Origin of the sequence: Buttiauxella cochleicola (genome assembly GCF_021283185.1) — a bacterium.
Lineage (GTDB): Bacteria > Pseudomonadota > Gammaproteobacteria > Enterobacterales > Enterobacteriaceae > Buttiauxella > Buttiauxella massiliensis.
The window spans coordinates 57,672-113,576 of the sequence record NZ_JAJSOS010000008.1; the positions used below are offsets into that span (position 1 = coordinate 57,672).

The 55,905-nt window shown below is 50.7% G+C and carries 60 protein-coding genes and 3 tRNA genes (1 of these 63 cut by a window edge); 41 read left to right on the forward strand and 22 right to left on the reverse strand.

Annotated features, from left to right (window positions below):
* Positions 1-88 precede the first annotated feature (88 nt).
* From LVQ76_RS13665 to LVQ76_RS13680, 4 genes are all read left to right on the forward strand, one after another.
* Entirely contained in the window at positions 89-574 is a 486-nt protein-coding gene (locus LVQ76_RS13665; protein ID WP_064515596.1) for an FxsA family protein, read from the forward strand.
* Between the two features lie 137 nt (positions 575-711).
* Positions 712-1,005, forward strand: a complete 294-nt coding sequence (locus LVQ76_RS13670) for a co-chaperone GroES (RefSeq protein WP_034461121.1) — start codon at positions 712-714, stop codon at positions 1,003-1,005.
* A 48-nt stretch (positions 1,006-1,053) separates the two neighbouring features.
* Positions 1,054-2,697: a chaperonin GroEL gene (gene groL, locus LVQ76_RS13675; RefSeq protein ID WP_151994125.1), complete on the forward strand. Its 1,644-nt coding sequence runs from the start codon at positions 1,054-1,056 to the stop codon at positions 2,695-2,697.
* Between the two features lie 157 nt (positions 2,698-2,854).
* Complete coding sequence (locus LVQ76_RS13680) at positions 2,855-3,208, forward strand: DUF4156 domain-containing protein (RefSeq protein ID WP_151994124.1); 354 nt, start codon at positions 2,855-2,857, stop codon at positions 3,206-3,208.
* Between the two features lie 65 nt (positions 3,209-3,273).
* On the opposite strand, the gene epmB is transcribed toward LVQ76_RS13680, so the two are convergent.
* Complete coding sequence (gene epmB / locus LVQ76_RS13685; RefSeq protein ID WP_232921869.1) at positions 3,274-4,302, reverse strand: EF-P beta-lysylation protein EpmB; 1,029 nt, start codon at positions 4,300-4,302, stop codon at positions 3,274-3,276.
* Between the two features lie 40 nt (positions 4,303-4,342).
* On the opposite strand from epmB, the gene efp reads away from it, so the two are divergent.
* The 3 genes from efp (at position 4,343) to ecnB (ending at position 5,352) form a co-directional block, all read left to right on the forward strand.
* The gene (efp, locus tag LVQ76_RS13690; protein ID WP_064515606.1) at positions 4,343-4,909 is read left to right on the forward strand and encodes an elongation factor P; all 567 of its coding nucleotides are present in this window, start codon (positions 4,343-4,345) and stop codon (positions 4,907-4,909) included.
* Positions 4,910-4,968: 59 nt separating this feature from the next.
* Positions 4,969-5,103, forward strand: a complete 135-nt coding sequence (locus LVQ76_RS13695; protein WP_064515608.1) for an entericidin A/B family lipoprotein — start codon at positions 4,969-4,971, stop codon at positions 5,101-5,103.
* 102 nt (positions 5,104-5,205) lie between these two features.
* Positions 5,206-5,352 carry a lipoprotein toxin entericidin B gene (ecnB, locus tag LVQ76_RS13700; RefSeq protein WP_034461127.1) on the forward strand — a complete coding sequence of 49 codons (147 nt, stop codon included), beginning with the start codon at positions 5,206-5,208 and terminating at the stop codon, positions 5,350-5,352.
* A 47-nt stretch (positions 5,353-5,399) separates the two neighbouring features.
* On the opposite strand, the gene LVQ76_RS13705 is transcribed toward ecnB, so the two are convergent.
* Positions 5,400-5,984, reverse strand: a complete 585-nt coding sequence (locus LVQ76_RS13705) for a response regulator transcription factor (protein ID WP_151994121.1) — start codon at positions 5,982-5,984, stop codon at positions 5,400-5,402.
* A gap of 302 nt (positions 5,985-6,286) precedes the next feature.
* Between LVQ76_RS13705 and sugE the strand changes: the two genes are divergently transcribed.
* Positions 6,287-6,604 (forward strand): quaternary ammonium compound efflux SMR transporter SugE, encoded by a 318-nt coding sequence (gene sugE, locus LVQ76_RS13710; RefSeq protein ID WP_134186238.1) that lies wholly within the window; start codon positions 6,287-6,289, stop codon positions 6,602-6,604.
* Here the strand turns inward: sugE and LVQ76_RS13715 are convergent.
* The 6 genes from LVQ76_RS13715 to frdA all read right to left on the reverse strand — a co-directional run bounded on the left by LVQ76_RS13715 (position 6,601) and on the right by frdA (position 11,844).
* Positions 6,601-7,134, reverse strand: a complete 534-nt coding sequence (locus LVQ76_RS13715) for a lipocalin family protein (RefSeq protein ID WP_232865458.1) — start codon at positions 7,132-7,134, stop codon at positions 6,601-6,603. The two genes, sugE and LVQ76_RS13715, sit on opposite strands and share 4 nt — an antisense overlap.
* A 100-nt stretch (positions 7,135-7,234) precedes the next feature.
* Positions 7,235-8,386, reverse strand: coding sequence for a CMY2/MIR/ACT/EC family class C beta-lactamase (gene ampC, locus LVQ76_RS13720; RefSeq protein WP_232921870.1), 1,152 nt, complete (start codon positions 8,384-8,386; stop codon positions 7,235-7,237).
* Between the two features lie 158 nt (positions 8,387-8,544).
* Positions 8,545-8,904: a fumarate reductase subunit FrdD gene (frdD, locus tag LVQ76_RS13725; protein ID WP_034461132.1), complete on the reverse strand. Its 360-nt coding sequence runs from the start codon at positions 8,902-8,904 to the stop codon at positions 8,545-8,547.
* 10 nt (positions 8,905-8,914) lie between these two features.
* Positions 8,915-9,310, reverse strand: a complete 396-nt coding sequence (gene frdC, locus LVQ76_RS13730; protein ID WP_034461133.1) for a fumarate reductase subunit FrdC — start codon at positions 9,308-9,310, stop codon at positions 8,915-8,917.
* A gap of 10 nt (positions 9,311-9,320) precedes the next feature.
* Positions 9,321-10,046, reverse strand: a complete 726-nt coding sequence (locus LVQ76_RS13735) for a succinate dehydrogenase/fumarate reductase iron-sulfur subunit (RefSeq protein WP_370639863.1) — start codon at positions 10,044-10,046, stop codon at positions 9,321-9,323.
* A 4-nt stretch (positions 10,047-10,050) separates the two neighbouring features.
* Positions 10,051-11,844 (reverse strand): fumarate reductase (quinol) flavoprotein subunit, encoded by a 1,794-nt coding sequence (gene frdA / locus LVQ76_RS13740; RefSeq protein ID WP_232904680.1) that lies wholly within the window; start codon positions 11,842-11,844, stop codon positions 10,051-10,053.
* Positions 11,845-12,298: 454 nt separating this feature from the next.
* Here frdA and epmA point away from each other — a divergent pair, with 454 nt between their 5' ends.
* Complete coding sequence (gene epmA, locus LVQ76_RS13745; RefSeq protein ID WP_151994117.1) at positions 12,299-13,276, forward strand: elongation factor P--(R)-beta-lysine ligase; 978 nt, start codon at positions 12,299-12,301, stop codon at positions 13,274-13,276.
* A gap of 92 nt (positions 13,277-13,368) precedes the next feature.
* Here the strand turns inward: epmA and mscM are convergent, their stop codons facing one another.
* From mscM to rsgA, 3 genes are all read right to left on the reverse strand, one after another.
* Positions 13,369-16,707 carry a miniconductance mechanosensitive channel MscM gene (mscM, locus tag LVQ76_RS13750; protein ID WP_232865698.1) on the reverse strand — a complete coding sequence of 1,113 codons (3,339 nt, stop codon included), beginning with the start codon at positions 16,705-16,707 and terminating at the stop codon, positions 13,369-13,371.
* 60 nt (positions 16,708-16,767) lie between these two features.
* Positions 16,768-17,715 carry an archaetidylserine decarboxylase gene (asd, locus tag LVQ76_RS13755; protein WP_034461140.1) on the reverse strand — a complete coding sequence of 316 codons (948 nt, stop codon included), beginning with the start codon at positions 17,713-17,715 and terminating at the stop codon, positions 16,768-16,770.
* Positions 17,716-17,795: 80 nt separating this feature from the next.
* On the reverse strand, positions 17,796-18,851 hold the full coding sequence (gene rsgA, locus LVQ76_RS13760) for a small ribosomal subunit biogenesis GTPase RsgA (RefSeq protein ID WP_232865697.1): 1,056 nt from the start codon (positions 18,849-18,851) through the stop codon (positions 17,796-17,798).
* Between the two features lie 113 nt (positions 18,852-18,964).
* Here rsgA and orn point away from each other — a divergent pair, with 113 nt between their 5' ends.
* The 4 genes from orn to LVQ76_RS13780 all read left to right on the forward strand — a co-directional run bounded on the left by orn (position 18,965) and on the right by LVQ76_RS13780 (position 20,057).
* Positions 18,965-19,510: an oligoribonuclease gene (orn, locus tag LVQ76_RS13765; RefSeq protein WP_034461152.1), complete on the forward strand. Its 546-nt coding sequence runs from the start codon at positions 18,965-18,967 to the stop codon at positions 19,508-19,510.
* A gap of 215 nt (positions 19,511-19,725) precedes the next feature.
* Positions 19,726-19,801 (forward strand) — tRNA-Gly (locus LVQ76_RS13770).
* A gap of 67 nt (positions 19,802-19,868) precedes the next feature.
* A tRNA-Gly gene (locus LVQ76_RS13775) sits at positions 19,869-19,944 on the forward strand.
* Positions 19,945-19,981: 37 nt separating this feature from the next.
* Positions 19,982-20,057: transfer RNA gene (locus LVQ76_RS13780), tRNA-Gly, on the forward strand.
* Positions 20,058-20,327: 270 nt separating this feature from the next.
* Here LVQ76_RS13780 and queG read toward each other — a convergent pair.
* On the reverse strand, positions 20,328-21,467 hold the full coding sequence (gene queG, locus LVQ76_RS13785) for a tRNA epoxyqueuosine(34) reductase QueG (protein WP_232865696.1): 1,140 nt from the start codon (positions 21,465-21,467) through the stop codon (positions 20,328-20,330).
* Between queG and nnr the strand changes: the two genes are divergently transcribed.
* The 15 genes from nnr to LVQ76_RS13860 all read left to right on the forward strand — a co-directional run bounded on the left by nnr (position 21,466) and on the right by LVQ76_RS13860 (position 39,226).
* Positions 21,466-22,992 carry a bifunctional ADP-dependent NAD(P)H-hydrate dehydratase/NAD(P)H-hydrate epimerase gene (gene nnr / locus LVQ76_RS13790; protein ID WP_232921871.1) on the forward strand — a complete coding sequence of 509 codons (1,527 nt, stop codon included), beginning with the start codon at positions 21,466-21,468 and terminating at the stop codon, positions 22,990-22,992. The genes queG and nnr overlap by 2 nt on opposite strands.
* Positions 22,985-23,446 carry a tRNA (adenosine(37)-N6)-threonylcarbamoyltransferase complex ATPase subunit type 1 TsaE gene (gene tsaE / locus LVQ76_RS13795; RefSeq protein ID WP_034461161.1) on the forward strand — a complete coding sequence of 154 codons (462 nt, stop codon included), beginning with the start codon at positions 22,985-22,987 and terminating at the stop codon, positions 23,444-23,446. Before nnr ends, tsaE begins: the two co-directional genes overlap by 8 nt.
* A gap of 13 nt (positions 23,447-23,459) precedes the next feature.
* Positions 23,460-24,791, forward strand: coding sequence for an N-acetylmuramoyl-L-alanine amidase AmiB (amiB, locus tag LVQ76_RS13800; RefSeq protein ID WP_232921872.1), 1,332 nt, complete (start codon positions 23,460-23,462; stop codon positions 24,789-24,791).
* A 9-nt stretch (positions 24,792-24,800) separates the two neighbouring features.
* Positions 24,801-26,687, forward strand: coding sequence for a DNA mismatch repair endonuclease MutL (gene mutL / locus LVQ76_RS13805; protein WP_232921873.1), 1,887 nt, complete (start codon positions 24,801-24,803; stop codon positions 26,685-26,687).
* Entirely contained in the window at positions 26,680-27,627 is a 948-nt protein-coding gene (miaA, locus tag LVQ76_RS13810) for a tRNA (adenosine(37)-N6)-dimethylallyltransferase MiaA (protein WP_232921874.1), read from the forward strand. Before mutL ends, miaA begins: the two co-directional genes overlap by 8 nt.
* Before the next feature lie 102 nt (positions 27,628-27,729).
* Positions 27,730-28,038, forward strand: a complete 309-nt coding sequence (gene hfq, locus LVQ76_RS13815) for an RNA chaperone Hfq (protein ID WP_151994108.1) — start codon at positions 27,730-27,732, stop codon at positions 28,036-28,038.
* A 76-nt stretch (positions 28,039-28,114) separates the two neighbouring features.
* Entirely contained in the window at positions 28,115-29,395 is a 1,281-nt protein-coding gene (hflX, locus tag LVQ76_RS13820) for a ribosome rescue GTPase HflX (protein WP_151994107.1), read from the forward strand.
* A 74-nt stretch (positions 29,396-29,469) separates the two neighbouring features.
* Complete coding sequence (gene hflK, locus LVQ76_RS13825; protein ID WP_134186262.1) at positions 29,470-30,732, forward strand: FtsH protease activity modulator HflK; 1,263 nt, start codon at positions 29,470-29,472, stop codon at positions 30,730-30,732.
* A 2-nt stretch (positions 30,733-30,734) separates the two neighbouring features.
* On the forward strand, positions 30,735-31,739 hold the full coding sequence (gene hflC, locus LVQ76_RS13830) for a protease modulator HflC (protein ID WP_034461175.1): 1,005 nt from the start codon (positions 30,735-30,737) through the stop codon (positions 31,737-31,739).
* 66 nt (positions 31,740-31,805) lie between these two features.
* On the forward strand, positions 31,806-32,003 hold the full coding sequence (locus LVQ76_RS13835; RefSeq protein ID WP_034461177.1) for a DUF2065 domain-containing protein: 198 nt from the start codon (positions 31,806-31,808) through the stop codon (positions 32,001-32,003).
* Positions 32,004-32,105: 102 nt separating this feature from the next.
* Entirely contained in the window at positions 32,106-33,404 is a 1,299-nt protein-coding gene (locus tag LVQ76_RS13840) for an adenylosuccinate synthase (protein ID WP_034492792.1), read from the forward strand.
* A 285-nt stretch (positions 33,405-33,689) separates the two neighbouring features.
* Complete coding sequence (gene nsrR / locus LVQ76_RS13845) at positions 33,690-34,115, forward strand: nitric oxide-sensing transcriptional repressor NsrR (RefSeq protein ID WP_034461180.1); 426 nt, start codon at positions 33,690-33,692, stop codon at positions 34,113-34,115.
* Positions 34,116-34,154: 39 nt separating this feature from the next.
* Positions 34,155-36,623 carry a ribonuclease R gene (gene rnr / locus LVQ76_RS13850; RefSeq protein ID WP_134186264.1) on the forward strand — a complete coding sequence of 823 codons (2,469 nt, stop codon included), beginning with the start codon at positions 34,155-34,157 and terminating at the stop codon, positions 36,621-36,623.
* Between the two features lie 133 nt (positions 36,624-36,756).
* Entirely contained in the window at positions 36,757-37,488 is a 732-nt protein-coding gene (gene rlmB / locus LVQ76_RS13855; RefSeq protein WP_154152004.1) for a 23S rRNA (guanosine(2251)-2'-O)-methyltransferase RlmB, read from the forward strand.
* 103 nt (positions 37,489-37,591) lie between these two features.
* Complete coding sequence (locus LVQ76_RS13860) at positions 37,592-39,226, forward strand: isovaleryl-CoA dehydrogenase (protein ID WP_232921875.1); 1,635 nt, start codon at positions 37,592-37,594, stop codon at positions 39,224-39,226.
* Positions 39,227-39,276: 50 nt separating this feature from the next.
* Here the strand turns inward: LVQ76_RS13860 and LVQ76_RS13865 are convergent, their stop codons facing one another.
* Entirely contained in the window at positions 39,277-39,552 is a 276-nt protein-coding gene (locus LVQ76_RS13865; RefSeq protein WP_034461185.1) for a YdgH/BhsA/McbA family protein, read from the reverse strand.
* A 154-nt stretch (positions 39,553-39,706) separates the two neighbouring features.
* Positions 39,707-40,036 carry a biofilm peroxide resistance protein BsmA gene (gene bsmA, locus LVQ76_RS13870; RefSeq protein WP_064515702.1) on the reverse strand — a complete coding sequence of 110 codons (330 nt, stop codon included), beginning with the start codon at positions 40,034-40,036 and terminating at the stop codon, positions 39,707-39,709.
* A 194-nt stretch (positions 40,037-40,230) separates the two neighbouring features.
* On the opposite strand from bsmA, the gene yjfP reads away from it, so the two are divergent.
* Positions 40,231-40,956: an esterase gene (yjfP, locus tag LVQ76_RS13875; protein WP_232865689.1), complete on the forward strand. Its 726-nt coding sequence runs from the start codon at positions 40,231-40,233 to the stop codon at positions 40,954-40,956.
* Here yjfP and ulaR read toward each other — a convergent pair whose 3' ends face one another.
* Together ulaR and ulaG are read right to left on the reverse strand one after the other, a co-directional pair.
* Positions 40,957-41,712 carry an HTH-type transcriptional regulator UlaR gene (ulaR, locus tag LVQ76_RS13880; RefSeq protein WP_232865688.1) on the reverse strand — a complete coding sequence of 252 codons (756 nt, stop codon included), beginning with the start codon at positions 41,710-41,712 and terminating at the stop codon, positions 40,957-40,959. It abuts the gene before it with no gap.
* A 95-nt stretch (positions 41,713-41,807) separates the two neighbouring features.
* Positions 41,808-42,872 (reverse strand): L-ascorbate 6-phosphate lactonase, encoded by a 1,065-nt coding sequence (ulaG, locus tag LVQ76_RS13885; RefSeq protein WP_232865687.1) that lies wholly within the window; start codon positions 42,870-42,872, stop codon positions 41,808-41,810.
* A gap of 370 nt (positions 42,873-43,242) precedes the next feature.
* Between ulaG and ulaA the strand changes: the two genes are divergently transcribed.
* Genes ulaA through LVQ76_RS13915 form a run of 6 tightly spaced genes read left to right on the forward strand, consistent with a single transcriptional unit; the run spans position 43,243 to position 47,659 of the window.
* Positions 43,243-44,640, forward strand: coding sequence for a PTS ascorbate transporter subunit IIC (ulaA, locus tag LVQ76_RS13890; RefSeq protein ID WP_151994092.1), 1,398 nt, complete (start codon positions 43,243-43,245; stop codon positions 44,638-44,640).
* 13 nt (positions 44,641-44,653) lie between these two features.
* On the forward strand, positions 44,654-44,959 hold the full coding sequence (gene ulaB, locus LVQ76_RS13895; RefSeq protein ID WP_151994091.1) for a PTS ascorbate transporter subunit IIB: 306 nt from the start codon (positions 44,654-44,656) through the stop codon (positions 44,957-44,959).
* A gap of 9 nt (positions 44,960-44,968) precedes the next feature.
* Positions 44,969-45,427, forward strand: a complete 459-nt coding sequence (ulaC, locus tag LVQ76_RS13900; protein WP_232921876.1) for a PTS ascorbate transporter subunit IIA — start codon at positions 44,969-44,971, stop codon at positions 45,425-45,427.
* 23 nt (positions 45,428-45,450) lie between these two features.
* Positions 45,451-46,107, forward strand: a complete 657-nt coding sequence (locus tag LVQ76_RS13905) for a 3-keto-L-gulonate-6-phosphate decarboxylase UlaD (protein ID WP_232904672.1) — start codon at positions 45,451-45,453, stop codon at positions 46,105-46,107.
* A 9-nt stretch (positions 46,108-46,116) separates the two neighbouring features.
* A complete protein-coding gene (locus LVQ76_RS13910) occupies positions 46,117-46,983 on the forward strand; it encodes an L-ribulose-5-phosphate 3-epimerase (protein ID WP_232865684.1) in 867 nt (288 codons plus the stop codon).
* Positions 46,970-47,659, forward strand: coding sequence for an L-ribulose-5-phosphate 4-epimerase (locus LVQ76_RS13915; RefSeq protein WP_232921877.1), 690 nt, complete (start codon positions 46,970-46,972; stop codon positions 47,657-47,659). The genes LVQ76_RS13910 and LVQ76_RS13915 overlap by 14 nt, the downstream gene beginning before the upstream one ends.
* Before the next feature lie 199 nt (positions 47,660-47,858).
* Here the strand turns inward: LVQ76_RS13915 and yjfY are convergent, their stop codons facing one another.
* Positions 47,859-48,134, reverse strand: coding sequence for a DUF1471 family protein YjfY (yjfY, locus tag LVQ76_RS13920; RefSeq protein ID WP_232865682.1), 276 nt, complete (start codon positions 48,132-48,134; stop codon positions 47,859-47,861).
* 360 nt (positions 48,135-48,494) lie between these two features.
* On the opposite strand from yjfY, the gene rpsF reads away from it, so the two are divergent.
* Genes rpsF through rplI form a run of 4 tightly spaced genes read left to right on the forward strand, consistent with a single transcriptional unit; the run spans position 48,495 to position 49,938 of the window.
* Positions 48,495-48,890 carry a 30S ribosomal protein S6 gene (gene rpsF / locus LVQ76_RS13925; RefSeq protein WP_064515710.1) on the forward strand — a complete coding sequence of 132 codons (396 nt, stop codon included), beginning with the start codon at positions 48,495-48,497 and terminating at the stop codon, positions 48,888-48,890.
* 6 nt (positions 48,891-48,896) lie between these two features.
* Positions 48,897-49,214 (forward strand): primosomal replication protein N, encoded by a 318-nt coding sequence (gene priB, locus LVQ76_RS13930; protein WP_034461190.1) that lies wholly within the window; start codon positions 48,897-48,899, stop codon positions 49,212-49,214.
* Between the two features lie 4 nt (positions 49,215-49,218).
* Positions 49,219-49,446: a 30S ribosomal protein S18 gene (gene rpsR / locus LVQ76_RS13935; RefSeq protein WP_002210155.1), complete on the forward strand. Its 228-nt coding sequence runs from the start codon at positions 49,219-49,221 to the stop codon at positions 49,444-49,446.
* Positions 49,447-49,485: 39 nt separating this feature from the next.
* Positions 49,486-49,938: a 50S ribosomal protein L9 gene (rplI, locus tag LVQ76_RS13940; protein WP_151994085.1), complete on the forward strand. Its 453-nt coding sequence runs from the start codon at positions 49,486-49,488 to the stop codon at positions 49,936-49,938.
* A gap of 70 nt (positions 49,939-50,008) precedes the next feature.
* Here the strand turns inward: rplI and LVQ76_RS13945 are convergent, their stop codons facing one another.
* A complete protein-coding gene (locus LVQ76_RS13945) occupies positions 50,009-50,605 on the reverse strand; it encodes an OapA family protein (RefSeq protein ID WP_232865705.1) in 597 nt (198 codons plus the stop codon).
* A 238-nt stretch (positions 50,606-50,843) separates the two neighbouring features.
* Here LVQ76_RS13945 and bamJ point away from each other — a divergent pair, with 238 nt between their 5' ends.
* Both bamJ and cycA read left to right on the forward strand, forming a co-directional pair.
* Entirely contained in the window at positions 50,844-51,464 is a 621-nt protein-coding gene (gene bamJ, locus LVQ76_RS13950; protein WP_034461196.1) for a BamJ family beta-barrel-assembly machinery protein, read from the forward strand.
* A gap of 302 nt (positions 51,465-51,766) precedes the next feature.
* Positions 51,767-53,179: a D-serine/D-alanine/glycine transporter gene (gene cycA, locus LVQ76_RS13955; RefSeq protein WP_151994083.1), complete on the forward strand. Its 1,413-nt coding sequence runs from the start codon at positions 51,767-51,769 to the stop codon at positions 53,177-53,179.
* 38 nt (positions 53,180-53,217) lie between these two features.
* Here cycA and ytfE read toward each other — a convergent pair whose 3' ends face one another.
* The 4 genes from ytfE to LVQ76_RS13975 all read right to left on the reverse strand — a co-directional run.
* Positions 53,218-53,880 (reverse strand): iron-sulfur cluster repair protein YtfE, encoded by a 663-nt coding sequence (gene ytfE, locus LVQ76_RS13960; RefSeq protein WP_232865681.1) that lies wholly within the window; start codon positions 53,878-53,880, stop codon positions 53,218-53,220.
* Between the two features lie 84 nt (positions 53,881-53,964).
* Entirely contained in the window at positions 53,965-54,939 is a 975-nt protein-coding gene (locus LVQ76_RS13965) for a DMT family transporter (RefSeq protein WP_151994081.1), read from the reverse strand.
* Between the two features lie 77 nt (positions 54,940-55,016).
* Positions 55,017-55,841 carry an AraC family transcriptional regulator gene (locus LVQ76_RS13970; protein WP_232865679.1) on the reverse strand — a complete coding sequence of 275 codons (825 nt, stop codon included), beginning with the start codon at positions 55,839-55,841 and terminating at the stop codon, positions 55,017-55,019.
* A gap of 63 nt (positions 55,842-55,904) precedes the next feature.
* Position 55,905, reverse strand: partial view of an SDR family oxidoreductase gene (locus LVQ76_RS13975; protein ID WP_232921878.1) — a 1-nt sliver only. It continues 848 nt past the right edge of the window; only 1 of the gene's 849 nt is visible here; the start codon falls outside the window, past its right edge; its stop codon straddles the right edge of the window (only 1 of its three bases is visible, at position 55,905).

Genomic DNA, 55,905 nt, shown 5'->3' on the forward strand with positions numbered 1-55,905 from the left:
TTGCTAACCTATTTTCGCAAGTGCTTGATGGCGCTTGCTACAATTGCTCAGGTTTTACTACGGGCTTTTCCAACTACAGGAGTGTACGGTGCGCTGGATACCGTTAATTGCCGTCTTTCTCTATGTATACATAGAGATTTCATTGTTTATTCAGGTCGCCCACGTCATGGGTGTCTTCCTGACGCTTGTGCTGGTGATATTCACTTCAGTAATTGGTATGTCGCTGGTTCGCAACCAGGGTTTTAAAAACTTCATGCTGATGCAGCAGAAAATGGCAGCGGGTGAAAGCCCGGCGGTTGAGATGATTAAAAGCGTTTCGCTCATCATCGCAGGCTTGCTGTTGTTGTTGCCTGGCTTCTTCACCGACTTCCTGGGCTTGCTGCTGTTACTGCCACCAGTACAGAAGCATCTGACGCTGAAACTGATGCCACATCTACGTTTCTCACGTACACCAGGTGGTGGTTTTAGCGCGGGCACCGGCGGTGGTTCAACGTTCGACGGCGAGTATCAACGTAAAGATGATGCTCCCAAACAGCTAGATGATCGCGATAACGACGATCGTCATAATCGTTAAAAATCGAAAATTTTTTTGTTTTCCCCCTTGAAGGGGGGAAGGCTCATCCCCATCTCTCAGGTCACCAGCCGATAACCCATTTTGGGCCGGCGTTACCTAAACAATTGATAATGACTTTCTCAAAGGAGAGCTATCACATGAGCATTCGTCCATTACATGACCGCGTTATCGTCAAGCGTAAAGAAGTTGAATCTAAATCTGCGGGCGGCATCGTTCTGACTGGCAGCGCAGCAGGCAAATCAACTCGTGGCGAAATCATCGCTGTCGGTAAAGGCCGCATCCTGGAAAACGGTAACGTACAACCGCTGGACGTTAAAGTCGGCGATATCGTAATTTTCAACGATGGCTACGGCGTGAAATCTGAGAAGATCGACAATGAAGAAGTGTTGATCATGGCAGAAAGCGACATCCTGGCAATTGTTGAAGCGTAATACGCGCAATAACTGAACGAACATAAACGAATTTAAGGAAAGTTAAGAATGGCAGCTAAAGACGTAAAATTCGGTAATGACGCTCGTGTGAAAATGCTGCGTGGCGTTAACGTACTGGCAGATGCAGTGAAAGTTACCCTCGGTCCTAAAGGCCGTAACGTTGTTCTGGATAAATCTTTCGGTGCACCGACTATCACTAAAGATGGTGTTTCTGTAGCGCGTGAAATCGAACTGGAAGACAAGTTCGAAAACATGGGTGCGCAGATGGTTAAAGAAGTTGCTTCTAAAGCGAACGACGCTGCGGGCGACGGTACTACCACTGCAACCGTGCTGGCTCAGTCCATCATCACTGAAGGCCTGAAAGCTGTTGCTGCGGGCATGAACCCAATGGACCTGAAACGCGGTATCGATAAAGCTGTTATCGCCGCTGTTGAAGAGCTGAAAGCACTGTCTGTTCCTTGCTCTGACTCTAAAGCAATCGCTCAGGTTGGTACTATCTCTGCTAACTCCGACGAAACCGTGGGTACTCTGATTGCTGAAGCAATGGAGAAAGTAGGCAAAGAAGGCGTTATCACCGTTGAAGAAGGCACTGGCCTGCAAGACGAGCTGGACGTTGTAGAAGGTATGCAGTTTGACCGTGGCTACCTGTCTCCGTACTTCATCAACAAGCCTGAAACTGGTTCTATCGAACTGGAAAGCCCGTTCATCCTGCTGGCTGACAAAAAAATCTCCAACATCCGTGAAATGCTGCCAGTACTGGAAGCCGTTGCGAAAGCAGGCAAACCACTGCTGATCATTGCTGAAGATGTTGAAGGCGAAGCGTTGGCGACCCTGGTGGTTAACACCATGCGTGGCATCGTTAAAGTTGCTGCTGTTAAAGCACCTGGCTTTGGCGACCGTCGTAAAGCAATGCTGCAAGATATCGCAACTCTGACTGGCGGTACCGTAATCTCTGAAGAGATCGGTATGGAGCTGGAAAAAGCGACTCTGGAAGATCTGGGTACTGCTAAACGTATCGTTATCAACAAAGACACCACTACTATCATCGATGGTAATGGTGAAGAAGACGCAATCCAGGGTCGTGTGACTCAGATTCGTAAGCAAATCGAAGAAGCAACTTCTGATTACGACCGTGAAAAACTGCAAGAGCGCGTAGCTAAACTGGCTGGCGGCGTTGCAGTAATCAAAGTCGGTGCTGCTACCGAAGTTGAAATGAAAGAGAAGAAAGCACGCGTTGAAGATGCCCTGCACGCTACCCGTGCTGCGGTTGAAGAAGGTGTGGTTGCCGGTGGTGGTGTTGCGCTGATTCGCGTAGCTTCTAAACTGTCTGAACTGCGTGGCCAGAACGAAGACCAGAACGTGGGTATCAAAGTTGCGCTGCGCGCAATGGAATCCCCACTGCGTCAGATCGTTCTGAACTGCGGCGAAGAGCCATCTGTTGTTGCTAACAACGTGAAAGCGGGCGACGGTAACTACGGTTACAACGCAGCAACTGAAGAATACGGCAACATGATCGACATGGGTATCCTGGATCCAACCAAAGTAACTCGTTCTGCTCTGCAGTACGCAGCTTCTGTGGCTGGCCTGATGATCACCACCGAGTGCATGATCACCGATATGCCAAAATCTGACGGTCCAGACATGGGCGGCGCAGGTATGGGTGGTATGGGTGGCATGGGCGGCATGATGTAATTGCCCCAACACCTGGTGTGAAGTAACACCGTGTTAAGAAAACCCTCAGGCAGAAATGTCTGAGGGTTTTTTCTTTTTGGTCGCACTCTGGTATAAGATCTCACCGGGCGATGACTGCCCGCTACTATTCAAGACGGCATTGATAACGGGGAAGAACATGCGCATTAAAGTTTCAGCAGGAATAGCTGTGGCAGCGCTGCTGCTGGCAGGATGTAGCACCAGCAATGATTTAAGCACTAATGGCCAGAGCGTTCGTTTCGTTGAAGAGAAGCCAGGCACTGAATGCCAGCTGATTGGCACCGCAACCGGCGAGCAAAGTAACTGGTTGTCAGGCCAACATGGTGATGAAGGTGGTTCTATGCGCGGCGCGGCTAATGCTCTGCGTAATAACGCAGCGGCGATGGGTGGTAACGTGCTGTATGGCGTGAGCAGCCCGACGCAAAACTTGTTGTCGAGCTTTGCTCCGACTGCCAGCAAAATGACTGGTCAGGTTTATAAGTGCCCGAACTGATCTAAGTTTAATTTTGTAGGTCGTGTGGTGTTGTGCTTACCCGACCTACAAAATTCATTTCTGAATTAACTTTGTCGTAACTGCAAATCCAATGGTGTTTTACTCGGCTCTCCGCCAATCTCACGCGCAAGCTTCGGCACCATATAGCCGGAAATCAACGTCAGTAACTCACGCATAATCATTCTGGCTTCATCATCACTCACCATGAAATGCGCCGCACCTTGCACTTTATCGAGCACATGCAGGTAATAGGGCATTACGCCAGCATCGAACAGTGCATTACTCAGGTTTGCGAGAGTCTGTGCGTTATCGTTCACATCGCGCAGCAGGACACTTTGGTTAAGCAATGTGACGCCTGCCTGGCGTAAGCCCACCATAGCCGCTCTGAACTCTTCATCAATCTCATTGGCATGGTTGATATGGTTTACCAGAATCACCTGCAACCTTGAGCGCGCAAGACGTGCTACAAGCGTATCGGTAATACGTGCCGGGATGACAATCGGCAAACGGCTGTGGATACGTAGCCGTTTAATATGCGGGATTGCTTCCAGTTCGCTGATCAACCAATCCAGTTCATGATCTTTTGCCATAAGCGGATCGCCGCCAGAAAAAATGATCTCATCGAGTTCAGGGTGATCGCTGATATATGAAATGGCGGCCTGCCAGTTACGCTTGTTCCCCTGGTTGTCGGAGTAGGGGAAATGGCGGCGGAAACAGTAGCGGCAGTTGACCGCACAGCCACCTTTAACCAACAACAGCGCCCGGTTACTGTATTTATGCAGCAGCCCCGGAACCACGCTGTGCTGCTCTTCGAGCGGATCAGTGCTAAAGCCGGGAGCGGCAATAAACTCTTCTTTCGAAGTTAACACCTGGTGTAATAGTGGGTCGTTCGGATTGCCTTTTTCCATGCGCGCGACAAAAGCTCGCGGCACGCGCAAGGCAAAAAGTCGGCGTGCATCACGCCCCGCTAACAACTCTTTGTCAGCGTTCAGCTCTAAAATATGCAGCAGTTCGTCAGGATCGGTTATAACATCGCCAAGTTGCGTTAACCAATCTTCTCTGCGAGGGGGATTTAGGGTTACAATGTGTGCCATTTTTTGGCTAAGCTACCAATTAACAATTTCAGAGGGCCTTATGGCGACTTATTCTAGCAACGATTTTCGTGCCGGTCTTAAAATCATGTTTGAAGGCGAACCTTACGCGGTTGAATCCAGTGAGTTCGTGAAACCAGGTAAAGGCCAAGCCTTTGCTCGCGTTAAAATGCGCCGCCTGTTGACTGGCACCCGCGTAGAAAAAACTTTCAAATCTACCGACTCCGCTGAAGGCGCAGACGTTATCGATATGAACCTGACTTACCTGTACAACGACGGTGAGTTCTACCACTTCATGAACAACGAAACTTTCGAGCAGCTGGCAGCTGATGAAAAAGCCATTGGCGAAAATGCTAAGTGGATGCTGGATCAGGCCGAATGTATCGTCACCCTGTGGAACGGCCGTCCAATCGCCGTACAACCACCAAACTTTGTAGAGCTGGAAATCGTTGAAACCGATCCAGGTCTGAAAGGTGATACTGCTGGTACCGGTGGTAAGCCTGCAAAACTGTCTACTGGTGCTGTGGTTAAAGTACCTTTGTTCGTTCAGACTGGCGAAGTGATCAAAGTTGACACCCGCTCTGGCGAATACGTTTCTCGCGTTAAGTAATACGTGAAGATTGGCGACGGGGTTTAGCACTTCGTCGCCACTTACAAAAGGCAGGGAAGATGAACCGTTTGATTAAGCATTTACTTTTCATCACGTTGTTAACCTCGTTTCTCGCCGGTTGTAATACCACCCGCGGCTTTGGTGAAGATCTCAAGCACCTTGGCGGCTCCATCGAACGTGCAGCAAACAAGTAATTACCAACACTCCTAAAAATCCGCTTTTTCCTTCAGCTTGCCAATTTTTGTCTATGCTTTAACTGCTATACACAAACAATATGGTCAAAAAAGGAAACGGTCATGATTAAGAAAACTATTGCAGCGTTCTTTTCTCTCATAGTGCTTTCGTCGTTACTTACCGCGTGTAATACCACCAAAGGCGTGGGTGAAGATATTCAGGATGGCGGCCAGGCCATTTCAGGTGCTGCAACAAAAGCGCAGAATTAAAGTATCACCGACGGTACGGTATCATTGCCGTACCGTAATTCCTTTCGTTAATGTTGTTGCTCTATAAACAATGAATAGCGATTATTAATCCCTAACTTCATACGGATATTCCGCTTATAGGTATAAACCGTCTTGGTACTAATCCCCATTATTCTGGCGATAAAATCATTATTGGCCTCATCGGTCCACAACTTTAATATACGCTCCTCACGCAATGTAAGAAGAGGAGATGCATACTGCCGTACCGGATGAAAAGGTGGGCGGGCACTAAGTTGCTTCTGAATAGTGTCGTAAAGCTCCGCTAGTGGAACGGATTTACTATGTAGCGAGCGTGAGCCCTGAGCCAGACAGTACTCTTCGATCTTTTCGTGACGGATACTGTTAAGTAACATTAATCGAATTGATGTACCACAGGCAGAATAAATAGATGAGAGCTGTTGGATATTATGTAGAGAGCTGGCGAAACTGGTGAAATCGGCAATAACAAGATTAGGTCGCCATTGTATTATTTTCTCGCGAGCTACAAGTAAATTATCAGTTTCAGAAATAGAAAAAGCAGGGTTTTGACTAAGCCAATATTTGAATCCCTGCCGGGTATAATGGCAGCGGTCAATTAACAATATCTTATGCATAATTACCGTTCGCGTGACTCACTATTACAGCCTTTTCTGAATGCCAAATAAAACATTATATTATGAAAAAAGCACCTGAAATGAATTGTGGATTTACGGGTTAAATTGCGTTCATTTCTCGGCTTAATGTCAAAACTCCCGCCAGATGTGGAAACAAAACTTTACTGGTTTTTATGATAAGAAAGTCCTGTTGGACTTTTTTGTCTGCGGCCGATCGTTAAAATAGTGCCCTCACCAGCCTTATGGGACGACCCATTCGCGCTTCTTGATTTCCGGGGACGGCCCCAATAATGGAGCTGTATATGGCCTGGTTTATTCTTGTTATCGCCGGTTTATTAGAAGTTGTGTGGGCTGTGGGCCTGAAATATACCCATGGTTTCACCCGCCTGTGGCCAAGCGTTATCACCGTAGTTGCCATGGTTGTCAGCATCGCGCTGCTGTCCTGGTCAATGAAAACGTTGCCGACCGGTACGGCTTACGCCGTCTGGACAGGAATTGGTGCCGTAGGTGCTGCCACCACAGGTATCTTGCTGTTAGGCGAATCAGCAAACCTGGCCCGCATTGCGAGCCTGGCTTTGATTGTCGTCGGGATTATTGGCCTGAAAATTAGCACTCATTAATTGGTGGGTTGTTTAATCCACAGTAACTTCTCGACCGGGAAGCCCTGTTGTGTCGCGATATTAAGCATCTGTTGCTTCACTTCACTGCTGATTGTCGGGGTGCGTGACAATATCCACAGATAGTCTTTATCCGGCCCGCACACCAGTGCGTGCCGGTAATCTTTATCAATGGCTATCACATTATACCCACCGTAAAACGGCCCAAAGAATGAGACTTTTAGTGCTGCGCGACTTGGGTTTCCAGTGAAGTAAGCTTTGCCGACACTTTGCTGCCACATCTGCCTGTCGGGATTAAATCCTCTGTTTATCACACGAATTCCACCGTCATCCATGGTGCTATATGTAGCAGTCACTTGCTCTAGCCCGCTTTCAAATTTGTGGTCAAGACGGGCAATTTCATACCACTTGCCGAGATAGCGTTTTGCTTCAAAATTATTGACCACCGTGGTTCCTGGTGGAGGGGTTGGAGAGCTACAGGCAACAACGAGAAACGCAACTGCAAGAGTGGTGATAATCGGCCAGATGCGCATAGCTAATTCCTTCTGCTGTTTTAGCTAAGTGTAGAAGGCAGCAGCAAAAAAGCGGTATGCGGGCAGAAATAAAAAGGCCTGCTGAGCAGGCCGGTATGCATTACTGTAATGCTGCGAGGATTTTGTACCCGGCTTTAACCCGCTCAGGATTTGGGTAGCTTTTATTTGCCATCATCACGATGCCAAGTTGTTGCTCGGGAATAAACGCTACATAAGTCCCAAAGCCCCCGGTTGAGCCTGTTTTGTGAACCCAGGATGCCTTAACAACAGGCGCAGGCGGTTCGATGGCTGTCGCCGTTTGAGGGGAAAGCGCTACTTTATTATCGCTGCCATTTACCACGGTTTCGGCATCAACCGGCCAGTTGTGCATCTCCCAACCTAAGCCCTGATACATGCTGCCGATGCGCCAGTAGCGTGTTTGTGCGAGCTCAATTCCCTTACGTAATGTTGAAGAACCTACCTGTTCAGGCTTGATGTTTGCCTGTACCCAACTGGCCATATCTTCAATCGTTGTTTTCACGCCATAGGCTTCTGCATCCAGCATGCCTGGTGAAACGTGCACTGCCTTATCGTTACGGTAGCCCCATGCGTAGTTGTGCTCCTCAGATGCGGGCACTTTTATCCATGTATGCACAAGGTTTAACGGCTGGAATACGCGTCTGGACATTGCCTCTTCAAAGCTCATTCCTGATGGCTTCACCGCCAACGCGCCGAAGAGGCCGATGCTGGCATTAGCATAGAGACGAGTGGATCCCGGAGCCCATTGTGGCTGCCAGTTCTGGTAAAAGTGGAGTAAGGAAGCCTGGTTTGTGACTTCATCAGGAACCTGTAGCGGTAAGCCCCCTGCGGTATAGGTGGCAAGTTGCAGTAGGTTAATGTCTTTCCATTGCTTACCGGTGAGTGCAGGCCAGTACTTCGTTGCCGGGTCGCTTAGTTTTATTTCCCCACGGGCTACGCTATCGCCACCCAGAACACCGGTAAAGGTCTTACTGACAGAGCCGAGTTCAAACAATGTCTCTTTGGTGACCGGTAAATTTTTGGCGATATCAGCCTGACCGTACGTGAAGTAATAGGGTTTTCCCTGATAAATAACGGCGACGGCCATACCGGGTATATTCTGCTCTTTGAGCAGGGGCTCAATGGTCTGATTGACTGTCTGAGCAATCTGTTGTTCGGTCAACGCTTTCGTGGCGGCAAGCGTTGAGCAGGAGGCCGTGAGCATTAGCACACAGCAAAGTGTTTTTTTCATCATTGAATAGCTTCCATAAAGTGACACGACAGCATGCCCTGAACGACTCAATTTATCATCAGTCCTCATGGGTTTCTTAGCGAATATGTTTATGTGTCAGGCGGGAAGATACAAAGAAAAAGGCCTGCACATGGCAGGCCTTGTCACTGGAATGTCTAACTTTAGAGAGTGATGACACCAATAAAAGTCACAACAGTCAGAATGGCTGCAAGACCGTAGAACACCCACTTGCCAGATGGCACATGAATTTTCAGGTCGTGCATGGCGTGGTGGATACGGTGCAAACCACACCACAGCGGCAGCACAATCATCAGGAAGATGAACAGGCGACCAATCAGGCTTTGTGAGAATGCCAGCACACGGTCATAGCCTAATGCATCGCCCGGGAAAAGCCCCAGCGGCAGCATGATGCCAACCAACAGCACGATGACAGGAGCAATGATTGCACCCCACATGCCGCCTGCGCCAAACAGACCCCAGAATACTGGCTCGTCGGAGCGTTTTGGATTCGGATTAATCATGACGTCCCCCTTACCAGAACAGTGCAATAAACAGAATGACGACCGTGGCGACAACTGTCACCGCCCACAACCCTTTAATCACTGGCTCCGGCCCCATTTTGTCATCTTTGATGATGATATTGGCGGCCTTTGGTGCCAGTTCAAACCAGGTTTTCGTATGCAACAACGCAGCCGCTAACGTGATCAGATTGAGGATAACCACGATAGGGTTCTGGAGGAAACTGACAAACCCTGCCCAGCTTTCCGGGCCACTTTTCAAAGAGAAAAGGCCGCACAGCAACAAGATGCTGAACCAGACGGTAGGCACAGCGGTTCCTTCACGAATCATATAAAAACGATAGAAACCCAGTTTTTTCCACCAGGTTGGGGTCATCGTCCGCACATATGGCTTACGTTTCGTAGTCATTTTGCACTCCTTAGCGTGGTTTCAGGGTAGCAATCAAAAAGTCTTTCGAACTTTCGACTTTACCCTGCTGGATGGCAGCTGCGGGATCGACGTGTTTCGGGCACACTTCGGAGCAGTAGCCCACGAAAGTACAGCTCCAGACGCCATTCTGGCCGTTTAACTGCGCCATACGCTCTTTCTTGCCATGGTCGCGGTTATCCAGGTTGTAACGGTGAGCAAGCGTGATTGCAGCCGGGCCAATAAACTCTGGGTTTAAACCAAACTGCGGGCATGCGGAATAACACAGGCCACAGTTGATGCAGCCCGAGAACTGATGGTATTTCGCCATTTGGGCTGGAGTCTGGGTATTTGGCCCCTGGTCTGGAGTACGCGAGTTGCCGATAATGTACGGCTTAATCGCTTCCAGGCTTTCGATAAAGTGAGTCATATCGACCACCAAATCGCGCTCAATAGGGAAGTTTGCCAGCGCTTCAACCTTCATGCCTTTGGTGTATTCGCGCAGGAAGGTTTTACAAGCCAGTTTAGGCACGCGGTTGACCATCATGCCGCAAGAGCCGCAGATAGCCATACGGCATGACCAGCGATAGCTGAGATCAGGTGCCAGGTTGTCTTTGATATAACCCAGCGCATCCAGCAGCGAGGTTTGCTCATCATAAGGCACTTCATAGATTGCACTGTGTGGCTCGTTATCCGTTTCCGGGTTGTAGCGCACCACTTCAATCTTCAGGGTCTTCATCGCATCAGCCATTAGACGCCTCCTTCTTCTTATCGGCCGCTTCTGATTCCGCACCGTAGACGCGTTTTGCCGGTGGCAGGGTGGTGATTTTCACATCGCTGTATTCCAGACGCGTAGTTCCATTCGCGTCACGGAAAGCGAGAGTGTGCTTCAGGAAGTTCACGTCATCACGCTCGGTGCAACCTTCGTCCAGACGCTGGTGCGCGCCGCGAGACTCTTTACGAGCCATCGCTGAGTGCGCCATACATTCGGCAACGTTCAGGCCGTGGCCCAGCTCGATGGTGTAGAGCAAATCAGTATTGAACACGCTGGATGTGTCAGTAATGCGAACGCGTTTGAAGCGCTCCTGCAGCTCAGCCAGCTTGTCTTTCGTTTTCTGCATCAGTTCTGGTGTGCGATAAATACCGCAACCTTCTTCCATGGACAGACCCATTTCATCGCGGATCTTCGACCAGTTCTCAGTACCTTCCTGATTCACCAGTTTCTTCAGGCGAGTTTCGACATCAGCCGCTTGTGCATTCAATGCAGCATCATTGGCGGGCTGTGCTTCGTTAGCACGACGCATCGCACCTTCACCTGCCAGGCGACCAAACACCACCAATTCTGCCAGAGAGTTCGAACCTAAACGGTTCGCACCATGCAGACCAACAGACGAACATTCGCCGACTGCGAATAGGCCTTTAATGCGTGATTCGCACTGACTGTCGGTTTCGATACCACCCATGGTGTAGTGCGCGGTAGGGCGAACAGGAATCGGCTCTTTAACCGGGTCGACGCCAACATACGCTTTTGCCAGTTCGCAGATAAACGGCAGACGTTCGAGAAGTTTTTTCTCGCCCAGGTGACGCAGGTCGAGATAAACCACATCGCCACGTGGCGTAGGAACGGTACGGCCTGCGCGCCATTCGTGCCAGAAGGCCTGAGAAACTTTGTCGCGCGGACCGAGTTCCATATATTTGTTGCGCGGCTCGCCCAGAGGGGTTTCAGGCCCCATGCCGTAATCTTGCAGATAGCGATAGCCGTCTTTGTTAACCAGAATACCGCCTTCACCACGGCAGCCTTCCGTCATCAGAATGCCGGAACCTGGCAGGCCGGTTGGGTGATATTGCACAAATTCCATATCACGCAACGGTACGCCGTGGCTCAATGCCATGCCCATACCATCGCCGGTCACGATGCCGCCGTTAGTGTTATAGCGATAAACACGACCAGCACCACCGGTTGCCATAACAACGGCGTTTGCGCGGATTTGTACCAGCGTGCCTTCCATCATATTCATGGCGACCAGGCCACGAGCAGCACCATCATCAACCAGGATATCGAGCACGAAGTGCTCGTCAAAACGCTGGATTTGCGGGAACTGTAATGAGGTCTGGAACAGGGTGTGGAGCATATGGAAGCCGGTTTTATCCGCGGCAAACCAGGTACGCTCAATCTTCATGCCACCAAAACGGCGAACGTTCACTGAACCGTCCGGACGGCGGCTCCATGGGCAACCCCATTGCTCAAGCTGTGTCATTTCGGTTGGGCAGTTATGCACGAAGTAGTCGACTACGTCCTGCTCGCACAACCAGTCGCCACCGGAAACGGTGTCGTTGAAATGGTATTCGTAACTGTCGTGATCCTGCGTAACGGCAGCAGAACCCCCTTCGGCGGCCACGGTGTGGCTACGCATTGGGTAGACTTTGGAGATCAGAGCGATTTTGGCTTGTGGATTGGCTTGTGCCGCCGCGATGGCTGCTCGTAAGCCCGCTCCGCCAGCGCCTATTATGGCAAGATCGGCTTGAAAGGTTTGCACGACATTCCTCCAGATTTTAGTTATTTCGCATAGCTAATTTAACCAAAGGTAGTTCACCGATACGGCGGCAGCTATAGCGAAAGGGTTTTCCCTGCTCCTTTGTAGGTAGCGGATTATAGCCGCAGGCTTTTTAAGGAAATTTGACGTGTTCGATTTTTTTGCTGTTCAGTTCAGCAATTAATTAGTAGTAGTGATGAGTTACGTCACGAAATTCACATTATCAGCGCCCTTGCCGCGTATACCCGTCGCCCTTCAAAATGCAGGGGTGTTGGCTACACTCACTCACCCGAATCACTTACTTCAGTAAGCTCATCGGGATTTGCTCGTTTACCGCCTACCTGCATCTCGAAGTTTCTCGGGTATAAATGATGGTGAAAATTTACTGCGCAAAATTTGTCTCCCTTATGCGATGCGGGTAGACTTCTCGGCCTTGTTTGAATACGGAGACTCCACCATGAGCGAAACGGCCACCTGGCAGCCGAGCGCATCCATCCCCAACCTGTTAAAACGCGCTGCGATCATGGCAGTCATTCGGCGTTTTTTTGCCGACCGCGGTGTACTGGAGGTGGAAACACCGTGCATGAGTCAGGCTACGGTAACGGACATTAATCTGTTCCCGTTTGAAACCCGTTTTGTGGGCCCAGGCCACGCTCAGGGCGTGAATTTGTACCTGATGACCAGCCCGGAATATCACATGAAACGCCTGCTGGCGGCGGGCATCGGCCCGGTATTCCAGCTGTGCCGTAGCTTCCGTAATGAAGAGATGGGTCGCCACCATAATCCAGAGTTCACTATGCTGGAGTGGTACCGCCCTTGCTACGATATGTATCGTCTGATGAATGAAGTTGATGATTTACTGCAACAGGTTCTGGAAACTGATGCCGCGGAGTCTCTCTCATATCAGCAGGCTTTCCAGCGCCATCTGGAAATTGACCCACTTTCTGCGGATAAAACGCAGTTGCGCGAAGTGGCGAAAAAACTCGATTTAAGCAACATTGCCGATCAAGAAGAAGACCGCGATACCTTGCTGCAGCTGCTGTTCAGCATGGGTGTTGAGCCACATATTGGTAAAGACAAACCGACGTTTGTTTATCACTTCCCGGCAAGCCAGGCAGCCCTTGCGCAGATCAGCACCGAGGATCACCGCGTTGCGGAGCGTTTCGAGGTTTACTTCCGAGGTATTGAGCTGGCGAATGGTTTCCACGAATTGACCGATGCGCGTGAGCAGCAGCAGCGTTTCGAGCAGGATAATCGCAAACGTGTTGCTCGCGGTTTGCCACAGCAGCCGATTGATGTGAATTTGCTGGAAGCACTCAAGGCAGGATTGCCAGATTGTTCAGGTGTTGCGCTAGGTGTGGATCGTTTGATTATGTTAGCGCTAAAGGCTGAAAGTCTGGCTGATGTGCTGGCGTTCCCGGTAGATAGGGCTTAAAAAAACGGTGGATAACGCTTGCGCTTATCCACCCTACAACTGCAGATTGATTTTCGTAGGTCGGATTAGCGTAAGCGACATCCGACTCTTCGTTACAAACTCCCCGGCGTACGTCCCGCTTTCCCCGAAGAAGTCACCGTCTTAGCACTACGTTGCCCGCCCAGACTATCCAGACGCATCTGGAATGGTGGGAATGGCAGCTCGATACCGTGTTCACGGAAACCTTGCAGAATGAGCTGATGAATTTCGTGGCGCAGCGGCATACGGTGGTTCATCTCAGCGGCATAAATTCGCAACTCAAAGATTTGAATACCCGCCTGTAAATCGACCAGGAAGGCTTCTGGTGCCGGGTTATCAATCACCAGCGAGCAGCGCTCGGCTGCCTGCAACAACACCTTCGTGACTTCCTCGCTGTTTGCATCAGACGGGGCCGGAACTGTGAGCACCACACGCGTGACTGAATCCGATAACGACCAGTTGATAAACTGCTCGGTGATAAACGCTTTATTTGGCACGATTATCTCTTTACGGTCCCAGTCGCTGATGGTGGTAGCACGGGTGTTGATCTTGGTGACGCTGCCGGTGAGATCGCGGATTGTCACGGTGTCGCCAATACGAATCGGCTTCTCGAACAGGATTATCAGGCCAGAGATAAAGTTGGCGAAAATTTCCTGCAAACCAAAACCCAGACCAACACCGAGGGCCGCAACCAGCCACTGTAATTTCGACCACTCGATACCAATCATTGAGAAGCCGACCAACGTACCGACCAGTAACAGCAGATATTTAGTTACGGTGGTAATGGCGTAACCCGTACCTGGCGCCAAATCCAGGTGCTGTAAGAGCGCAAGTTCGAGTAGTGCAGGGAGGTTACGTACCAGTTGCATGGTGATAATCAGCACCAGAATGGCAATTAACACTGAACCCAGGGTTATCGGCTCGATGCTTTCCACGCCTTGTACCGTTGAGGTCACATCCCACAAGGTGATGTTCTCAAGGAAGCCAAATGCAGAGTGGATTTCTGACCACAACACAATGACCGACAAAAGCGCAATCAGCATCAAAATCGAACGCACCAGACGCAGTGATTGCACGCTGATGGTATCCAGATCGATTTCAGGTTCTTCGATAGTTTCTGATGAGCCTTCATTGCTGTGGCTATGTGCAGCTTCTTCTTCACCACGCGCACGTTGGGCGAGTATTTCAGCACGGCGATGTTTAGCGCGGTCAAAGGCCAGGCGGCGGCGCTGAATCAGCATCCAACGGCGGAAGATATGGTACACAACGAGCAGTAAGAACCAGATAGCCACTGACGTTTCAAGCCTTGCCAGCAAGGCCTGTGCAGTTGCCAGGTAACCCACTGCCGCTGCAAGAATGGCGAGCAACGGGGCGGCAAGCAGCAGGTTCCACAAAATGGTGTTAGCGATGTTTTCGCTATTACCTTGTTTATCCAGATACAGCGGAATGCCCGCGCGTTTCAGGCTCAGGGTGACCAGTGCCATTGCACCGCAAATTAACATAAAGCATAGTCTGCCGAGAGAGCCGGAGAACTCCCGATCGTTCAGATTATCAAACATAATCAATGCCATAATCAGCGGCACGATTAAGCCGATGCTCATCAGGTAATAGCGCATGGCGCGGGCAACACGGTGCTGCGGCCAGCCAAAATGAACAATGAACAAACCATTTGGACGGGCGAACGTGGCGCAAATCATCACGGCCCACAGCAGCGGAACCGTGGCAGTCACCCCATCACCGATAGCTACTGCAAGGGGATACGGCCAGGCAGCTTGCAGCCCGTAACCGAGCGTTGCCCACAAAACAGGTAAAGGCAGAGCCACCAGAATCGACCAGAAAACGGTACGCAAGGTTAGGCTGAAGTGATCCTGAGTGACCTTACCGACCTTCGCACTAGAGCGCTCAAGGAAAGCAGAGAAATGGCGGCGGGAGCTGACACTAAAGCCCACCAGTATCAATGCAGCGAACAGTGGCAGCAGTGTTTCCTTGCTGGTTAGCATCATGATGGTGGCACTGCCAAGCTGGCTGAAGGTGTCCATCGATACCAGACGACGCAAATCCTGCACAATCTCCACCGGCCAGGTGATGCCCATCGGGCTGACATCTGAGGTCCAGAACAGGTAACGGTGTGTTGCTTCGTTGACCTCTTTTAACGCATCTTCCAGTTGGCTATTCGCCACTTTCAGTTTGGTGAGCTCAAGAATCAGGTTATCGCCACCTTGCAGCAAGGAATTGAGCAGTTCGCGCTGGGTGCGCAATTGCGCTTCCAGAATACGGTTTTGCTCACTGGTAAGCTCCTGGCCATCGTTCTGACGAATCTGGCGTAATTGCTGCTGCTTGTTCATCAGGTCTTCATAATGCAGACGCTGTACACGCAGCTGACCAAGTTCGGTATCCAGTTGCTGAGGCTTTGGCATTTCAGGTAAACGAGCTACCTGAGCGCGTAAGGCTTCACCCAACACATTCGACACGCCAAGCCATTGTGACTGTTCGCGCAGTGTGTTGAGTGCCTGACGCACTTGCAAGGTCTGGCTTGAGGCCTGGCGTTGCTGAGAGGCCACTAAATCCATGCGCTGAGCCTGTTGATTCAACGCCTGGGATAATTCACGGTTATTTTTAAACTGGTCAACGATACCTGATGGCAGGTTGGCGCTGCTTTCTGCCAATAACTCGGTACTTTCCAGGGCCTTTTCAGCTTCTCGCTGGCGCTGGTTATTCAACTGATTACGTAATGCCTGGAGATAGGCATCCAGGTGTTCGCTCTGTTTCTGGGCAAGCTCAGCGCGCAGGCGAGCAAGTTCCTGGCGGTTACTGGCTGACAACTGTGCCAGCTCCAGTTCATCGACCAGGGCTTTCAGGCGTGATGATTCAGCCTGTAAAGAGAGATTTTGTGCCTGCGCTAGCGGTGTGCTGGTGGCCGGCGGGGTACCCATCCGACGTTCCACCTCGTTTAACTGGCGGCGCGCATCGGTTTGCTGTTGAGGCAGTTGGCTGAGCGAATCGGTGATTTCTCTAGTGCGTTCCTGCTCTTGCTGTGCAAGGCGGCTTTTATCCAGTAATTGGCTGCTAACTTGCAGGATTTCCTGATTTAACGCATCGGTGCTCATGGTCTCTGGCACTTTTGGCGGTTCATCGCGCAGATTATTGATCTGCCGACGCAAGGTGTCAGAGAGTTTGGGGAAGTTATCGATAACTTGCTGGTATTGCGTGGCTCGTTCCAGCGAGACTTTGCGTTCATCAAGCGCGTTGAGCGCGGCCTGAAGTGCTTCCACGGTTTCAGGGCTACCAGGTTTGTCTTTTGCAGACTTAGCTTGTTCTAGTTCCTGGGAGATTTGTTTGGCGTCGGGGGCTGTGGCGGCATACGTCGGTAGACTAAGGCACCAGGCCATCAGAATTGTGATTATCAGGCGCACGTCAGTACCTTTAAGTGAACCAGCCCTCGTAGCGATGTGCAGAGGGCTGGGGTAGGAGAGTTAAACGTCTGGTTTGCTTTCCTGATCGGCAGCAACTTCCATTTCAGAAATCTCACTCACTGGCACTTCCGGTTCGATAACCGGCTCGGTAGAGATTGCCAGCGGCTCACCAATTTTGGTCGCAGACAGGCTTTGTAGCTGTTCAGCCAGGTTCACTTTACCTGGTGCAAACAAGTTAATGACTGTGGAACCGAGTTTGAAGCGACCCATTTCCTGGCCTTTCAGCAGCGCCACGGAGCCTTCGTTGTCTCCGGCAGGCCATGTCCAGCGTTTGATTACACCTTCACGCGGTGGCGTGATAGTACCTGCCCAAACGGTTTCGATGCTGCCTACAATTGTGGCACCCACCAGGATTTGCGCCATTGGGCCAAACTCGGTATCGAACAGACAGATAACACGTTCGTTACGTGCAAACAGGTTCGGCACGTTTTGCGCGGTTAAATGGTTTACGGAGAACAGGTCGCCCGGTACATAAATCATTTCACGCAAAATACCGTTACACGGCATGTGAACACGGTGGTAATCACGTGGTGACAGATAAGTGGTAACGAAGCTGCCGTTACGGAACAAATCGGCCATTAAGTAGTTACCGGCAAGCAGGGCTTCGAGGCTGTAGTTGTGGCCTTTTGCCTGCAGGATTTTATCTTCTTCGATAGGACCTAACTGGCTCACAACACCGTCTGCTGGCATCACCAGTACATTTGGGTCGGTATTGATTGGACGAACATCGTCACGCAATGGGCGCACGAAGAATTCATTGAAGGTGCGATAGCTTGCGGTATCCGGCTTCTGAGCTTCCTTCATGTCGACTTTGTAGTATTTAACGAACAGGTCGATAACCAGTTTGGTCAACCAGCCAGCTCGTTTGCTTGCACCCCAACCTGCCAGGCGAGTCAGCCATAGTTTAGGCAGGATGTACTGGAGCGAAAGTTTAAAGTTGTCTAACAAGATAGCCTCCTGGCTAAGTACCCATATTTAGCGGGCATACACAAAAAGGAGCGCGATTTTAGCGATGCCCAGCTTAATTGTCAGCGGTCAGTATCGGAAAAGGTTTTACGCGATTTTACCTCGGACATACTTTCCAGTATGCGATGGTAATTTTCGAAACGCGTTTCGGCGATTTCCCCACGCTCAACAGCTTCGCGCAGCGCGCAGCCTGGATCGTTGGTGTGGCTACAGTCACGGTATTTGCAACGACCTAAATAGTCGTGGAATTCAGTAAACCCATGAGTGACTTGATCCGGCTCTAAGTGCCACAAACCAAACTCACGCACGCCTGGGGAGTCGATAACATCACCGCCGCCCGGGAAATGGTATAGGCGCGATGCCGTGGTGGTGTGCTGACCTAAGCCTGAGTTGTCAGAAACGTCATTCACCAGAATCTGGACTTCTTTGAACCCGAGCAGGTTATTGAGCAGACTCGATTTACCCACACCGGATTGCCCGGCAAAAATACTGACGCGGCCAATCAGGGCTTCTTCAAGCTCTTTCAGGCCTTCTACTTTATGGCTGGAAACCATCAACACGCGATAACCAATCTTGCGATAGATATCCATTTGCTCATTCACGAACTTCAGGCCAGCTTCGTCGAGCAGGTCGGTTTTGTTCAACACCAGCAACGGTTCTACTTCGAGGGTTTCGCACGCCACCAGATAACGGTCAATAATGTTCAATGACAGCTCGGGCAGAATGGCGGAAACCACAATGATTTGGTCGATGTTGGCGGCAATGGGTTTTACGCCGTCATAGAAATCAGGGCGTGTCAGGACAGTTGTGCGCTCGTGCACCGCATCAACAATGCCTTTTATGGTTACGCCAGCCGCAGCTTCTTTAGCTGGGCGCCAGACCACATTGTCGCCGGTTACCAGCGAACGGATGGTGCGGCGAATATTGCAGCGGTGAATGTCACCACCTGGTGATTCAACATCGGCATGTTGGCCGAAACGGCTGATTACGCGACCATCGCGCGGTTCGCCAAACTGAGAGTCGTCAGGATCGGCTTTCTCCACAGTCTGTTTAAGCCGACGCTGGTGGTTTGCTGAAACCCGGCGCTGCTGTCCTTTGGAGAGTTTATTTTTGCTCAATCTTACTGGCTCCTGGTCGCCCGTGGTGGGCAAAACCTCTATGATACACACTATTTTATACGAGTTAACCCATCGACAAGGGTGGGCGACGCACAAGAAGGGTGGAAAATAGCATGAGTGGAAATGAAAACAATCTGATTTGGATTGATTTAGAAATGACCGGCCTGGACCCCGAGCGGGATCGCATAATTGAAATTGCCACTCTGGTTACCGATGCCAATTTGAATATCCTCGCCGAAGGGCCAACGATTGCGGTTCATCAGTCTGACGAACAATTGGCGCTGATGGATGACTGGAATGTGCGTACCCATACTGGCAGCGGGCTGGTAGAGCGCGTGAAAGCAAGCACCATGGACGACCGTGCAGCTGAACTGGCGACACTTGAGTTCCTGAAGGAGTGGGTTCCCGCAAATAGTTCTCCAATCTGTGGTAACAGCATAGGCCAGGATCGTCGTTTCCTGTTTAAGTACATGCCTGAGCTTGAGGAGTACTTCCATTATCGTTATCTGGATGTCAGCACTCTGAAAGAGCTGGCACGCCGTTGGAAACCTGAAATTTTGGCTGATTTCAAAAAGCAGGGTACCCATCAGGCGATGGATGATATCCGTGAGTCAGTGGCGGAACTTGCGTTCTACCGCGAGAACTTTATCAAGTTATAAGAAGTTGTTAGCCTCGGTCCTGTTTTTTTCACTAACCCGGAAAAAGGCAGGATCGAACGATTTCCCTGATATTCGCTGGGAAAATAATCATTTTGTCGAATTAATCAGCATTCAAACAAAAATCGCAAAAAAAATCGTTTGAAGGCTTGCGACTAAAACGATTTCTCGTATAATGCGCCTCCCGTACCGATGCAGAATTTGCAGCGTTACACAGAGCGGGAATAGCTCAGTTGGTAGAGCACGACCTTGCCAAGGTCGGGGTCGCGAGTTCGAGTCTCGTTTCCCGCTCCAAATTTGATTACAGCAGTACCACCAAATTCGATGACTTTTAAGCAGCAGCTTGAAAGACGAAGAATATGCGGGAATAGCTCAGTTGGTAGAGCACGACCTTGCCAAGGTCGGGGTCGCGAGTTCGAGTCTCGTTTCCCGCTCCAAAATTTGATTGGCTTTTATAAGCCACGCACCACCCAAGCGGGAATAGCTCAGTTGGTAGAGCACGACCTTGCCAAGGTCGGGGTCGCGAGTTCGAGTCTCGTTTCCCGCTCCAAATTCTAATATCCAGTACAAATTATCCACAACGCTAACCAGCGTCGGTGGTGGTTTTTACGTTCGCGATAAATTCTTGTAAACAGACTTATCCACAGCCTTCGTCTATTCACTTAGATCGCTAATTATTTCTTAAATTTTATAAGAATATTTTAACCATTTGATTAATATCATTTTTTTAATATTTGAGAATGTTGGGCGGATCGCTTGCAGTTTTTTTTTCGTTTGCAGGACAAGGCGTTCAAATTTTTATTCACATCCTGTGGACATGTCACGCATCACGTTTTAACCCCTTTTCAATCACACGGACCAGGCGCTGTTTCTGCGGGAGCTGGACTTCTGTAGCGTCCTCGCTTCGCTTGATTAATTGTTGCGCAATCGCCCAATCAATGTGCTCATCAAGAAGTGGGTGCTCACCTTTCCGTTGTTGCAACGTTTCCAGAATCGCCTCATCCCACGGTGCATTTCCCAATGCCACCGCAATATTTCGCAGCCAACGTAAATGGCCAATTCGACGAATCGCCGAACCTTCTGTCACGCGCAGGAAATATTCTTCACTCCAGGTGAACAACTCAGCCAGCTCCGGCGCATGCAACTTGGTGCGCGGGCTAAAGTCGTCTTCTGTGGTTAATTGTGAGAAACGGTTCCACGGGCAAATCAGCTGGCAGTCGTCGCAACCGTAGATTCGGTTGCCGATAAGCGGCCTGAACTCTTCCGGAATAGCGCCTTCAAGCTCGATAGTGAGATAAGAAATACAACGGCGGGCGTCAACAGTGTAGGGTTCTACAATCGCGCCAGTCGGGCAGATGGTCATGCAGGCCACACACCGCCCACACTTTTCCTCAATGGGTTTATCAATTGGCAGCGGAATATCGACTAACAGTTCGCCCAGGAAAAAGAACGAACCTGCTTCCTGGTTGAGGATTAGTGAGTGCTTACCTGTCCAGCCAAGCCCGGCTTTTTCAGCCAATGGGCGTTCAAGAATCGGCGCTGAATCCACAAAAGGTCTAAAATTCAGCGTGGAACAATGGGACTGGATTATTTCGCCCAGCTTTTTGAGCCGATTACGTAGCAGTTTGTGGTAGTCACGGCCAAGGGCGTAGCGGCTGATGTAACCAATTTTGGGGTTTTTGAGCGTGGAAGCAAAAGCCGCATTTGCGGGGAGATAGTTCATCCGCACGCTGATCACGCGCAAAGTGCCCGGCAGCAATTCGTGTGGTCGGGCACGCATCATTCCATGACGGGCCATCCAATCCATCTCGCCATGATATTGTTTATCCAGCCACATTTGGAGCGCAGGCTCGCTGGCAGAGAGATCGGTATCGGTTATGCCAACTTGTTGGAAACCGAGTTCGATACCCCACTGCTTGATATTTTGCGCTAATTGATTGAGATCGAGGGGCTGTGACATGACGGACCTGAGCCTAAAAATAACCGCCAAAAGTATACCACACTCAGTCTGGTCCGCAGACTGGCTGCGCACCGCAGAGAAACAGGCTGCGGATTACTTAGGGTTAACGCTATACGAATTGATGCAGCGGGCAGGGGCTGCAGCATTTAATCTTGCCCGCGAACTCTATCCACTAACCCAACACTGGCTTGTTGTATGCGGGCATGGCAACAACGGCGGCGATGGTTATGTCGTCGCGCGGCTTGCGCAGGCTGCCGGTATTCGCATCACTTTACTGGCGATTGAAAGCGACAAGCCTTTGCCTGAAGAAGCCGCTTACGCACGTGATGCCTGGCTGGATGCAGCAGGTGTGATTCATGCGCCAGAACATGTCTGGGCAGACGATATCGATCTGGTGATTGATGGCGTGCTCGGGACCGGGCTTAACAGCGCTCCCCGCGAAGCTGCTACGCAACTGATAGAAAAGTGCAATCAGCATGCGGCTCCCGTTGTTGCTCTGGATATCCCATCTGGCTTGCTTGCAGAAACCGGTGCAACGCCTGGCGCGGTGATCAACGCTTCCCACACCATCACCTTTATCGCCCTTAAACCTGGGCTTCTGACCGGAAAAGCTCGCGATGTCGTGGGCAAACTGCATTTTCATGCTTTAGGTCTTGAAGCCTGGCTGAATGGGCAGACTGCGCCGATAACTCGCGTGGACAGTGCGCAGTTAGCTGGCTGGTTGCCGCCACGCAAGCCTACCTCACACAAAGGTACGAACGGGCGTTTGGTGATTATAGGTGGCAACCATGGGACTGCGGGTGCCATTCGCATGACTGGCGAGGCTGCGCTACGCGCTGGAGCGGGGTTGGTCAAGGTTTTGACTCGTTCAGAAAACATTGCACCGCTTATTACCGCCCGACCTGAACTGATGGTTCAGGAGCTCACGTCAAATTCACTTGATGAATGTCTGGAATGGGCGGATGTGATTGTTATCGGCCCAGGATTAGGGCAGCAAGAATGGGGCAAAAAAGCCCTGGAAAAAGTAGAGAACAGCCGTAAACCGATGCTGTGGGATGCAGATGCGCTTAACCTTCTGGCAATCAATCCCGATAAACGTCAGAATCGCGTGATTACGCCGCATCCTGGTGAAGCTGCACGGCTGTTAAATTGCGCCGTATCACAAGTTGAGAGTGACCGCTTACTTTCCGCAGACCGTCTTGTAAAACGTTATGGCGGAATTGTGGTCTTAAAAGGTGCCGGTACGGTTGTTGCCAGCCAAAACGGCGAATGCTCACTCATTGATGTGGGAAATGCCGGGATGGGAAGTGGCGGTATGGGGGATGTGCTATCCGGGATCATCGGAGCATTGCTGGCACAGAAGTTAACCCCGTATGATGCGGCATGTGCCGGATGTGTTGTACATGGCGCTGCTGCTGATGTGCTGGCTCAGCGCTTCGGTACACGTGGCATGTTAGCAAGCGACTTATTCTCGACGATGTACCCTTTTGTTAACCCGGATTTGAATAGCAAAGAAAATGATTAATCGAGTTATCGCATTACCTGATGAAACTGCGACCTTAGAATTGGGTGCGCGTCTGGCAAAAGCCTGTATTGGTGCCACAGTGATTCATCTGTATGGTGACCTGGGTGCGGGCAAGACGACATTCAGCCGTGGTTTTGTGCAAGCGTTGGGCCATAAAGGCAATGTTAAAAGCCCAACTTATACGTTGGTTGAACCGTATGAACTCGGCGATTTGATGGTGTATCACTTCGATCTCTATCGTCTTGCCGATCCAGAAGAACTCGAATTTATGGGAATTCGTGACTATTTCACCAATGACGCCATCAGTCTGGTGGAATGGCCGCAAAAAGGTCAGGGTGTGCTTCCAGAACCGGATGTCGAAATCCACCTAAGTTACCAGGCCGAAGGGCGCGAGGCGTGCCTGAAAGCAGTTTCCTCATCTGGTGAGTCGTTACTGGCGCGGTTTGCCAAATAACAAGGATGACGGGATGATCTTTCGCGTGAAAAGTTGGTTGATGGCGGCGTGCTTACTGTTGCTTACGGCACAGTCTGGTGCCGCGAGTTTAGCGGATATTCAGGTATCGAACGGCGATTCTCAGGCGCGAATCACCTTTAGTTTTATTGGTGATCCTGAGTATGCCTTTTCTCAGGATGATAAGAAAAGCGTTGCTCTGGATATCAAACAAACCGGTGTGATTCGCGGTTTACCTCTGTTGTTCAGTGGAAATAACCTGGTAAAAAGCATTCGTTCAGGGCAACCGAAAGATAGCAATTCCTTACGCCTGGTGGTTGATCTCACTGAGCCTGGCAAAACTCGCGCTGTGAAACAGCAAAATGGTGCGAATTACACAGTTGTGTTTACCATTAACGCCGATGTGCCACCACCGCCACCTCCACCACCGGTTGTTGCCAAACGCGTGGAAGCCCCACCAGTTACCCGACCGACAGAACCGGCAAAAAATCCGTTTAACCCGCAAACCGTTACTGGCGCAATCAGTTCGAATACGGCGATGCATCCTGCGCGAACTCAACGCACCACAACTCAATCCGATACCGTGGTTGTGGCGATTGATGCTGGGCATGGTGGACAAGACCCGGGTGCGATTGGTCCGGGTGGGACGAAAGAGAAAAACGTCACTATTTCTATTGCCCGTAAGCTGCGTTCCTTGCTCAATGACGATCCGATGTTTAAAGGCGTGTTGACCCGCGATGGCGACTATTTCATTTCGGTGATGGGCCGCTCGGATGTCGCGCGTAAACAGAACGCCAATATTCTGGTTTCTATTCATGCTGATGCTGCGCCTAACCGCGATGCGACCGGAGCATCCGTCTGGGTGCTGTCAAACCGCCGTGCAAATAGCGAAATGGCGGGTTGGCTCGAACAGCACGAGAAGCAATCCGAGTTGCTGGGTGGTGCGGGCGATGTACTGGCCAATAGCCAGGCTGACCCGTATCTGAGCCAGGCGGTACTGGATTTGCAGTTCGGCCATTCCCAGCGTGTCGGGTATGATGTGGCGACAAAAGTGCTGGCTCAAATGCAACGTGTCGGCGCGTTACACAAGCGTCGCCCTGAGCATGCAAGCCTTGGCGTATTGCGCTCACCAGATATCCCTTCTGTGCTAGTGGAAACCGGGTTTATCAGTAACAACTCTGAAGAGCGCCTGCTTGATAGCGATGATTATCAGCAAAAAATTGCCCAGGCCATTTATCAAGGGTTGAGGGACTATTTCCAGACGCATCCGTTACAATCAGCACCTGCCCCGGGGCAAACCGCACGTTCGCAAGGTGCGGGTCTCGATCAGGTTGCGATTACTCAATAAGGAAATTTCATGCCGATTCAGGTTCTGCCGCCGCAACTTGCCAACCAGATTGCTGCTGGCGAAGTGGTAGAGCGCCCCGCATCGGTGGTGAAGGAGCTGGTTGAGAACAGTCTGGATGCTGGCGCTACTCGTATTGATATTGATATCGAACGCGGTGGCGCCAGGCTTATTCGTATTCGTGACAACGGCTGCGGTATCAAAAAAGACGAGCTGGCGCTTGCGTTGGCTCGCCATGCCACCAGTAAAATTGCTTCACTTGATGACCTTGAGGCGATTATCAGCCTTGGTTTTCGTGGCGAAGCGTTAGCCAGTATTAGCTCAGTTGCCCGTCTGACGTTAACGTCACGTACCGCCGATCAAAGTGAGGCCTGGCAAGCCTATGCCGAAGGCCGTGAACAAGATGTGACGGTGAAGCCCGCAGCGCATCCAGTCGGAACCACGCTTGAAGTGTTGGATCTGTTTTACAACACACCTGCCCGGCGCAAATTCATGCGCACTGAAAAAACCGAATTCAACCATATTGATGAGATTGTCAGGCGTATTGCGCTGGCACGTTTTGATGTGTCGATAAACCTGACGCACAACGGCAAAGTGATTCGCCAGTATCGTGCGGTCTCAGAAGGTGCGCCGCGTGAACGCCGTCTTGGCTCGATTTGCGGCACACCGTTCCTCGAACAAGCTCTGTCCATTGAATGGCAGCACGGCGATCTTGCTTTACGTGGGTGGGTGGCTGAACCAAGTGCGACGACTTCGGCACTGGCAGAGATTCAATATTGTTATGTCAATGGCCGCATGATGCGTGACCGCCTGATAAACCACGCGATTCGCCAGGCGTGTGAAGATAAGCTCGGCATCGACCAACAACCGGCGTTTGTGCTTTATCTGGAAATCGATCCGCATCAGGTGGATGTGAATGTGCATCCTGCCAAACACGAAGTGCGGTTCCATCAATCGCGTCTGGTGCATGACTTTATCTATCAGGGCGTGTTGAGCGTGCTGCAACAGCAGACAGAAAACCGTTTGCCTCTGGAAGAGACAACCGAAGAACCGCAACAGAGTTGGCAGCCGGAAAACCGCGTTGCATCTGGACGTAACCAGTTTTCAACACCTGCAGCTACTTCTTCTGTTGTTCGCGAATCATCGCCTCGCAGTTCTTCGCCAAATGGTGGTGGATATAGCGGCAGCGGTGCCAGCAAAAACACACCTTTATGGCCTCATGCGGCACCGGGTTTCCAGAAGAAAGAAGGGGCGCTGTATCGCGAGCTTCTGAATACGCAAGCTTCCCCAGCGCCAAAAAATCGTGCCGCTGAACCTGAAACCGACGAAGCGTTAGACGCCCACGCACAAAGTTTTGGCCGTGTACTGACGGTGCTTGCACCGGACATGGCATTACTGGAACGCGACGGCAAAATTATGCTGCTTTCATTAACCGTGGCTGAACGCTGGTTGAAAATGGCGCAGTTAGTACCGGGTAGTGAAGGTGCGCGGGCACAACCATTGCTGATCCCTGTACGCCTGAAAGTGACGAAAGAAGAACAAGACGTTCTGGTTAAATATCAGTCGCTTTTATTGGAAATGGGCATCGAATTTGTCGCAGAGTCGCGTCAGATAACAATTCGCACCGTACCTTTACCTTTACGTAAACAAAATTTACAAATCTTGATTCACGAACTGCCAGGATACCTGGCGCAACAGACAGAGGTTAACGCAACACAGATTGCTCAATGGTTTGCTCGTCAAATGGACGGCTTTCATGAACAATGGAATCTGGCACAGGCAATTGCCTTGCTGGCTGATGTAGAGCGCCTTTGTCCGCAGCTGGTGAAATCACCACCTGGCGGTTTGTTACAACCTGTTGATTTACAATTGGCGATGAACGCCCTGAAACATGACTGAAGTTAAGCAAAGCCTGCCACAGGCAATTTTTCTGATGGGGCCGACGGCCTCAGGTAAGACAGCGTTGGCCATTAATTTGCGTAAAACGTTGCCGGTAGAGTTGATAAGCGTCGATTCGGCCCTTATCTATCAAGGAATGGATATTGGTACAGCGAAGCCTACTGCCGAAGAACTGGCTCAGGCTCCGCATCGGTTACTCGATATTCTCGACCCGGCACAGGCTTATTCAGCCGCAGATTTCCGGCGCGATGCGTTGGCTGAAATGGCAGACATTACCGCAGCCGGGCGTATCCCCTTGTTAGTTGGGGGAACGATGCTCTACTTCAAGGCATTGTTAGAAGGTTTGTCACCGTTGCCATCTGCCGATCCGGAAGTTCGGGATCGGATAGAAAAACAGGCTGCAGAGCAAGGATGGGAGGCGTTGCATCGTGAGTTAGCACTGGTTGATCCTGTCGCCGCTGCACGTATTCATCCAAATGATCCACAAAGGCTTTCCCGTGCACTGGAAGTTTTTTTCATTTCGGGTAAAACTTTAACGGAACTGACGAAAACGTCAGGAGAAGCTCTGCCTTACCAGGTGCATCAGTTCGCCATCGCCCCGGCGAGCCGTGAACTGCTCCATCAACGAATTGAGCAGCGTTTTCATCAGATGTTAGCTTCTGGATTTGAAGCTGAAGTACGGGCTCTTTTTGCCCGTGGTGATTTGCATACGGACATGCCTTCCATTCGTTGTGTGGGTTACCGGCAGATGTGGTCTTATCTGGCAGGTGAAATTCCGCATGATGAAATGGTTTATCGTGGTATTTGCGCGACGAGACAATTGGCTAAGCGCCAAATGACCTGGTTAAGAGGTTGGGAAGGTGTTCACTGGCTAGACAGTGAGAATCCGTCTCAATCTTATAACGATGTAGTACAGGTTGTTAGTGCGAAGCACCAATGAATGTGTACAATTGAATCGTTATGGTGCGCAGTATCTTACGCAGTTTTTCAGAGCCTCAGGGTTCTTGAGTTACAAACAACAAGCATATAAGGAAAAGATAGAATGGCTAAGGGGCAATCATTACAAGATCCGTTCTTGAACGCACTGCGTCGCGAACGTGTTCCAGTTTCTATTTATTTGGTGAATGGTATTAAGCTGCAAGGGCAGATTGAGTCTTTTGATCAGTTTGTGATCCTGTTGAAAAACACGGTCAGCCAGATGGTCTATAAGCACGCGATTTCAACTGTTGTTCCGTCACGTCCGGTATCTCATCACAGCAATAACACCGGTACTAGCGGTTCTGGCAGCTACCACCACGGCGGCAGCGCGCAAGGTTCTGCGCCACAACAAGACAACGAAGAAGCTGAATAAGGCATAACGTTGTTTTTCCAAGACGGGGAACCAGGGATGATGGGTTCCCCGCTGGTCTTTTTGAGAGGTTATACGCTTGTTTGACCGTTATGATGCCGGTGAGCATGCGGTACTAGTACACATCTATTTTTCGCAAGACAAAGACATGGAAGATCTAGAGGAATTTGAATCTCTGGTCTCTTCAGCCGGTGTCGAAGCATTGCAGGTGGTTACTGGTAGCCGTAAAGCTCCTCACCCGAAGTATTTTGTTGGTGAAGGTAAGGCAATTGAAATTGCCGATGCAGTGAAAGCCACTGGGGCATCGGTCGTTTTATTTGATCATGCGTTGTCTCCAGCTCAGGAGCGTAACCTCGAAGCGCTGTGTGAATGTCGTGTCGTCGACAGAACCGGCCTGATTTTAGATATTTTTGCTCAACGTGCGCGTACCCATGAAGGTAAGTTGCAGGTTGAACTGGCTCAGTTACGTCACATGGCAACTCGCCTTGTGCGCGGCTGGACCCACCTTGAGCGTCAGGGAGGGGGGATTGGTTCTCGAGGCCCTGGGGAAACTCAGCTTGAAACCGACCGCCGTTTACTACGCAATCGGATTATGCAGATCCTTGGACGCTTAGAACGAGTCGAAAAACAGCGTGAGCAAGGGCGAAGATCGCGTGCCAAGGCTGATATCCCAACCGTATCTCTGGTGGGCTACACCAACGCCGGCAAATCTACCCTGTTTAATCAGATAACTGCAGCTGGCGTTTATGCTGCAGATAAGTTGTTTGCCACACTTGATCCAACATTACGTCGTATTAACGTTACGGATGTTGGTGAAACCATACTGGCCGATACAGTAGGTTTTATTCGTCACCTGCCACACGATTTAGTGGCGGCGTTTAAGGCAACCTTGCAGGAAACTCGTCAGGCGACACTGTTATTACATGTCATTGATGCAAGCGACCTGAGGATTGAGGAAAACATTGCCGCGGTAGATACCGTTCTCGAAGAGATTGAGGCTGATGAAATTCCAACGCTCCTGGTGATGAATAAGATAGATATGTTGGATGATTTCGTTCCACGTATCGACAGAGATGATGAAAATATGCCGATTCGGGTCTGGCTTTCTGCCCAGACCGGAGACGGTATTCCACTGCTTTTCCAGGCTTTGACAGAGCGTTTATCTGGTGAAATTGCACAGCATACGTTGTGCTTACCCCCCCAGGCTGGACGACTTCGGAGCCGGTTTTATCAGCTTCAGGCAATAGAAAAAGAGTGGATGGAGGAAGACGGCAGTGTTGGCTTACAAATTCGTATGCCTATTGTTGACTGGCGTCGCCTCTGTAAACAAGAACCGGCACTCGCTGACTATATTGTCTAGCCAGTCAAGGGAATGTCCTGAAGACTTTTTCCCCTTCGGGGGATATCACCGCACAACAAATATGGAGCATAAACATGGCGTGGAATCAGCCCGGTAATAACGGACAGGACCGCGACCCGTGGGGAAGCAGCAAACCTGGCGGCGACTCTGGGGGTAACAAAGGAGGGCGGGATCAGGGGCCACCTGATCTGGATGATATCTTCCGAAAATTAAGTAAGAAACTTGGTGGTCTGGGCGGCGGTAAAGGCGGCGGTTCCGGTTCTGGTGGTGGTTCTTCGCAACTTCCACGTCCTCATATTGGTGGCCGCATGGTTGGCATCGTTGCCGCCGTGGCTGTTGTTATTTGGGCAGCGACTGGGTTCTACACCATTAAAGAAGCTGAACGTGGTGTTGTAACTCGTTTTGGTCAATTCAGCCATTTGGTTGAGCCGGGTCTGAACTGGAAACCGACATTCATTGATAGTGTCAGAGCGGTAAACGTTGAGGCAGTACGTGAATTGGCTGCTTCAGGTGTGATGCTGACTTCCGATGAGAACGTCGTTCGCGTCGAGATGAACGTCCAGTACCGTGTTACCGATCCGCGTCGTTATCTGTTTAGCGTAACCAGCGCAGACGATAGCCTGCGTCAGGCAACCGACAGTGCATTGCGTGGTGTTATTGGTAAATACACCATGGATAAGATCCTCACTGAGGGTCGTACCATTATTCGTAACGATACTCAGCGCGAACTGGAAGAAACCATTCGCCCGTACAACATGGGTATTACCCTGCTGGACGTCAACTTCCAGGCTGCTCGTCCGCCGGAAGAGGTGAAGGCTGCATTTGATGATGCGATTTCTGCGCGTGAAAACGAACAGCAATACATCCGTGAAGCAGAAGCGTATACCAACGAAGTTCAGCCGCGTGCTAACGGTCAGGCGCAGCGTATTCTCGAAGAAGCTCGCGCTTATAAAACACAGACTGTGTTAGAAGCTCAGGGTGAGGTTGCTCGCTTTGCCAGATTGTTGCCGGAATACAAGGCTGCGCCGGAAATTACCCGTGAGCGTCTGTATATCGAAACCATGGAAAAAGTGCTTAGCCATACCCGTAAAGTTCTGGTTAACGACAAAGGCGGTAACCTGATGGTTCTTCCTCTGGATCAGATGCTTAAAGGTGGTTCACAGCCTGCGGCGAAGAGCGATACTAGTGGTGCGAACAGCTTGTTGCGTCTGCCACCTGCATCCAGCTCAAGCAGCGGCAGCGCCAGCACACCGTCCTCGTCAAGCCGGGGCGATATCATGGATCAGCGCCGTGCCGACGCACAGCGCACTGATAACCAGCGCGTAGGGAGTGAATAACGATGCGTAAGTCAGTCATTGCTTTAATTATCATCGTGCTGGTAGTGCTGTTTACCTCGGTCTTCGTGGTACAGGAAGGTGAGCGCGGAATTACGTTACGCTTCGGTAAAGTGTTGCGTGATGACGAAAACAAGCCGGTGGTCTACGAACCAGGTCTGCATTTCAAAGTACCGTTTATCGAGTCGGTTAAAACCCTTGATGCACGTATTCAGACTATGGATAACCAAGCCGATCGCTTTGTAACCAAAGAGAAGAAAGACCTGATCGTTGATTCCTATATCAAATGGCGTATCAGTGATTTCAGCCGCTACTACCTGGCAACCGGTGGTGGTGACGTTTCTCAAGCTGAAGTGCTGTTAAAACGTAAGTTCAGTGACCGTCTGCGTTCTGAAATTGGTCGTCTTGATGTGAAAGACATCGTGACCGATTCTCGCGGTCGTTTGACTCTGGACGTGCGTGATGCGCTGAACTCAGGTTCTGCAGGTACTGACGATGAAGTGTCAACACCTGCTGCGGATGATGCGATTGCCTCAGCAGCTGCGCGTGTAACGGCGGAAACCAAAGGTAAAGTGCCAGTGGTTAACCCGAACAGTATGGCAGCGCTGGGTATTGAAGTGGTCGATGTGCGTATCAAGCAGATCAACCTGCCAGCTGAAGTGTCTGAGGCTATCTACAACCGTATGCGCGCAGAGCGTGAAGCGGTTGCTCGTCGCCACCGTTCACAAGGTCAGGAAGAAGCTGAGAAGCTGCGCGCTACCGCCGACTACGAAGTGACTCGTACTCTGGCAGAAGCCGAGCGTATGGGCCGAATCAGCCGTGGTGAAGGTGATGCAGAAGCTGCCAAACTGTTTGCTGACGCATTCAGCCAGGATCCAGATTTCTATGCCTTCATTCGTAGCCTGCGTGCTTACGAGGCGAGCTTCAATTCTGGTCAGGACGTTATGGTGTTAAGCCCGGATAGCGATTTCTTCCGCTACATGAAAACACCAGCGAACAGTTCACGTTAATATTCGCAAGTTATCTATCAAGAGCCGGTCTGACCGGCTCTTTTTTTATGGGTGTTAGAGGAAATTATGAATTCGACAATCTGGATGGCATTAGCACTGGTATTAGTGCTCGAAGGACTCGGACCAATGCTTTATCCGCGTATGTGGCGTCGTATGATAGCCGCTTTAATCCAATTACCCGATAACACGCTGCGTCGTTTTGGCGGCGGACTAGTGGTTGCAGGTGTCGTTGTCTACTACATGTTGAGTCGAAGCGGTGGTTAAGCCACGTTGAGGTGGCTGATTACCATTTTGTATACTAAAAGGGCTGATCATCGGGGAAACCGATGGTAGAATCCTTTTTTAAGCAAACGGTGATTTTGAAAAATGGGTAACAACGTCGTCGTACTGGGCACCCAATGGGGTGACGAAGGTAAAGGAAAGATCGTAGATCTTCTGACTGAACGGGCTAAATATGTTGTGCGCTACCAGGGCGGTCACAACGCAGGCCATACTCTCGTAATCAACGGTGAAAAAACCGTTCTTCATCTTATTCCATCAGGTATTCTGCGTGATAACGTTACCAGCATCATCGGTAATGGCGTTGTGCTGTCTCCTGCTGCACTGATGAAAGAGATGAAAGAGCTGGAAGACCGTGGGATTCCGGTACGTGAGCGCCTGCTGTTATCTGAAGCATGTCCGCTGATCCTTGATTATCACGTAGCGCTGGATGTGGCTCGTGAGAAAGCGCGCGGTGCTAAAGCTATCGGTACTACCGGTCGTGGCATCGGTCCTGCGTATGAAGACAAAGTGGCCCGTCGTGGCCTGCGCGTTGGCGACCTGTTCGACAAAGCTACCTTTGCCGACAAACTGAAAGAAGTTCTGGAATACCACAACTTCCAACTGGTTAACTTCTATAAAGTTGAAGCGGTTGATTACCAGAAAGTTCTGGACGATGTCATGGCTGTTGCTGACATTCTGACCAGCATGGTCGTTGATGTGTCCGATCTGTTGGATCAGGCACGTAAGCGCGGCGACTTCATCATGTTCGAAGGTGCTCAAGGCACACTGCTGGACATCGACCACGGTACCTATCCGTACGTGACCTCTTCCAACACCACCGCGGGTGGCGTGGCAACAGGTTCCGGCATTGGTCCACGTTATGTTGATTACGTTCTGGGTATTATCAAAGCGTACTCTACTCGCGTTGGCGCTGGTCCGTTCCCAACTGAACTGTTTGATGATATCGGCGAGTTCCTGTGCAAACAAGGTAACGAGTTCGGTGCGACTACTGGTCGTCGTCGTCGTACAGGTTGGTTGGATATCGTTGCTGTGCGTCGTGCAGTGCAGATCAACTCCCTGTCAGGTTTCTGCCTGACCAAGCTGGACGTACTGGACGGCTTGAAAGAAGTTAAACTGTGCGTAGGCTACCGTCTGCCAGATGGCCGTGAAGTGACTACCACTCCAATGGCTGCTGACGATTGGGAAGGTATCGAGCCAATCTACGAAACCATGCCAGGCTGGTCCGAAACGACCTTCGGCGTGAAAGAGCGTAGTGGTTTGCCGCAAGCAGCGCTGGACTACATCAAGCGCATTGAAGAACTGACTGAAGTACCAGTAGACATTATTTCTACCGGTCCAGACCGTTCTGAAACCATGATTCTGCGTGATCCGTTCGACGCATAATGATGTGATGGGGTGTGCTTAGCGCACCCCAACTGTTTTATCCTGCCGTTTTATCTACCTTCCCCTATTAAATAAATTAGCTGGCAACCTTATGGCTGGTTTATCATCAATCTATACCCGTCATACTTCATGTTGCAGCGGCGTTGGCTGCACTCACTCACCCCAGTCACTTACTTAAGTAAGCTCTCGGGGATTCTTGAGCTGGCCGCCTGGCTGCAACCCGAATTATTTAGGGTATAGTATTTACAGCTATTAAGCGTTTCCCCTCCCACCCTAGAGGTTGATGTGCAGTTAACGAGTTTTACTGATTACGGTTTACGTGCTTTGATTTATATGGCGTCTTTGCCAGAAGGCAAAATGACGAGCATTTCTGAGGTAACAGAAGTGTACGGAGTATCACGTAACCACATGGTGAAAATCATCAATCAACTCAGTCGCGCTGGCTATGTGACGGCAGTGCGCGGCAAAAACGGTGGTATTCGCCTCGGCAAACCTGCGCAAACAATTCGTGTGGGTGATGTGGTGCGCGAGCTGGAACCGCTATCTTTGGTGAACTGTAGCAGTGAGTTTTGTCATATTACCCCCGCATGTCGCCTCAAACAGGCACTGGCTCAGGCGGTGCAAAGCTTTCTAACAGAGCTGGATAAGCACACGCTGGCCGATTTGGTGGACCAAAACCAACCGCTCTACAAATTATTGCTGGTGGAATAAATCACGATTTCCTCAGCAAATGACAACGGAGGAACCGCAATGTCAAAAGATCCTTTTCAGGAACGAGAAGCCGAAAAATACGAAAACCCGATCCCAAGCCGGGAGTTTATTCTCGCCCATCTCTCCAAACGTGAAAAACCAGCCAATCGTGACGAACTGGCTGAAGAACTAAATATTACTGGTGAAGAACAACTTGAAGCGCTGCGTCGCCGTTTGCGAGCCATGGAACGCGATGGACAGTTGGTCTTTACCCGTCGCCAGTGTTACGCCCTGCCAGAACGTCTTGATTTGCTCAAAGGCAAAGTTATTGGTCATCGCGATGGCTTTGGCTTCCTGCGCGTAGAAGGTCGTAAAGACGATCTCTACCTTTCATCTGAACAGATGAAAATGTGTATGCATGGCGACATCGTACTGGCGCAACCGCTGGGTGCCGACCGTAAAGGCCGTCGCGAAGCGCGTATTGTGCGTGTGCTGGAGCCAAGAACCGGGCAAATTGTTGGCCGCTACTTTACCGATGCTGGTATCAGTTTCGTGGTGCCAGACGACAGCCGTCTGAGCTTCGATATCCTTATCCCACCAGAAGGGGTAATGGGTGCACGTATGGGCTTTGTGGTAGTGGTTGAACTCACCCAACGTCCAACTCGCCGCACCAAAGCGGTTGGTAAAATTGTTGAGCTTCTTGGCGACAACATGGGCACCGGTATGGCCGTTGATATGGCGCTGCGCACCCATGAAATCCCTTATATCTGGCCACCAGAAGTTGAAGCCCAGGTTGCTTCCCTGAAGGAGCAAGTGCCAGAAGAGGCCAAAGTTGGCCGCGTAGATTTGCGTGATCTGCCACTCATGACCATTGATGGTGAAGATGCGCGTGACTTTGATGACGCCGTATTTTGTGAGAAAAAACGTGGCGGCGGCTGGCGCTTGTGGGTTGCGATTGCTGACGTAAGTTATTACGTTCGCCCGCCAACCGCACTGGATAAAGAAGCGCGTAACCGCGGCACGTCAGTTTACTTCCCGTCGCAGGTTATCCCGATGCTGCCGGAAGTGCTGTCCAACGGCCTGTGCTCGCTCAATCCACAGGTTGACCGTCTGTGTATGGTCTGCGAAATGACTATATCTGCAACGGGTCGCCTGACAGGCTCTAAATTCTACGAAGCGGTAATGAGTTCCCATGCGCGTCTGACCTACACCAAAGTGTGGCATATGTTGCAGGGCGATCAGGAACTTCGTGAGCAGTATGCGCCGCTGGTTAAGCACATCGAAGAGCTGCATAACCTGTATAAAGTGCTGGATGTTTCTCGCGCCGAGCGTGGTGGCATCTCGTTTGAAAGTGAAGAAGCGAAGTTTATCTTCAACGCTGAACGCCGCATCGAGCGCGTTGAGCAAACTGTACGTAACGATGCGCACAAGCTAATCGAAGAGTGCATGATCCTCGCGAACATTGCAGCCGCTCGCTTTGTTGAAAAACATAACGAACCGTCACTGTTCCGCGACCACGATCGTCCAACCAACGAAGCGATCACCTCGTTCCGTTCTGTGCTGGCTGAACTGGGTCTGGAATTACCGGGCGGGCAGAAGCCTGAACCGCGTGATTACGCAGAACTGCTGAACTCGATTGCCGATCGTCCGGATCATGAAATGCTGCAAACTATGCTGCTGCGCTCCATGAAACAGGCGGTTTACGATCCAGAAAACCGTGGTCACTTTGGCCTTGCGCTGCAATCTTATGCGCACTTTACTTCGCCGATTCGCCGCTATCCGGACTTGTTGTTACACCGTGCAATTAAGTATCTGCTGGCGAAAGAGCAGGGCCATAAGGGCAACAGCACCGAGTCTGGCGGCTGGCACTATGACATGGAAGAGATGCTGCAACTTGGCCAGCATTGTTCTATGGCGGAACGCCGTGCCGATGAAGCTACACGCGACGTTGCCGACTGGCTGAAATGCGACTTTATGCAGGATCAGGTCGGTAATACCTTCACTGGCATCATCGCAAGCGTCACCGGTTTTGGCTTCTTTGTCCGTCTTACGGATCTGTTTATCGATGGCCTGGTGCACGTTTCTACTCTTGATAACGACTACTACCGCTTTGACCAGGTTGGGCAACGCCTGATTGGTGAATCCGGTGGGCAGACTTATCGCCTGGGTGACCGTGTAGAAGTGCGTGTTGAAGCCGTTCACATGGACGAGCGCAAGATTGATTTTGCTTTGCTCTCTAGTACTCGCGTACCTCGCGGTGCGGGTAAAACTGAGAAAGACAAAGCGAAAAGAGGCGCTAACGGCAACGGACCGAAACGTCGTCAAGCTGGCAAACGCGTAAACTTCGAGTCAGACAGTGCTTTCCGTAAAGAGAAAGGCCCTGCGAAGCCGAAGAAAGCGAAAGCCGACAAAAAAATCGAGAAAACCGCCGAACCGAAGGTGAAGAAACCAAAAACGCCATCGGACAAAACTCGTAAGATAGCGGCAGCCACGAAAGCTAAGCGGGCAGCGAAAAAGCAGCCGAGTTAGTCTTGAAAGGGTGGATGAAACTTCGTTTATCCACCCTGACACTGCTTTTCGTAGGTCGGATCAGCGTAAGCGACATCCGACATTTACGAGCAAATTAACACCGGTGCATCAGCACCTGAAATGAGTAACAGTAATGAGTGAAATGATTTACGGCATTCACGCCGTCCAGGCGCTACTTGATAACGCCCCCCAGCGTTTTCGGGAAGTCTTTATCCTTAAAGGCCGTGAAGACAAACGTCTGATGCCTTTAATTCATGCGCTGGAAGCCCAGGGTGTTCCGGTTCAAATGGCAAACCGCCAATGGCTGGATGAAAAATCTGAAGGCGCTGTGCACCAGGGCATTATTGCTCGCGTGAAACCGGGTCGTCAGTATCAGGAAAATGATATTCCGGACCTGCTTGCAGGTCTTGAACAGCCATTCTTGCTGATTCTGGATGGCGTTACCGACCCGCACAACCTCGGTGCCTGCTTGCGTAGCGCAGATGCTGCCGGCGTGCATGCGGTTATCGTACCGAAAGACCGCTCTGCACAACTGAACGCTACTGCCAAGAAAGTGGCCTGTGGTGCAGCTGAGCATGTTCCGCTTATCAGTGTGACCAACCTGGCTCGAACTATGCGTTTATTGCAGGAATCGAACGTTTGGATCGTCGGTACCGCGGGTGAAGCAGACCACACCTTGTTCCAGAGCAAAATGACCGGCCCAATGGCGCTGGTGATGGGCGCTGAAGGGGAAGGTATGCGTCGTCTGACTCGCGAACATTGCGATGAGCTGATTAGCATCCCAATGGCTGGAACCGTTTCTTCATTGAATGTTTCCGTCGCGACCGGTATTTGCCTGTTCGAAGCTGTGCGTCAACGCAGTTAATTTCTTATGGGGTGCTTTCGCACCCCGCTTTGTGATCCCTCTCCATGCATAAGCGCTGTCACCGTCCATACTAATGGCATTGCCATTAATGGGAGGGAACACGATGCGCTGGCAAACTCATACCGTTTTTAACCAACCAATACCCCTCAACAACAGTAACCTTTTTCTTTCTGATATCTCGTTAACCGAGGCTGTAGCCCGTGAAGGGGCTGGCTGGGATGCGGAACTTCTGGCAAGTATCGGCCAACAACTGGGTTCAGCTGAATCACTGGAGCTCGGCCGCCTGGCGAATGCCAATCCGCCTGAATTACTCCGCTATGATTCCAGCGGTGAGCGGCTCGATGATGTGCGCTTTTATCCTGCCTGGCATTTACTAATGCAAGGGCTGTGTGCCAATCGGGTACACAATTTGCCGTGGCAGGAAGATGCCAGGCAAGGCTCGTTTGTGGCCCGTGCTGCGCGCTTTGTTCAGCATGCGCAGGTGGAAGCAGGAACGTTATGCCCTATCACCATGACATTTGGTGCCACTCCTCTCTTACTTAAGCATCTACCCAAAGAGTTTAAGCCGTGGCTGAAGCCGCTACTCAGCGATCGTTACGATGCGCACCTCTCACCTGGCACTCAAAAACGTGGCCTGCTCATCGGTATGGGCATGACTGAGAAGCAGGGGGGCTCAGATGTGCTCAGCAACACCACGCGTGCAGAGGCGATCGATAAACGTGGCCCTGGTGAAATGTATCGCATAGTCGGCCACAAATGGTTTTTCTCCGTTCCGCAAAGCGATGCGCATTTGATTCTGGCGCAGGCGAAAGGCGGCCTTTCGTGTTTCTTCCTGCCGCGATTTTTACCCGATGGGCAACGTAACCAGGTTCGTTTCGAGCGTTTGAAAGACAAGCTCGGTAACCGCTCCAACGCCAGCAGCGAAGTTGAATTTTGCGATGCTACGGCGTGGCTTATCGGTGAAGAAGGTGAGGGAGTTCGCTCAATTCTCAAAATGGGTGGTTATACCCGTTTTGACTGTGCACTTGGCAGCCATGGCCTGATGCGCCGCGCGCTCTCTGTCGCGTTATATCACGCACACCAACGTCAGGCATTCGGCAAGATGCTGATCGACCTGCCGATTATGCGCCAGGTTCTGGGGCGTATGGCTTTGCAACTTGAAGGGCAAACGGCGTTTCTGTTTCGTCTGGCTCGCGCCTGGGAATCACCCGGTAATCCGCATGAGTTGGCTTATAGTCGGCTGTTTACGGCTGTGGCTAAATTTAGCGTCTGCAAATCGGGTATCCCCTTTGTCGCGGAAGCCATGGAAGTGCTTGGGGGAATGGGTTATTGCGAAGATAGCGAGTTGCCACGCATTTACCGTGAAATGCCGGTGAATAGTATCTGGGAAGGATCGGGCAATATCATGAGCCTTGATGTGCTGCGCGTTCTGGCCAAACATCCCGGTGCGATGGAGATGTTGCATGCGGAGTTTGACGAAGTGAAAGGGCAAAATCGGCATTTCGATCGTAGCTGGCGGCAGTTGCAACAGCGGCTTCGTAAGCCACAAGAGGAATGGGGCAGGGAAGTTACCCGAATGCTGGCTCTTCTGGCGACAGGTACCCAGGTTTTACAGCATCTCTCTCCACCGTTAGGTGAAGCCTGGTGCCGTATGATGCTGGACTCGCGGGGGGAAAGTGTTTTACCGAATCAGGTACTTATTGATGTACTACTCAGAGCGACAGGCCGCACAGGATAGAACAAAAAAGCCAGCGCCATAAAGGGGAGTATCAATGGCCGCTGGCTTATTTATGCATAAATAATGGCTTGTACACGCCAGCCTTCAGCAAGCTGGTTTTCCTGCATTTTAACGATGCGATAGTATGATGCTCCATGTTCGTCAGCCTTCAGGGCAATGACTTTCTCTACATCTTGCACGCTACCGGCAATACCATTCACAGAAATCATGCCGATTTCATTCAAACCCGTCACACAATCTGCGGCAACATCTTCTGCCGATTGTGCCGACGTTGTGATTAGCCCCACGGACAGCAGTAATGAGGTTAAGGCAAGCGATCGTTTCATAATTAGCTCCTTTAATACTTACCCTAAATCAGCAGGGCAATCCTTCGCGTGGGTGAACTTCAGACCTGTCCGTTGGCTGAGGTTCATTGTGCATAACAAACGATCAATTGACGCAAAGCTATGTAAATATGCATAAATTAAACACAGTGCTAAATTACTTACGGTACAAAATGGCCTGGGCATACCACTGACCAGGTACTACCGTCTCATCGTTTAGCACGATGACGTAATAATCCGCTTTGGCTGCAACAGCTTTCTCTTCTAGCGCTCGTTCTGCGTCCATCGGAGAGCCGTGCTCAAGTGCTGTCACCGTCCCTATTTTGGTCAAACCCTGCGTTTGGTAACGCTGGATTTCCTGAGGGGTTCCGGTTGCAGGCGGCGCTGGTTGTGGTGTCCCTTGTAACACGCTACAAGCACTGAGCGTGGTCGCAAGTAACACAGCTGATAGCAATCGCATGATCGTTTCTCGTCTCTTAATAGCCATAGTGTAGCCCCGGTTTTTTTCTGAGAAGAGGGAATGTTCCCATTTTGTTAGCTTCCCCGCGCTTTTTAATCACTTTCGAATGAAAATCGCTAAGCAGATCTCATAGTGAACAATAATCACAACCCATCAATGACTTGCCATCCACAGGACCCTGACATACAAAGGATATATCACACCAATATAGGGCTAATATCATGATTGAAATATATACCGAACAGCTTGCGGGCATTGAAGTTCTCCACGCTGTGCCCTCCGGGAAAAAAGAGTGCAAACTCCCGGTGGTATTTTTCTATCACGGTTTTACTTCCTCTAAACTGGTTTACAGTTACTTTGCGGTCGCTCTTGCTCAGGCTGGAATGCGCGTGATTATGCCCGATGCCGAGCAACACGGTGCGCGATTTAATGGCGATGACACCGCGCGGCTGTATCAATTCTGGTCGATTCTTAAACACAACATTGATGAGTTTTCGCCGCTTTATCAGGCTTTATCTGAACGCTATCCCGTAGATGAGCGACGAGTTGCTGTGGGTGGTGCTTCAATGGGAGGCATGACGGCTCTTGGTATTATGGCGCGTTATCCGCAAGTTCGCTGCGTGGCATGCCTGATGGGATCGGGATATTTTATGTCGCTTGGGCAAACGCTATTTTCACCACGAGCGGAAGAGGCTGAATCACTCAATGCACTCGCCGAATATGACATCAGCCATCAGCTAGAAAGCATCGGTAACCGGCCACTTTTGCTGTGGCACGGCGAGGATGATGATGTTGTTCCAGCGGCTGAGACATGGCGTTTGCAGCAAGCGCTAGTTGAGAAGGGGCTGGATAAGCAACTGATCTGCTTACGGGAACCAGGCGTCAAGCACCGCATTACGCCAACGGCTCTGGATGCCGCCAGCCGCTTCTTTAGTGAGAACCTTTAATTACACCAGAATCACTTGCACACCCTGATCTTCAAGTTTTTTGACCACTTCAGGGTTTGCTTGCTTACCGGTAATCACTAAATCAATCTGCTCCGTGCGGCTAAAGAGCATACCCGCGCGTTGCCCTACTTTTGAGCTATCGACCAATACAGCCAGCTTACCCACGACGCCCAGCATCTTTTGCTCTGCCATTGCGGTTAGCATATCCGTTTTATAAAGTCCTTCAGACGTCAGCCCTTTGCCACTGGTAAACATCCAGTGCCCGGCATACAGCGAAGTCTCGTTTTCTTGCGGCCCAAGGGTAATGGAGTGGCTTTTATTATATTGCCCGCCCATGATCACCACACTTTCATGATTTTCGTCGATAAGGTAATTAGCCAGCGGAAGATAGTTAGTAATGATCTGCACTGGTTTGCCACATATCTGCTGGCCGAGTAAAAAAGCAGTCGATCCGCAGTTGATCACGACACTTTCACCTTGTTTGACGAGCGCTGATGCAGCACTGGCAATACGGCTTTTCTCATCGTGATTTTGCGCCAGATGAATATTCATTGGCGTCCAGCGCAGGCGCTGCTGGCTAATGGCTTCGGCACCGTTACGGACTTTTTTCAGTCTGCCGCTCTCATCGAGCTTATTAATATCACGCCGTGCGGTCGCCGGAGAGATCGCCAGGCGTTCCATCACTTGTTCGACAGTCACAAATCCTGTTTGCTGGAGCAGTTCGAGCAGGATCTGGTGGCGTTGTGCTTCGGTCATGAATTTTTCCGATGAGAGATGATTTTTAAAGATGATATTTGAAATCAGATGGAATACCTAAAGGAAAAGCCGGATATTGACCCGGCTTCACAACATTACAAGAAGGACTTAAACGGCAGATCCGGTTCATGAGTAAAGCAATCATCAAACCCGCGTGGGTAGTGATATTCGAACTGATCTTTATCCAGCGGCCAGGTAAATTTGCCACCCACCTGCCAGATAAATGGCTTAAAGCCATACTTCAGTCGATCTTTCTTCATATTCCACAGCACACGGATCTCTTGCGGATCGGCCTGGAAATTCGACCAGATATCATGATGGAACGGAATGACCACTTTGGTATTCAATGACTCCGCCATGCGTAAAATATCAGCACTAGTCATTTTGTCGGTGATCCCGCGTGGGTTCTCGCCGTAAGAGCCGAGTGCGACATCAATCTGATGATCATTGCCATGTTTTGCGTAGTAGTTGGAATAGTGAGAATCTCCGCTGTGGTAAAGGTTGCCACCAGGGGTTTTGAACAGATAGTTGACTGCGCGTTTATCCATGCCATCAGGTAATATACCCGCCGCTTTTTCATCAGCAGGAAGCGTAATCAGCGCGGTACGATCGAAAGCATCTAGCGCATGAATTTCAATGTCTTTCACTTTCACGACATCACCGGGTTTCATTACGATGCAACGCTCGCGCGGAACACCCCAGCCAATCCATAAATCAACGCAGGTCTGCGGCCCAATAAATGGCACATCATCGGCACAGTTCTGCATCACTGCGGCCGCCACGTTCACGTCGATATGATCGTTGTGATCGTGTGTTGAAAGTACCGCATCAATATTGCGAATAGCGAAAGGATCGAGCACGAACGGTGTGGTGCGCAGGTTGGGCTGCAATTTTTCCACCCCAGCCATGCGCTGCATCTGGTGGCCTTGTTTCATCAGCGGATTGCCGTGGCTTTGCTTACCGGTACCACACCAGAAATCAACGCAGATATTCGCACCACCCTGGGATTTCAACCAGATACCCGTGCAGCCCAACCACCACATGGCGAAGGTTCCAGGGGCAACCACTTCCTGCTCAATTTCTTCATTCAGCCAGCTACCCCATTCCGGGAAGGTGCTTAAAATCCAGGATTCACGGGTAATCGTCTCAACCTTACTCATCAGCCTTCTCCTATCCATTTAGAATCAATAATCACAAGTGATCAAATTGTGATTTATATTGACATCAAATTTTTAAATTTAGAAGTTTTTTCTGACAGGTTATTTTGTGGATTTCACCTTTAAACACTTATTAAATGAGAAGGATGAAAGGGGGTTGTTTTTATATTTATATGTTTTTTAAGGTTTATTTGTCTTTTTTGATTGCTGGGAATTAACCGTAGTGTAATTGTGGAAAATAAATTGCGTACTTCCTCACAAATAATCATTTTCAATCTTGTTGTGATTATTTTTGACAAATAGAGTGAGGGCGAACATTACTTCCGCCTGTTTTCTGATCGAAACAGGGAGCGACTACCCTACGGAGAGCTTTATGGAGATCCTCTACAACGGCTTTATCATTTTCTTTAACCAGGTAATGACAAACGCCCCTTTGCTACTAGGGATTGTGACTTGTCTGGGCTATGTGCTTTTGCGTAAAAGCGTCAGCGTAATTATCAAAGGCACCATCAAAACGATTATCGGCTTTATGTTGCTGCAGGCAGGCTCCGGGATTTTGACCGGCACGTTTAAACCCGTTGTCGCGAAGATGTCTGAGGTTTATGGGATTAACGGCGCTATTTCAGATACTTATGCATCGATGATGGCGACGGTCGAAAGAATGGGCGACGCCTACAGTTGGGTGGGATACGCCGTGTTATTGGCTCTGGCACTCAATATTATTTATGTGTTGCTACGGCGTATTACGGGGATCCGCACCATCATGCTGACTGGTCACATCATGTTCCAGCAGGCGGGCCTCATTGCCGTGTTCTTCTTTATCCTCGGCTACCCAATGTGGACAACCATCATTTGCACCGCGGTGTTGGTTTCCCTCTATTGGGGTATCACCTCCAACATGATGTATAAACCGACACAAGCCGTGACGGAAAACAGCGGTTTTTCTATCGGTCACCAACAACAATTCGCTTCGTGGATTGCCTACAAAATCGCACCGTATCTAGGAAAAAAAGAGGAGAGTGTTGAAGATCTTAAATTACCGGGCTGGCTCAACATCTTCCACGACAACATCGTTTCCACCGCCATTGTTATGACGCTGTTTTTCGGCGTGATCCTTTGTTCATTCGGCATCGATGTTATGCAGGCGATGGCCGGTAAAACTCACTGGACTATCTACATTCTGCAAACCGGCTTCCAGTTCGCGGTGGCGATTTTCATCATCGTTCAGGGCGTGAGAATGTTCGTCGCAGAGTTGTCCGAAGCCTTTAACGGTATCTCACAGCGCTTAATTCCAGGGGCGGTTCTCGCCATCGACTGCGCAGCTATCTACAGCTTCGCACCAAACGCAGTGGTGTGGGGATTCATTTGGGGAACCATCGGCCAGTTGATTGCCGTCGGCATTCTTATCGGACTCGGTTCTTCCATCATGATAATCCCAGGCTTTATCCCAATGTTCTTCTCTAACGCCACCATTGGCGTGTTTGCCAACCACTTTGGCGGCTGGCGCGCGGCGCTAAAAATCTGCCTGGTGATGGGCATGATTGAAATCTTTGGCTGTGTCTGGGCTATCAAACTCACCGGATTAAGCGCCTGGATGGGCATGGCTGACTGGTCGATTCTTGCACCACCATTAATGCAAGGGCTGACGCTTGGGCTGTGGTTTATGGGGGTGGTTATCGTGATTGCACTGATTTACATGTTCTTCGCCGGGCGCACTCTTCGTGCCGAGGAAGATGCAGAAAAACATCTGGCAGAGTCATCTGCCCACTAAAAGGATCTGGATTATGACGGTACGAATTCTGGCGGTATGCGGTAACGGGCAGGGTAGTTCCATGATCATGAAAATGAAGGTGGATCAGTTCCTGACGCAGCAGGGCGTCAATCACTCAGTAAACAGCTGCGCGGTGGGTGAGTACAAAAGCGAACTGAGCGGTGCCGATGTCATTATCGCCTCAACGCACATTGCTGGTGAAATCACTGTGGTAGGCAATAAATATGTGGTGGGTGTGCGCAACATGCTTTCGGCTGCGGACTTTGGACCAAAGCTGATGGAAGTGATTACTGCGCACTTCCCGCAGGATCTGAAATAGAGAGGCACCATGAAACTTCGTGACTCATTGGCTGATAACCACTCAATTTTACTTCAGGCGCAGGCGGAAACCTGGCAGGACGCGATCAAGCTGGGCGTTGACCTGCTGGTAAAAGCGGATGTTGTAGAGCCGCGCTATTACCAGGCGATTCTGGATGGCGTCGCACAACACGGGCCTTACTTCGTAATTGCCCCTGGTCTTGCTATGCCACATGGTCGGCCAGAAGAAGGGGTCAAAAGTACCGGTTTTTCTCTGGTAACGCTGAAAACCCCGCTGGTGTTTAACCACGAAGATAACGACCCGGTGGATATTCTTATTACCATGGCTGCTGTTGATGCCACTACACATCAGGAGGTCGGCATCATCCAGATCGTTAATCTATTTGAAGATGAAGCCAATTTTGATCGTTTACGCGCCTGCCGCACCGCGCAGGAAGTGTTGGATTTAATTGATCGCGCTACGGCGTAGGCCCACAGTATAAGGAGCTTTTTATGTCTCATTCATTACCGATGCTGCAAGTTGCGCTAGATAACCAGACCCTATCAGACGCTTACAAAACTACGCGCCTGATCGCTGAAGAAGTCGACATTATTGAAGTAGGAACCATTCTTTGCGTGGGCGAAGGCGTGCGCGCGGTGCGTGACCTCAAAGCGCTCTATCCACATAAAATTGTACTGGCCGATGCCAAAATTGCGGATGCCGGGAAAATCCTCTCGCGGATGTGTTTCGAAGCGCATGCTGACTGGGTTACGGTGATTTGCTGTGCCGATATCAACACCACTAAAGGTGCGCTGGAAGTGGCCCGTGAATTTAACGGTGATGTGCAAATCGAGCTGACAGGTTTCTGGACGTGGGAACAAGCCCAGGAGTGGCGTGCTGCGGGCATCGAACAAGTGGTTTATCACCGCAGCCGTGATGCGCAAGCTGCGGGCATTGCCTGGAGCGAAACGGATATTAGCGCAATCAAACGCCTGGCTAATATGGGGTTTAAAGTGACGGTTACGGGTGGTCTTGCGCTTGAAGATTTACCGCTGTTTAAAGGCATTCCGATTCATGTATTTATTGCCGGGCGCAGCATTCGTGATGCAGCCTCGCCTGTAGATGCGGCTCGCCAGTTCAAACGTGCTATCGCCCAGCTTTGGGGATAAGGACTGCTCATGTTGAATAAGCAAGTGCCGCTGGGTATTTACGAAAAGGCGCTTCCTGCCGGGGAGTGCTGGCGGGAAAGGCTACAACTCGCTGCCAGTCTGGAGTTCGATTTTGTCGAGATGTCGATTGATGAAACTGATGAACGCCTCGCACGGCTTGACTGGAGTCGCGAACAGCGATTTTCCTTGGTACAAGCCATCGCGGATACCGGGGTGCGCGTTCCTTCTATCTGCCTGAGTGCGCATCGCCGTTATCCACTAGGCAGTGAAAATGACGAAATTCGTAACCATGGGCTGGAGATCATGCGTAAAGCCATCAAGTTTGCGCAAGACGTTGGCGTACGCGTAATTCAGCTGGCGGGTTACGATGTCTATTACCAGCAAGCCAACGACGAAACCCGTCGCCGTTTCCGTGAAGGCCTGACTCAGGCTGTTGAAATGGCGAGCCGCGCCCAGGTCACATTGGCAATGGAAATCATGGACTACCCGCTGATGAACTCCATCAGCAAAGCGATGGGTTACGCGCATTACCTGAATAACCCTTGGTTCCAGTTGTATCCGGACATCGGCAATTTATCCGCATGGGATAACGACGTGCAAATGGAGTTGGAGGCAGGGCGCGGGCACATTGTGGCGGTTCACGTAAAAGACACGAAGCCCGGCGTGTTCAAAAATGTTCCCTTCGGCAGCGGCGTGGTGGCGTTTGAGGATTGCTTTGCGACCTTAAAACGCAGTGGCTACCGTGGCCCATATTTGATTGAAATGTGGAGTGAAGCTGCGGTAGATCCGGTTGCTGAAATTATCGCTGCTCGTGATTGGGTGCTCGCTCGCATGGCAACTGCCGGTTTGCTGGAGGCTGATTATGCAGCATCTTAAACAGCAGGTTTTTGAGGCGAATATGGCGCTTCCACGGCATGGTCTGGTGACCTTCACCAGGGGGAATGTCAGCGGTATCGACCGCGAGCGGCAATGCATTGCGATTAAGCCAAGCGGCGTGGCCTATGAGCAGATGTCTGCTGACGACATGGTGATAGTCGATATGAACGGTGCGGTGATTGAAGGGAAGTGCCGCCCTTCGTCTGATACCGCGACACACCTCGCACTATATAGGCAATATCCCGAACTCGGCGGCGTTGTTCACACTCACTCTACCCATGCCACCGCATGGGCGCAGGCTGGGCTAAGTATTCCGGCACTTGGCACGACACATGCTGATTACTTTTTTGGTGATATTCGCTGCACTCGCGCATTAACTATCGACGAAGTGCAGGGCGAATATGAGCTAAATACCGGCAAAGTGATTATCGAAACCTTAGGTAGCCATCACCCTCTGCACACGCCCGGCGTCGTGGTTTATCAACATGGCCCGTTTGCATGGGGGAAAACAGCCGAAGACGCAGTACATAACGCGGTGGTTATGGAGGAAGTGGCGCGAATGGCGTGGATTGCTCGTGGGATTAATCCGGCACTTAAACCTATCGACAGTTATTTGATGAACAAACACTTTCAGCGCAAACATGGCCCGAACGCTTATTACGGGCAGGGAAGATAAATACGCGAGATAATTGAAGTTACAGGCACATGGCTTTGGCCTTTTAAATCGCATTTGCGCGGGCTCCAACTCTCTTTAAATTTCAGTATGAAGCGTATAAAAAAGCCCCCGCAAGCGGGGGCAAGTCAAACGTTGGCTTTCTATGTCGTTGTGGTATTCCTGGTGTTAACGCCTTACTTCATTACCTCATTGCATTCTGCTACCGGTAAATGTCAGCGCTTACGCGCATATTGCCGTTACTACCGGGTTCTCTCATCAAAATAGTGTGGTAGTACTTTGCATTGTGCTGATCTGCATCCTCATGGATAGCAACTTCAGCTTCCTGTTCTGTCGCGAAGTTATGGTTGATATAAATAACCCCAAGGCTCATCACATCATCCATATTTTGTGCCTGGCGACCATCAATCTTGATCGCGGCAGCTGCATTTGAACTAAGCAAAATCGCCGCCAGAAAGGCTAAAACTGTAATTTTCATAATCCGCTCCACTACAACTTAATGTGTCAGCTGCGGTCGTCGCTCCTGTTAATAAATAGTGGCGGCCTATGACAATAAGTGTAAACCCTTAGGGTTGGATAAAAAGCGACCATTTCTGATGATGTTGGTCAAAAATTTTAAGTGATCCAGGTCAAAGTTATAGATTTCACTGAGTTAGCGCTTGTTAGAAATTTAGCCTTCATGCAAAAGAATTAATTTCCATATGACCTTGAGTTTACTGGGCTCCGCTTGTATGATTACGCGTCAATTTTTTCAGCCGCCTTTATAAACACGTTCCTTGCTTCCATGGGCCGCGGCTGACCCTGACAGGAGGCTGAATAATCCGTAAGGAGCAATTCGATGCGTCATTACGAAATCGTTTTTATGGTCCATCCTGACCAGAGCGAACAGGTTCCGGGTATGATCGAACGTTACACTACTGCAATCACTGCAGCAGAAGGTACGATCCACCGTCTGGAAGACTGGGGCCGCCGTCAACTGGCTTACCCGATCAACAAACTGCACAAAGCACACTACGTTCTGCTGAACGTTGAAGCTCCGCAGGAAGTGATCGATGAGCTGGAAACTAACTTCCGCTTCAACGACGCCGTTATCCGTAGCATGGTTATGCGTACTAAGCACGCTGTAACCGAAGCTTCACCAATGGTTAAAGCTAAAGACGAACGTCGTGATCGTCGCGATGACTTCGCTAGCGAAACTGCTGATGATGCGGATGCTGGGGATTCTGAAGAGTAATTTCCAATGACGGCCAACCGCCTGGTGTTGTCTGGCACAGTGTGCAAGACGCCTCTTCGCAAGGTCAGCCCGTCAGGAATTCCTCATTGCCAGTTCGTGCTTGAGCACCGTTCTGTGCAAAAGGAAGCCGGTTTAGATCGGCAGGCGTGGTGCCGTATGCCAGTCATTATTAGCGGGCACGCACACTCAGCCATTACTCAAAGTATAACGGTCGGCACGGTACTCACAGTTCAAGGTTTCATTAGTTGCCATCAGGCAAAAAATGGTCTGAACAAAGTGGTATTGCATGCCGAGCAGATTGATTTGATAGATTCTGGAGACTAGCCTAATGGCACGTTATTTCCGTCGTCGCAAGTTCTGCCGTTTCACCGCGGAAGGCGTTGTAGAGATTGATTATAAAGATATCGCTACACTGAAAAACTACATCACTGAAAGTGGTAAAATTGTCCCGAGCCGTATTACCGGTACTCGTGCAAAATACCAGCGTCAGTTGGCTCGCTGCATCAAGCGCGCTCGTTACCTTTCTTTGTTGCCATATACTGATCGTCATCAGTAATCGGCCACTGTCCATTAACGACTTTGAGAGGATAAGGTAATGCAAGTTATTCTGCTTGATAAAGTAGCAAACCTGGGTAGCCTGGGTGATCAGGTTAACGTTAAAGCGGGCTATGCTCGTAACTTCCTGGTACCACAGGGTAAAGCTGTTCCTGCTACCAAGAAAAACGTTGAATTCTTCGAAGCACGCCGTGCAGAACTGGAAGCTAAATTAGCTGACGTTCTGACTGCTGCTGAAGCTCGCGCTGCGAAGATCAACGCACTCGAAACTGTTACTATCGCGTCTAAAGCTGGCGACGAAGGTAAACTGTTCGGTTCCATTGGTACCCGCGACATCGCTGATGCAGTAACTGCAGCTGGCGTTGAAGTGGCTAAGAGCGAAGTTCGTTTACCGAACGGTGTTCTGCGTACCACTGGTGAGCACGAAGTGGACTTCCAGGTTCACAGCGATGTATTCGCTAAACTGATTGTAAACGTTGTTGCTGAAGCGTAATTTACGCTGATTCACACGTAAAGACGCCGGCCTCGTGCCGGCGTTTTGCATTTCTGAACCGGCTAAAAAATTAGCGCGCCCGTACAAAACTGCCATCAGGCTGACGTGTAAATAGCACTTGCTGATCGTTGCCAATATCAATTGTCAGCCCCGTCACTACACCATTTGCATTCTGGCGAATCTGCACCATCTGCCCGGTTTGCAAAGTACTCAGTGGTTTGTTGCTACCTTCTACCTGCGCCATCGAATAAACATCAGCGGGCGGTAAATTATGATCGCGGAACAGCTGCGCCATAGTTTGCCCGGACTCTACGCGGTAAGAACGCCATTGCTGGTCAATATCGTTATTCTCATGCGGCACAGGCGCTTGCGTTTCTGCCTGTGGTTGCTCTTCAACACGTGACGGTTCGACAGGAGCTGAGTTCTCTGGCGGGTTGACTAAGTGGGCACGAATTGGGGATTGTGACTCAATAGAAAGTTGAGCATCGCGCGTAACTGGCACAGTAGGGGCATCAGGTGTAGGCCACAGGAAGCCGAGTACAACCACGATCGCCGCAATAATAATGCCACGGCGGTGCATCACCGGCAGTGGATCCATCAACCGGAAATTGTCGGGTGCATGCCAAATCCGCGCAAGCCAGGGTTTAACAGCGAATCGCATCGGCAACACTCCTCATTTCCACACAACGTGCTCTGTACATTTACCCACTCCATTATAGAACGCTAACTGTTTGATGCGCTGAATAATCCCGCGTAACGTGATTCTCAACCGCAATTTCACGCTCACTTAAACCATTGTTCCTGTTTCGCCTGCATTTGTCACCTTTGCCGCTTTTGCATTTTACCCGTCAGGTTGACGCTGCTATGCTGCGGGCTTGCTTTTAAATACCATTAAAGGAAATCCCATGACGACCCCTTCTTTTGACAGCGTCGAAGCGCAAGCAAGTTACGGTATTGGTTTACAGGTAGGTCAACAACTGAGTGAATCTGGTCTGCAAGGCCTGCTGCCAGAAGCACTGGTGGCTGGTCTGCGTGATGCGCTGGAAGGGAATGCCCCGGCAGTTCCGGTTGATGTAGTTCATCGCGCACTGCGTGAAGTTCACGAACGTGCCGACGCCGTTCGCCAGGAACGCCAGAAAGAACTGGCTGTTGAAGGCGTGAAATTCCTCGAAGAAAACCTGAAGAAAGACGGCGTGAGCAGCACCGAATCTGGCCTGCAATTCCGTGTTCTGACTCAAGGTACTGGTCCAATCCCAGCGCGTAAAGATCACGTTCGCGTGCATTACACCGGCAAACTGGTTGATGGCACTGTGTTCGACAGCTCCGTACAACGTGGCGAACCAGCTGAATTCCCGGTTAGCGGCGTTATCGCAGGCTGGATTGAAGCTCTGACTCTGATGCCAGTTGGCTCAAAGTGGGAACTGACTATTCCTCATAACCTGGCTTACGGTGAGCGTGGCGCGGGTGCGTCAATTCCTCCGTACAGCACTCTGGTTTTTGAAGTTGAACTGCTGGAAATTCTGTAAGCGTTCGAACGACCCCGCTTCGGCGGGGTTTTTATTTGGTGGTTAACAAAATTAGCGTGATTTTATCTGGTAAACGCTACCTTCCTGAGTGTTTCTGTGAGGTCGCTCACTTTATAGTCGTGATTTTGCACTCAAAACAAACATTAAATTAACAAATAATTTCTTTCTTAGTATTCATCCTGCCAATTCTTCCCTACTATCTTTGAGTTCCCCGGAACAACAACATCACATCCTCACTATTTTAATATTTATAAAGGCCGGTAGAGCCTGAACACAACAGACAGGTACAGGAAAAATACAACATGGTAGATCAGATAAAGGTTTCTGACGTTGCTGAAGAGCCGTCAGAACAGTCTCTGCGGCGTAATTTAACCAACCGCCATATTCAGCTTATTGCCATCGGTGGCGCCATCGGAACCGGCCTGTTTATGGGCTCCGGTAAAACGATTAGCCTCGCAGGTCCATCCATCATCTTCGTATACATGATTATCGGCTTTATGCTGTTCTTCGTGATGCGCGCGATGGGCGAGCTGCTGCTTTCAAACCTCGAATACAAGTCATTTAGCGATTTTGCAGCGGACTTACTCGGCCCGTGGGCGGGGTATTTTACCGGCTGGACTTACTGGTTTTGCTGGGTGGTCACCGGCATGGCGGACGTCGTGGCGATAACAGCCTACGCACAGTTCTGGTTCCCCGGCTTATCGGACTGGGTGGCGTCGCTCGCGGTGATTGTTTTGCTGCTGAGCCTGAACCTCGCCACGGTGAAAATGTTCGGCGAAATGGAGTTCTGGTTTGCGATGATTAAAATTGTCGCCATCGTTGCGCTAATCGTTATCGGCCTGGTGATGATTTTAACCAACTTCCATTCCCCGTCTGGCGTAGAGGCTTCCATCAACAACTTGTGGAATGACGGCGGATGGTTCCCGAAAGGCATCAGCGGATTCTTCGCAGGCTTCCAGATAGCGGTATTTGCGTTTGTGGGTATTGAGCTGGTGGGAACGACGGCAGCAGAAACCAAAGACCCGGAAAAATCTCTGCCACGCGCCATCAACTCGATTCCGATCCGTATCATCATGTTCTACGTGTTTGCGCTGATCGTGATTATGTCGGTGACGCCATGGCGTTCCGTCGTCGCGGATAAGAGCCCGTTCGTTGAACTGTTTGTGTTGGTGGGCCTGCCTGCCGCCGCGAGTATCATCAACTTTGTGGTGCTGACCTCTGCGGCTTCTTCTGCCAACAGCGGTGTGTTCTCAACCAGCCGTATGCTGTTTGGCCTGGCACAAGATGGTATGGCACCGAAAGCATTCGCCAAACTCTCTAAGCGCGCAGTTCCGGCGAAGGGCTTGACCTTCTCCTGTATTTGCCTGCTGGGTGGCGTGGTGATGCTTTACGTGAACCCGAACGTGATTGCGGCGTTCACCATGATAACTACCGTGTCGGCGATTCTGTTTATGTTCGTCTGGACGATTATTCTTTGCTCGTACCTGGTGTACCGCAAACAGCGCCCACATTTGCACGAGAAATCGATCTACAAAATGCCGCTCGGCAAGTTTATGTGCTGGATGTGTATGGCGTTCTTCGTGTTTGTGATTGTGCTGTTGACGCTGGAAACTGATACCCGCCAGGCACTGATCGTGACGCCATTGTGGTTTGTGTTGTTAGGTGTGTGCTGGATGTTTATCGGCAAGAAGCGCATCGCGGCAATGCGTAAGTAATCATAACCCCCCTCGCCACAGGTGAGGGGGATTAACCTTTATTCCCCAGCCAAAGCCCGTGGGAACAGCACGTTATTCTCAAGACTGATGTGATTCATCAGATCGTCAATCAACTCATTAATTCCGTTATACATCGCTTTCCAGGTCGTGCAGGCTTCTGGTGGCGGCGTCACGTTATTGGTGGTGTGCTTAATAACTTCCAGCAATTCACCCGCTTCATCATGCTCACTTTCCATCACACTAATTGGGCCAGTCGCCCGTGAACCCATGCCTTGCTTGATCAAAGGGAACAGGATCTGTTCTTCTTTCATCATATGGCTGCTGAGTTCCTGATGCAGCATGGTGAGATACTTCGCCAGCCCCTTCGGTACGTTAGGCTTATCGGCATGCACGCGCTCAACTTTGGTGGCCTGAAGAATCAGCTCTGGCAGTTGTTCGCGGTGGCGGTCATGGTAGCGCACCAGAATGTGGTCGATGATTTCCGCCAGCGGTGCCGTGCGCCACTCTTTCTCAGTGGGTTCTTCAGCAAGAGCAGCAAGCTCGGCTTCGATCGCCTCGAGATCCAACTCTTTGCGCGTTGCGGCACGCTCAAGCGTCTGTTTACCACCACAGCAGAAATCGAGATCCAATTTACGGAACAGCGCCGAAGCGCGCGGAATAGTTAAAGCCAGTTCACCTAAAGCTTGATCGCGAAAAGCCATGAGCAGATACCTCGTTGTCGATAATATAAGATGCATATTAAATACATCTTTAATCTGGCGCTATGACTATTTCGAGGTAAGGCGCTATTTGTCCGTCACGACAACCACTTCAGCGAGCGTGTTTTTCTGCGGTTTGGTCAACACAGCCATTACCACGCCAATCACCAGGCAAACAATCCCCAGCAATGTCAGCAGAGGTGGCCAGCTATGGCGCAGCATAAAGGTGTAAGCCAGGCCTGCGAGCGTTTCAAAGACAATCAGCGGGCCGACGATTACGGTTGGTAAACGTTGGCTGGCGATGTTCCAACACAAGGCTCCAAGCCATGAACAGAACAGTGCGATGGCTAACATCAGTGTTAAAAACACTTCCGGGCGCGGGCCAAAGGGTAGGGTGAAATCAGTGTTGGTGCGCGACATCCACAGGCAGACGGCGATGTACCCGATCAGTGAAAAGGGCAGAATCGCCAGTCCCTGCGCCGTCGCCCACATCAGCGGATTTTTATCCGGGTTTTCGCGCAGCCAACAGGCGTTACGCAGCGCATACCACGCCCAACAGGCGACTGAAATAAACGCCAGGCTGATGCCGCTGATATATCGCCACCAGCTGAAATCAAGCTGCCCGGTGCGTAACTCTGCAGTATTTACCATCACAAGACCCAGGGCGATAATCACCAGTGCAGGCGCAAGTCGACGCCACGGTAGTTTGCCGTCACGTTTGCTGTAAAGCAGGTTGGCGAATACTGGAATCACCACCGGCAGCGTGCCGATAATCATGGTCGAAATCGGCGCGCCGGTACGCTGAATGGCGCTCGCGAGACACACGTAATAAATGAGATTGCCGACGGTAGAAAGCTTCAGCGCGGTAAACCAATCCGAACGTGTCAGTTGGCGCAAGCGCTGGCGGCCAAACCAGGCCAGCGGCAGCGCAATAAAGCCCAGCGCCAGATAACGCCCGGTCGACTGCATGGCAGCCGGGTAATCAGGAACAATCAACGGTCCGACGAAAATCAGCCCCCACATCAACCCTGCGAGCAGGGCGTACAGCACTCCAGTTAACATCTTCTATATCCAATAATGTCTTTGGAATGAGTGTAGGTGTGGCGGGATCAAAAATATTGTACCAGCTTGCGGTTTAGCTAACGGGTGACCTGTTTTTGATAGCGAACGGGCGTGATGCCATAACGCTGGGAAAAGGCGCGAGTCAGATGTGCCTGATCGGTTAATCCGCTGGCAGCGGCCACTTGCGCGGCAGGCATCCCACTGGTTAGTAATCGCTTAGCGTGCCAAAGACGGATCGCCATTAGCATCTGATGGGGGGTGACGTGGAAGTGTGCTTTGAACATGCGTTGAAAATGATAAGGGCTAAGCGAAACCACGGCAGCGAGCTCATCAAGCGTTACCGGTTGCATATAGTTATCGTGCAGATAGTCCCGAATTTGTTCAAAGCGGTGCGCGGACTCTGGCGTTCCGCCAGCCTGATGTTGAGCGTAAGGCTGGAAAGTTTCGATAAGATTCAGCAACAAACCTTGCTGGGTCAGCGAATCGCTTTCGCTCCACAAGCCATTAATTAATTGTGAAATACAACCTGCACGCAGCGGATCGTGTTTAACCACATCGCTAAACGACCAGTTGCGCGATCCGGTCACGCTTTCAAGCAGTTCCGGCTCGAGATAAATCATGCGGTACTGCCAGCCGTCTTCCGTGGCGGCTTCGCCGGTGTGCAATTCATCCGGGTTCATCAGCACCAGCGAATCCTGCGCGGCAACATGTTGAACACCACGATAGCGAAAGCGTTCTGCGCCTCGCGTCACCGTGCCAATACCGAAAGCTTCGTGAGTGTGCGGTTCAAAGGCGTAACGCGAGATATGGGCGTGATAAAGCTCAACGCCGGGCAGTTGTGGTAAATGCCGGAATTGAGCAATGTCTTTTTCATCGTTGAACAGTTCAGGAACGCCTTGCACGCTAATCTCCGTATGGACACCCCGTAAGTATAGGGATGTCCTTCTTTAACGGAAAGTTAACATT

Excerpts from the sequence above, each read along its gene's own strand:
- LVQ76_RS13670 (WP_034461121.1), top strand. The coding sequence starts at position 712 with ATGAGCATTCGTCCATTACATGACCGCGTTATCGTCAAGCGTAAAGAA.
- groL (WP_151994125.1), top strand. The coding sequence starts at position 1,054 with ATGGCAGCTAAAGACGTAAAATTCGGTAATGACGCTCGTGTGAAAATG.
- LVQ76_RS13680 (WP_151994124.1), top strand. The coding sequence starts at position 2,855 with ATGCGCATTAAAGTTTCAGCAGGAATAGCTGTGGCAGCGCTGCTGCTG.
- epmB (WP_232921869.1), bottom strand. The coding sequence starts at position 4,302 with ATGGCACACATTGTAACCCTAAATCCCCCTCGCAGAGAAGATTGGTTA.
- efp (WP_064515606.1), top strand. The coding sequence starts at position 4,343 with ATGGCGACTTATTCTAGCAACGATTTTCGTGCCGGTCTTAAAATCATG.
- LVQ76_RS13695 (WP_064515608.1), top strand. The coding sequence starts at position 4,969 with ATGAACCGTTTGATTAAGCATTTACTTTTCATCACGTTGTTAACCTCG.
- ecnB (WP_034461127.1), top strand. The coding sequence starts at position 5,206 with ATGATTAAGAAAACTATTGCAGCGTTCTTTTCTCTCATAGTGCTTTCG.
- LVQ76_RS13705 (WP_151994121.1), bottom strand. The coding sequence starts at position 5,984 with ATGCATAAGATATTGTTAATTGACCGCTGCCATTATACCCGGCAGGGA.
- sugE (WP_134186238.1), top strand. The coding sequence starts at position 6,287 with ATGGCCTGGTTTATTCTTGTTATCGCCGGTTTATTAGAAGTTGTGTGG.
- LVQ76_RS13715 (WP_232865458.1), bottom strand. The coding sequence starts at position 7,134 with ATGCGCATCTGGCCGATTATCACCACTCTTGCAGTTGCGTTTCTCGTT.
- ampC (WP_232921870.1), bottom strand. The coding sequence starts at position 8,386 with ATGATGAAAAAAACACTTTGCTGTGTGCTAATGCTCACGGCCTCCTGC.
- frdD (WP_034461132.1), bottom strand. The coding sequence starts at position 8,904 with ATGATTAATCCGAATCCAAAACGCTCCGACGAGCCAGTATTCTGGGGT.
- frdC (WP_034461133.1), bottom strand. The coding sequence starts at position 9,310 with ATGACTACGAAACGTAAGCCATATGTGCGGACGATGACCCCAACCTGG.
- LVQ76_RS13735 (WP_370639863.1), bottom strand. The coding sequence starts at position 10,046 with ATGAAGACCCTGAAGATTGAAGTGGTGCGCTACAACCCGGAAACGGAT.
- epmA (WP_151994117.1), top strand. The coding sequence starts at position 12,299 with ATGAGCGAAACGGCCACCTGGCAGCCGAGCGCATCCATCCCCAACCTG.
- orn (WP_034461152.1), top strand. The coding sequence starts at position 18,965 with ATGAGTGGAAATGAAAACAATCTGATTTGGATTGATTTAGAAATGACC.
- nnr (WP_232921871.1), top strand. The coding sequence starts at position 21,466 with ATGACGGACCTGAGCCTAAAAATAACCGCCAAAAGTATACCACACTCA.
- queG (WP_232865696.1), bottom strand. The coding sequence starts at position 21,467 with ATGTCACAGCCCCTCGATCTCAATCAATTAGCGCAAAATATCAAGCAG.
- tsaE (WP_034461161.1), top strand. The coding sequence starts at position 22,985 with ATGATTAATCGAGTTATCGCATTACCTGATGAAACTGCGACCTTAGAA.
- amiB (WP_232921872.1), top strand. The coding sequence starts at position 23,460 with ATGATCTTTCGCGTGAAAAGTTGGTTGATGGCGGCGTGCTTACTGTTG.
- mutL (WP_232921873.1), top strand. The coding sequence starts at position 24,801 with ATGCCGATTCAGGTTCTGCCGCCGCAACTTGCCAACCAGATTGCTGCT.
- miaA (WP_232921874.1), top strand. The coding sequence starts at position 26,680 with ATGACTGAAGTTAAGCAAAGCCTGCCACAGGCAATTTTTCTGATGGGG.
- hfq (WP_151994108.1), top strand. The coding sequence starts at position 27,730 with ATGGCTAAGGGGCAATCATTACAAGATCCGTTCTTGAACGCACTGCGT.
- hflK (WP_134186262.1), top strand. The coding sequence starts at position 29,470 with ATGGCGTGGAATCAGCCCGGTAATAACGGACAGGACCGCGACCCGTGG.
- hflC (WP_034461175.1), top strand. The coding sequence starts at position 30,735 with ATGCGTAAGTCAGTCATTGCTTTAATTATCATCGTGCTGGTAGTGCTG.
- LVQ76_RS13835 (WP_034461177.1), top strand. The coding sequence starts at position 31,806 with ATGAATTCGACAATCTGGATGGCATTAGCACTGGTATTAGTGCTCGAA.
- LVQ76_RS13840 (WP_034492792.1), top strand. The coding sequence starts at position 32,106 with ATGGGTAACAACGTCGTCGTACTGGGCACCCAATGGGGTGACGAAGGT.
- rnr (WP_134186264.1), top strand. The coding sequence starts at position 34,155 with ATGTCAAAAGATCCTTTTCAGGAACGAGAAGCCGAAAAATACGAAAAC.
- rlmB (WP_154152004.1), top strand. The coding sequence starts at position 36,757 with ATGAGTGAAATGATTTACGGCATTCACGCCGTCCAGGCGCTACTTGAT.
- LVQ76_RS13860 (WP_232921875.1), top strand. The coding sequence starts at position 37,592 with ATGCGCTGGCAAACTCATACCGTTTTTAACCAACCAATACCCCTCAAC.
- LVQ76_RS13865 (WP_034461185.1), bottom strand. The coding sequence starts at position 39,552 with ATGAAACGATCGCTTGCCTTAACCTCATTACTGCTGTCCGTGGGGCTA.
- bsmA (WP_064515702.1), bottom strand. The coding sequence starts at position 40,036 with ATGGCTATTAAGAGACGAGAAACGATCATGCGATTGCTATCAGCTGTG.
- yjfP (WP_232865689.1), top strand. The coding sequence starts at position 40,231 with ATGATTGAAATATATACCGAACAGCTTGCGGGCATTGAAGTTCTCCAC.
- ulaR (WP_232865688.1), bottom strand. The coding sequence starts at position 41,712 with ATGACCGAAGCACAACGCCACCAGATCCTGCTCGAACTGCTCCAGCAA.
- ulaG (WP_232865687.1), bottom strand. The coding sequence starts at position 42,872 with ATGAGTAAGGTTGAGACGATTACCCGTGAATCCTGGATTTTAAGCACC.
- ulaA (WP_151994092.1), top strand. The coding sequence starts at position 43,243 with ATGGAGATCCTCTACAACGGCTTTATCATTTTCTTTAACCAGGTAATG.
- ulaB (WP_151994091.1), top strand. The coding sequence starts at position 44,654 with ATGACGGTACGAATTCTGGCGGTATGCGGTAACGGGCAGGGTAGTTCC.
- ulaC (WP_232921876.1), top strand. The coding sequence starts at position 44,969 with ATGAAACTTCGTGACTCATTGGCTGATAACCACTCAATTTTACTTCAG.
- LVQ76_RS13905 (WP_232904672.1), top strand. The coding sequence starts at position 45,451 with ATGTCTCATTCATTACCGATGCTGCAAGTTGCGCTAGATAACCAGACC.
- LVQ76_RS13910 (WP_232865684.1), top strand. The coding sequence starts at position 46,117 with ATGTTGAATAAGCAAGTGCCGCTGGGTATTTACGAAAAGGCGCTTCCT.
- LVQ76_RS13915 (WP_232921877.1), top strand. The coding sequence starts at position 46,970 with ATGCAGCATCTTAAACAGCAGGTTTTTGAGGCGAATATGGCGCTTCCA.
- yjfY (WP_232865682.1), bottom strand. The coding sequence starts at position 48,134 with ATGAAAATTACAGTTTTAGCCTTTCTGGCGGCGATTTTGCTTAGTTCA.
- rpsF (WP_064515710.1), top strand. The coding sequence starts at position 48,495 with ATGCGTCATTACGAAATCGTTTTTATGGTCCATCCTGACCAGAGCGAA.
- priB (WP_034461190.1), top strand. The coding sequence starts at position 48,897 with ATGACGGCCAACCGCCTGGTGTTGTCTGGCACAGTGTGCAAGACGCCT.
- rpsR (WP_002210155.1), top strand. The coding sequence starts at position 49,219 with ATGGCACGTTATTTCCGTCGTCGCAAGTTCTGCCGTTTCACCGCGGAA.
- rplI (WP_151994085.1), top strand. The coding sequence starts at position 49,486 with ATGCAAGTTATTCTGCTTGATAAAGTAGCAAACCTGGGTAGCCTGGGT.
- bamJ (WP_034461196.1), top strand. The coding sequence starts at position 50,844 with ATGACGACCCCTTCTTTTGACAGCGTCGAAGCGCAAGCAAGTTACGGT.
- cycA (WP_151994083.1), top strand. The coding sequence starts at position 51,767 with ATGGTAGATCAGATAAAGGTTTCTGACGTTGCTGAAGAGCCGTCAGAA.
- ytfE (WP_232865681.1), bottom strand. The coding sequence starts at position 53,880 with ATGGCTTTTCGCGATCAAGCTTTAGGTGAACTGGCTTTAACTATTCCG.
- LVQ76_RS13965 (WP_151994081.1), bottom strand. The coding sequence starts at position 54,939 with ATGTTAACTGGAGTGCTGTACGCCCTGCTCGCAGGGTTGATGTGGGGG.